Here is a 55835-nt window from a genome sequence, read left to right as displayed (position 1 = left end):
AACTCGCCGCGGGTGAGGCCGGTGGTGTTCCGGCCGTCGACGGTGACGGTGCCGGTGTCGGGAGTGATCAGGGTGGCGGCGACCGCGAGGAGGCTGGACTTGCCGGAGCCGGAAGGGCCCACCACGGCGGTCAGGCTGCCCTGGGGAACCTCCAGGCTGACCTGGTCGAGAGCGGTCAGGCGGGCCTCACCGTCGGGGTAGGTGAGGGTGATGTCGGTCAGGTTCAGGCTCATCGGGCGCTCCCCAGGGCGGTCAGCGGGTCCACGGAGGTGATACGGCGGATGGACAGGGCGGCGCCGAGCGCGCCGAGGAGGATGATCACGGCGGCCGGGATCAGGATGGTGGCGGGGGTGAGGAGGAACGGCACAGCGGAGCCGGACACGAGGGCGCCGAGTGCGACGGCGATGCCGGTGCCGAGCAGGGTGCCTCCGGTGAGCAGGACGACGGCCTGGCCGAGAGCGTCCTTGAGCAGGTTGGCGGTGGAGGCGCCCAGTGCCTTGAGGACGGCGACGTCGCCGCTGCGCTGGATGGTCCACACGGTGAAGAAAGCGCCGATGACGAGGGCGGAGATGACGAACAGGAAGCCGCGCATCAGCTGCAGGGAGCCGTTCTCCGAGGTGTAGGAACCGATCGCGGACAGGGAGTCCTGGATGGAGACCGTCCGGGTACCGATCCGCTGGTCGGTGGTCGCCGTGTCGGCTTCGGAGGCGGTGGTCAGGACGATGACGGTGGCGGTCGGGTCCTGCCCGCCACCGGTGGGTGGCGCGGTCTTGCGCCAGACATCCAGGCTGGTCCAGACGACCGGGGTGTGACTGAAGGAGGCATCGCCCTCGACGGCGGCCACTGTCAGCCGCTGACCTGCCAGGGTGAGGGAGCCGCCGGTCTGCACACCGAGGTCGTCGGCGGCTGCGGCGGACAGCACCACCGCACTGTCGCTGATCTTGTCGCCGACCGGGGCGAGGCGGGAACCGGGCTTGACGCCGAAGGCGGAGACGGCGGTGCTCTTGTCTCCGGAGGCGGCCTTGGTCGTGGTGATCCCCAGCGGTTCGGCGTTTTCGACGCCGGGTGCTGTGGACCACTGCAGCCACTGCTGCTCGGTGACGGTGGAGTTGGAGTACGACAGGTTCTGGCCGCCGCCGGGAGCCTGGAACGCGATCTTGTCTGCGGGCAGTTCCGTGATCGCGGAGATGTTCTGCTGACCCAGACCGGCCGTCAACCCGGACAACAGCCCGACCAGCAGGGTGATCAACACGATGACGGTTCCCATCAGGGCGAAGCGCCCCTTGGCGAACTTCAGGTCTCTCCAGGCGACGAACACGGCCTTGGCCTGTCCTTTCCGGTGGTGGAAGCGGGGTACGCCTCAACCGTCGCCGCCGGCGTCTCACACACGCGTCTGGCGCAGGGGGGAACTTCACGGGCCGAAGGACGGCACGCGGGTTCTAACTTTCGATGGAGGCCCCCACGGGCCTGCCTCCATAGGCTGGAGGACACTGTGAACGCCACCGCCTCCGCCCTGACCCTCACCACCCGGACCCTGGCCTGGTGCCTGCACCTGCTGATCATCGGCCTGCTCGTCCTGACCTCCGGCCGGGCACTGGCCGGCGACCATCCCCATGCCGGATGGATCGCCGCGACGGCGGGGGCGTGCGGCCTGGTGTACGCCGCCGGTGCGCTTGCGCCGCGCGTCCGGCGCACGTGGCGGGGTGCCGCCTGGTGGCTCGCGGTCGTGGGCACCGTATGGCTGGCGCTGCTGGCCTTGTCTCCCGACGCCGTGTGGGTGGCCTTCCCGCTGTACTTCCTCCAGCTTCATCTTCTGCCTCGCCGCGCCGGACCGATCACGGTGGCCGCCACCGCGGTGGCGGCCATCGCCGGATTCTCCGCCCACCAGCACTCCTTCAGCCCTGCCATGGCCATCGGCCCCGCGCTCGGCGCCGCCGTCACCGTCGCGGGAGTACGGGGTTATCAGGCCCTGTACCGGGAGAGCGAGCGCCGCCGCAGGCTGATCGAGGAACTCACCGCCACCCGCGCCGACCTGGCCCGGGTCCAGCACACCGCCGGTGTGCTCGCCGAACGCGAACGTCTGGCCCGCGAGATCCACGACACCCTCGCCCAGGGCCTGTCCAGCATCCAGCTGTTGCTACGGGCCGCCGAGCGCGCACTGCCCCAGGCACCGCAGAACGCGGCCCGCCACGTCGGCCAGGCCAGGCAGGCCGCCGTCGACAACCTCGCCGAGGCCCGCCGTTTCGTGGCCGCCCTCACTCCGCCCACGCTGGAGGGCACCACCCTGGCCGGTGCCCTGGAACGCCTGTGCGCCACCGCGTCCGCCCGGCATCGGCTCACCGCGCGGTTCCGCCTCACCGGCGATCCCGCCCCGCTCACCACCGCGCACGAGGTCGCGCTGCTGCGAATCGCCCAGTCCGCCCTGGCCAACGTCGTGCAGCACGCCGAGGCCACCACCGCCGAGGTCACCCTCGGCTATCTGGGTGACCACGTCGCCCTCGACGTCGCCGACGACGGACGCGGCTTCGACCCCGCCCGCCTGCCCGCCCCCGACCCCGAGACCGGCGGCTTCGGACTGGCCGCCATGCGCGCCCGCGCCCAGGCCCTCGGCGGCACTCTCACCGTCGAATCCGCCCCCGGCCACGGCACCGCCCTGGCCGCCCAACTGCCTCTCACCCCACCAGCCGACACCGAGCCCGAGGCCCGCCCGTGACCGACGACACTCCCATCCGCCTGCTCGTGGCCGACGACCACCCTGTTGTACGGGCCGGGCTGCGCGCCGTGCTGGAAACCGAGCCCGGCCTCGTCATCGTCGCCGAAGCCGCCACCGCCGAGGACGCCGTCACCCGCGCCGCCGAAGGCGACATCGACGTCGTCCTGATGGACCTGCAGTTCGGCAAGGGCATGGGCGGCGCCGAAGCCACCGCCCGGATCACCGCCCGCCCGGGAGCCCCCCGCGTGCTGATCGTCACCACCTACGACTCCGACGCCGACACCCTGCCCGCCATCGAAGCCGGCGCCACTGGCTACCTCCTCAAAGACGCCCCGCCCGAAGATCTGGCCGCCGCCGTGCACACCGCAGCCGCCGGACGCACCACACTCGCGCCCACCGTCGCCGACCGGTTGATGAACCGCCTGCGTGCCCCCGGCACCACCCTGACCCGGCGCGAAACCGAAGTCCTCGCCCTGGTCGCCGACGGCCTGTCCAACCAGGCCGTTGGCACACGCCTCCATCTGACCGAGGGCACCGTCAAATCCCACCTGGCCCGTATCTACGCCAAACTCGGCGTCGACTCCCGTACCGCCGCTGTCGCCATGGCCACCGACCTCGGCCTCATCCGCCGTTGACCCGAACACGCGCGGTTCTCGTACGGCTACGGCGGGTGGCGTGTGGCGCCGTCTGCCCAGGCCCGTACGCTGCGGCCGATCAGGCTCTGCGCGAGATGACCATGATGTACTCGCAGGGAGCGTTCGTTCGGTTGGCGAAGCCGTGGTCCGCGTCGGCCTGGAGGAACAGGGAGTCGCCGGTGTTCAGGGTCTCGCTGATCCCGCCGATCGCGACGGTGAGGGTGCCCTTGAGCACCACGAGTTGTTTCTCCGTACCCGGCGGATACGCGGGCAGCAGCCCGGTGGAGACCTGCGCGGGGAGATAGTGGACGACCATCTCGGCTCCTCCCGCACCCGGGGCCGCTGACACCATGTGCCGCTCGAAGCCGGTCTCCGGGTCACGGAAGACGGGACGATCGTTCTTGCGCATGACAATGGCCACACCGGGCGCGGCGGCGGCCGGCGCGCCGATCAGGTCCGAGAGTGACGCGTCGAGCGCGTGGGCGATCCTGGACGCGACGCCGATCGTCGGGCTCTTCTCGCCGCGTTCGACCTTGGACAGCATCGCCCGGCTGACCGACGACTGCGCGGACAGCTGCTCAAGCGTCAGGCCCGCCTCCTCGCGGCGCCGCCGCACGTTACCGCCGAACGCTCCGGCCAGGTCGTCACCGTTTCCGTCTTGCTCGACCACCGTGCTCCTCGATCGATGGGGGTATCTCGACGCCCACAGTGTATGGTTTCTTCTAAAGGAGATATTCTCTTCTATTGAAGATGCGCGATGCGCGCTCAGCACGATGGAGATTCCATGCGTTTGATCTCAAGTGGCCTGCGTTATGCCACGTTTGAATTCGGCGACCTGCAGGTGACCTCGTTGCGAGACGGGTACATCGACATGCCGCCGACACGGCTCCGCGACGAGGACGGGTGCGCTCTCGACGAGCTGCCTGCCGCCGTCCCGCTGATCGACGACAACCTGCGGCTGTCGGTCAACGCCTTCTTCGTCACCGACGGCACGCGGTCGGTTCTCGTCGACACCGGTGCGTCCAACGTTTGGCACGTCCCGGGCATGGGGTTTATCCACGACGCGCTCGACGAGGCGGGAATCGACCGCGCGCACGTCACCGACGTGGCCATCACCCACAATCACGAGGACCACGTGAGCGGCCTGATCGCGCCGGACGGTTCGGAGGCGTTCGCCAAACTTGAGCGGGTGTGGATCGGCGCGGGCGACACCTCGGTGTTCACCGGGCGGCTTGAGCCGATCCGCGACCGGGTCGTACCCGTGTCGGAGAAGGTCGCGATCAACGGCTGGGTCACCGCGATCCCGACGCCGGGCCACACGCCCGGTCACACCGTCTACGACGTCAGGAGCGGCACCGGCCACCTTCTCGTCTGGGGCGACACCGTTCACGTTCCCACGCTCCAGTTCGAGCAGCCGAACGTGACCTGGGAGCTCGACGGTGACCAGTCCCAGGCCCGCTCCGCGCGAGCGGCCCTTCTCGAACGGCTGACCCAGCCGGACCACTTCGTGGCCGGCGCCCATCTCGACTCTCCCGGCATCGCCCGCGTGACCGCCTCCGGAGACGGTTACGCGCTGGAGTACCTCGCGCCGCCGATCGGCTGATCGAGCACGTCGGCTCCGGGCCGCGTTCACGACGGTCCCCAGCCCACCCCGGTCGAGGCACACCGCGACCTCCGCAGCGGTCGTGGCGAGCCGGACGCCTCATCGGGCGTGGGCGGTGTTCTCCCCTGCCGCGCGGGCGGGGAGGACCAGGGCGATCAGGGCGCCGGTGAGGATGGGGGCACCGTGCTCGTCTCCGATGAGGGCGAGCACGACCGCGCCGGCCAGAAGCGCGGCGGCGGCGATCCTGGGCCTACGGGGCAGTCCGGAGTGGCCGCGCACCACCCAGACGGCCAGTCCGCCGAGCAGGCCGGCGATGGCGACGGACGAGCCGGCGCTGTAGTCGCCGACGGCGTAGCTGTAGACCTCCCCGGCCAGGGCGCCTCCCAGGTAGAGCAGCAACCAGCGGGCCCGGCCGTACGCCCGCTCGGCGTATGTGCCGAGGAGGAGCAGCGCGGCCCCGTTGAAAAGGATCTGGTACCAGCCTTCCGGGTTGACCAGGATGGGGCTGAGCAGCCGCCACCACTGACCGTCCAGCAGGCTGGGGCTCCTGGCCAGCAGCGCGGACAGGCCGGGAAGGAGCAGGCCCGCGGTGGTGGTCACGGCGGTCACGGCGAAGGTCGTCCAGGTCAGCCAGGGCTTGCTCATGCGTCCACCTGTTCAGCGGGGAGGGAGGGGGCGGCGGGTTCGCGCAGCCATGCGGCGAAGGGGGGCGCCATGATGGCCGCGGCGATCACGAACACGGCGTTGATCGGGGAAACGAACGAGATCACCACGCCGTTCCCGACCGTGGCCACCGGTGCCGCGACGCCGGCCAGACCACGTGACCCATGCCGCCGGTCGGGCCGAACTCCTGGACGAACGGGCCGAGGAGCCTCCCGTACTTCCCCACCAAGGAGGCCCTGGTCCTGGCGCCGCTGGAAGAACATGTCGACGAGCCCGCCCGTGTCGTCCGTGGCCGTGCGGCCGGAGAGCCGGCGGTTCGGGCCCTGCGACGCCATTTCCTGGCGGCCCTGGCCGCTCGCGACGCGGCCACCGGTCTGAGCGACGACCCCCAGGTGCTCGCCGTGCAGAGGCTCACCCATTCCACGCCCGCCCTCCTGCAGTACCTGCACCACTTCCTGGCGCGTGGTCAGGAGCTGCTGGCCGAGGAACTCGCCACCCAGGATGGGCGGGCGGACCCGATCGCCCGCGTCGCCGCCGCACAGATGCTCGGCACCCGCAACGCCCTGATGTCGGAGAACATCCGGCGGCTGCTGGAGGGCGAGACGGCCGACGCCGTCTACCCCGACGCGGTCGTCAACGCCGAACAGGCCTTCCACCTGCTCGAACACGGCCTGGGCGACTACCGCACGCGGTAGGCCCCGCCCGGTGGGAGGCACACGAGCCCACCGGGTCCGGTCTCACCAGCCGTTGAGCACCTCGCGACCCTGCAGGATCGCGAGGTCGAGCAGGCCGGGGAAACGGGCGTCCAGGTCGTCACGGCGCAGCCGGTTCAGCCGCCGTGTCCCCTCGTCCCTCTGCCGGATCACACCCGCCTCCCGCAGGACCTTGAAGTGACCGCTCCGGGTGGACCTGCTGACCGGTACCGCGAGCGTCGTGCACATCAGCTCGCCGTCGGGCTCGACGTCGGCGAGCTGGGCGACGATGGCCAGGCGCAGAGGGTCGCTCAGGGCCGCCAGCACCGCGGTGAACCGGAGCTGGTCGGAGTCGGGGTGGACGAGTTCGGTCGCGGTACGGCTTGCCATGCCTCCAGGATAGCGACATGTTCGGCATTCTCGAACATGTGTTATGTTCGGCAAGTCCGAACATGATGGTGTGGAGGAACGGATGTCTCTTGATCAACTCACCGCCGCGAGCCATGACCGTCCGCCGCGTCGTGACCCCCGCCGGGAAAGGCGCTCCCCGCAGGACGCGGGCCCCGCAGGACGATGGAGATTCTGGGGTACGGCGTACACGTTGCTCATCCTGCTGACCGGAACGAACCTGCCGACCCCCCTGTATCGGGGCTACCAGGCGGGCTTCGGCTTCTCCCCGTTGATCGTCACATTGATCTTCGCCACGTACGTGGCCGTGTTGATTCCCTCCCTGCTGCTGGCCGGTCCGCTGTCCGACCTGCTCGGCCGCCGCACCGTGCTGCTGTCGGCGGTGGCGCTCGCCGCGCTGGGAGCGTTGCTCTTCGCCCTGGCCACGAGCACCGGATGGCTGTTCGCCGCCCGTGCCCTGCAGGGCGTGGCGCTCGGCGTGGCCTCGGGCCCGCTGACCGCGACGCTGACGGAACTCGAACCGAACGGCGACCGCCGCAGGGCCGCGCTGGTGTCCACCGTGGCCACCGTCGGAGGGCTCGGCCTCGGCCCCGTGCTGGCCGGGCTGCTCGCCCAGTACGCCCCCGCGCCGCACGTCCTGCCGTTCGCGGTGGAGATCGCGCTGCTGGTTCCCGCGGCGGTGACGATGGCCGCGCTGCCGGTCATGGCCTCGGGCATCCGGCGCGGGCCCCACCTCCCCGAGATCCCCGCCGCGGTGCGCTCCATCTTCGTGACCAGCGGTACGGCGAGCTTCCTCGCGTTCAGTGTGATGGGGCTCTCCCTCGCCCTCGTCCCCACCTATGTCGCGATCCTCTCCGGCAGCGGGAACCTGTTCCTGGCCGGTGCGGCGGTGGCGCTGATGCTGCTGTGCTCCGCGCTCGCCCAGCTTCTCGGGTACGGCAGGCAGGCCCGCGACCTGGAGCTGGCCGGCCTGCCCCTCCTGGCCACCGGACTGGTACTGCTCGCCCTCGCCGGTGGCCTGTCCTCGCTGCCGCTGTTGCTCCTGGCGGCGGCGACCGGCGGCACCGGCCAGGGGCTCACGTTCCTCGGCGGCATCACCGCGGTCAACCAGGCGGCTCCCGCCGAACACCGCGCCGACGTGCTGTCCACCTTCTACGTGATCATCTACCTCGGCGTCGGGGTGCCGGTCATCGGGGTCGGCTTCCTCGCCACGGTCTCCGGGCTTCTCTTCGCCGTGCAGTGCTTCGCCGCCGCGGTCGCCGTGGCCTGCGTGGTGATGCTGATCGTCCTGGCCCTACGACGTCACCGCTCCCCCACCGCCGGCTGACGCGGGCCTACGGTCACCCCAGGACGAACGGGAGCCGCGCCGCCAGTTCCCCCAGATCATCCTTCTCCCCGTCGGTCGGGGCACGCCGCCCGGTGCCGACCAGCAGCGCGTCCTCGTCGGAGAACGAGGCGGGGAACGCGGCTCCGGCGATCTCCTCCAGCATCTCGCGGGTCCGGGCGAGCCCCTCGGCGGGAGGTCCCGCCACGTGCGGCAGGTGCGCCACCAGGTCGAGGTGGTGCAGCGTCCACTCCAGCACGTACGCGGAGAGGTAGTCGCCCGCGGTGAGGACCTGGCCCTGGGTACCGACCCGCCGGTCCGGGTCGGCGAGCCCGGCGGCGCGACCGGCGGCTGAGCCGACGTCGTCGAGATGGAATTTGAGCAGCTCGGGCTCCTGGTAGGCGGCGGCCAGCCGCACGATCAGCGCGTCGAGCGGGTCGTCACCGGTCGGGGGTTCCGCGGCGACGTTCCAGTAGGTCACCGCGTCGCGGGTCGGCTCCGAGTCCACGGGGGTCACGAGGGTGATCAGGACGTCCTGGGCGTCGATGACCAGGTGGCACACCAGGTCCCGTACGAGCCAGCCCGCACAACCGGACGGCCGCGCGAAGTCCTCGTCGGGGAGGTCGGCGACCGCCGTACGTAACGCGCTCCAGGTATGAGAGAAGAGATCCACTTCGGCACGGTAAGACGACGCGGCGACGTGAGGCAACCACATATCGGACCGTCACGCGAACGCGGCGACGCCGTCACCGGTGGGTGGCGAAGAACGCGCGGATGTCGTCGGCGAGCACCTGCGGTTCCTCCTGCGCGGCGTGGTGGCCGCCCTTGGCGTACTCGTTCCAGCGCACGACGGCGCCGTGGTCGCGTTCGGCGAGCGGGCGGATCGAGGGGAAGAAGTCGTCGGCGAAGCAGGCAACGCCCAGCGGGAAGGACGACCGCTCGGCGGGCGGTCTGCGCCCGTGATAGCCGACCAGGGCCGAACTGCCCGCGCTGTCGGTCAGCCAGTGGATCGTGGCGTTGGTGAGGATGTAGTCGTCGCCCACCCCTTCGCCGAAGAGCTGCAGGTTCCAGGCCAGCTGCCCGGCCGGAGAGTCGGCGAGCGCGTGCGCGAGGGTCTGCGGCCGGGTGGCCTGAAGGGTCAGATAGGCGCTTCCCCCGGCCATGAAGCGCTCCAGAGCGGCGAGTCTCCCCTGGTCGTCCGGCCCCAGCGCGGCCCGCTCGGCCGGATCGCCGGAGGGCAGCGAGAAGACCTGGGTGACGTGCACTCCGGCGACGCGGGGCTGGTCCAGGCGTCCCAGCTCGATGGAGACCAGGGAGCCGACGTCGTTGCCGTGCGCGCCGTAGCGCTCGTATCCGAGCCTCCGCATCAGTTCCGCCCACGCCGCGGCGACCCGGCGGCGGTCCCAGCCGGGCTCCCCCGGCGCGCCGGAGAACCCGAAGCCGGGCACCGAGGGAACGACCAGGTGGAAGGCGTCGCTCAGCCGTTCGATCAGCGGCAGATACTCCACGACCGACATGGGCCAGCCGTGGGTGAGGATGAGCGGAAGGGCGTCCGGCCGGGACGAGCGGATGTGCAGGAAGTGCACGTCGAGACCGTCGATCTCGGTCGTGAACTGCGGATGGGCGTTGATCCGCCGCTCCCAGAGGCGCCAGTCGTAGCCGTCACGCCAGTACTCGACCAGCCGTCGCACACGTTCGACGGGCACGCCGAGCCCGGCACCGGGCAGGGAACGGGTGAAACGTGTCCTGACCAGGCGGTCGGTCAGCTCGTCCAGGCTCGCCTGGGGAATCTCCACACGGAAGGGGCGTGTCATGACCGGGCCGTCTCGTCCAGCACCCGGGCCAGCTCGACCGGCCTGGTGATCATCGGCCAGTGCCCGGAGTCCAGGACGACCATGTCGTGGTCCGGAAGGTCCGGCGGGTCGCCCGGGTCACCCGCGCAGACGATGTAGGTACGCGGCAGTTTCCGCACCGCGCCGAGGTCGTCCGGCGCCGGGTCCTGGAGGGTGCCGACCGGCTGGCCGACACCGCGGGCACGCAGCCACGCGAAGTCCTCGGCGGTGAGTCCGTGGTCGCCGAAGTTGGCGTCGATGATCTCGTCGCTCATCACGGCGACCCGCCCGTCCTGGACGGTCTCCATGATGGCCTCGACGGTGGAGGCGGGGATGATGTCGAACAGGCTTCTGCCCGGCTCGGGCAGGGAGGCGGCGAGGTAGACCACCCGGGCGATCCGGTCGGGGATCGCGTTGGCGGCGATCGTGGCCGGGGCTCCGCTGTAGGAATGCGCCACGAGCACCACCTCCCTCAGGTCGGCGTACTCGATCGCGGCCGTGATGTCACGGGCGTGGGTGGTGAGCGTCGTGGCAGGCGAGCCCAGGTGGGCGCGGTCGCCGAAGCCGGTGAGCGTCAGCGGGTGCACCTGGTGGCCGTGTGCGGTCAGCAGCGGCGTGACCCGCTCCCAGGCCCACGCGCCGAGGAACGAACCGCCGACAAGAACGATGGTCGACACCTGGTCGACTCCTTTCGATCGATCTCCTGTGGCGCAACGCTAGGGCGGATTGTGGACGATTTCTGCCCTCATTAGGATCGGGTTCATGTCCCGTCCGGCAACCCGTGTCCTGGCGCTGTTGGAGATCCTCCAGGACCGCGGCCTGGTGCCCGCCGACGAACTGGCCCGGCGCCTGGCCGTCGACGCACGTGCCGTCCGCCGGTACGTCACGGCCCTGCGCGACATGGACATCCCCGTCGAGTCGGTCCGCGGCCGTTACGGCGGCTACCGGCTCGCGCACGGCGTTCGCCTGCCGCCCCTGATGCTCTCCGACGACGAGGCGGTGGCCGTCGCCGCCGCGCTGGTCACCGGCAGGCACGAACCGGTGGGCGAGCCGGGCCCGGCCGACCGGGTGCTGGTCAAGCTCAACCGCGTCCTGCCCGCCGCGTTACGCCGGCGTGTCACCGCGCTGGTCTCCTCGACCTCCGCGACGACGGGCCCGCTGACCCCGGACCCGCACCTGGTCCTGACGCTGGCCGCGGCCGTCCACGCGCGTCACACCGTACGGATCGAGCACACCCGCGGCGCGCGTGAGGTGGACCCCTACGGGCTCGTCGTGCACGGGCGCCGCTGGTACCTGGTCGGGCACGACCACCTGCGCGACGCCGTCCGCATGTACCGCCTGGACAGGATCGGCGCCGCCGCGGAACTGCCCGCCCGGTTCACCCCTCCCGAGGAGTTCGACCCCACCGACCACGTCATGCGGACGATGACGCTCGGGGCCTGGACCCACCGCACCGAGGTGTGGATGGACACCGACCTTGAAACCGCACGTGACCGGCTGCCCGCCCCCTTCGGCGACCTGTACCCCTGCCCGGAAGGCGGGGTTCTCCTGGTCAGCGGGGCCGAGGACCTGAAGGCCATGGCGCGCGTCCTGACCGGTCTGCCCTGGTCCTTCACCGTCAGGAACCCGCCCGCCCTGGTCACGGCGCTCACCGAGCACGTCGCCTCCCTCGCCCAGGCCGTGGCCCGCTCCCAGCCGTAGAAGGTCACAGCCCCCTACGGCACGCGCCGGTTGTCCGGCGGACGAGAGCGGCGTCGGCGAACCGCTCAGGCCGGAGTGTCAGCGGCTCTCGACGGCCATCCGCAGGCCCAGGGCGATGAGGACCGTGCCGCTGACCGCTTCCAGCCTGCGCCGGATCGCCGGGCGGCGAAACCACGCCCCGGCCCGTCCGACCACGGCCGCCAGTGCCAGGTACAGGACGATCTCGATGGCCACCTGGACCGCGGCGAGCAGCGAGGTCGTGGCGAACAGCGGCCGGTCGGCGGGTACGAACTGGGGATAGAAAGCGATCATGAAGGCGGCGATCTTCGGGTTGGCCAGCATCACGACCGCCCCCTCACCGAACGCCTTCCACCAGGACGGCGACGATCCGGGCCCAGGCTCCTCCGCCACCGTCTCCCCGGCCCGCGCACCGCGCCACGCCGTACGCCAGGCCCTGAAGCCGAGGTACAGCAGGAAGCCGCCGCCCACCACGCGCAGGATCAGGTAGGCCACCTCGGAGGCGGCGACGAGGGCGGTGAGCCCGGTGGCGGCGAGCAACGCCCACGCGTACAGGCCCGCCTCCAGGCCCAGCACCGTGGGCACCGCGCCGGAGAAGCCGTGCAGGGCCGCGCGCCGCAGGATCAGCGCCATCGCGGGCCCCGGTGAGGAGGAGATCAGCATGACGGCGAGGACGAAGGCGGGCAGCGAGGAGAGGAGGTCCATGGAGGGCATCATGATCGTCCATATATCGCCCGTTCAACGGATTTAGTGCCATATACAGGTTTCTGCCAGGGCCTCGCCGACGGCCGGGAAGGCGACGGCGGGAACACTCTTTACCCCCTGGAGTGGGCGTCCTCCCCTGCGGGGGAATCGTTTCCTGGCGGGTTCTTTCGGGACCCGACCTGCGCCGATCAGCACCACCGCTGAGAAGGCAGAGTGCGAACGGGGGTAGGGATCATGACCGTTTCCAGCGCTCCGATGAACCTCACCCGAGCCGCCCACGTTGGGATCTCGGTCTCGGACCTGGACGCGTCGATCGCGTTCTACAGGGCCCTCACCGGACGGGAGCCCGTCGTCGCGGACGAGACCATGCACAGTGTGCCCTTCGGTGAGGCACAGGGGCTGCCCGTCGCGAAGCTGCGGTACGCCACGTTCAATCTCGACAACGTCGGCATCGACCTCATCCAGTTCCAGGACCCGGTCGGGGAGCGGACGAACGGGGCGGCGAACCGTCCGGGCTCGATGCATCTGTGCTTCAAGGTCGACGACTTCGACGCGGTGTACGGGCGTATGAAAGAGGCCGGGTACGACTTCCTCGGCGAGGACTACACGTTCATCGCGGGCGAGGTCACTCCTGACGCGGCACTCGGCACCCAGGTCGCCTACTTCAACGATCCTGACGGCACCAATCTGGAGATCATCCGGCCTGAGGGAGGTTTCTCCAACTGAGACCGCCGATCCGGCCAGGCCGGTCCGGCCGGATCCGGGAGCGGCCGTGGATCAGCTCCTCGTCCGGGACGGGGCCAGGCGAAGGAAGGCGGCGTAGGCCAGCAGCACCAGCACGACCGCGTCGATCGTCAACGTCACCAGCGACCGCACCACCAGCCCGGCGCCCACCGTCACGATCAGCCCGGCCGCCAGCACTCCCATCGCCGCCGGCAGCGCCAGCCGTACTCCCAGGCCCGGCTGGGACACCGGTTCGCTCAACGGCCTGCGCCACAGCCACCAGCAGGCCGAGCCCAGCGCCGTCAGGGTGATCAGTGAACCGACCAGGTGCACCCCCTCGGACTCCATCAGCACCACGTCCCCGGCGGCGAGCAGCCACTCGTCCACCAGGCGGTCCCACAGCAGGTGGGTGGCGATCCCGACGGCGGCGGCCACCGGCCACCATGCCCAGTGCGCCGCCCGCCCCCGGCCGCGGCGCCCCATCCTGCGGGCCAGCGCCTGGGGCAGCAGGGCGCGGACCGGGGCGGCGCACACCGTGATCACCCCGGCCAGGATCAGCGCCATGACCAGGTCGAAGACCATCGACCCCGTCTCCACCCGGTGGGTCTGCCCGGCGTCCCGCAGCGGGGACCATGGCGCGGAGACCGGAACGAGCACGTCGGTGAGCCCGTAGGGGACGAAGTAGGGAAGGTCGGGGACCATCGCTCCTGCGGCCAGCGCCGCCGGTGGCAGGAACCGGCGCAACGGGATCGCGACAACAGGATGAATAAGGGTAAAAGGCACGAAATGGCACACTATCGGCCATGGCGGGGTGGTGTTGACAATGGTCATGAGCCCCCGGTGGGCGCCGGACCATCGGTCCGCCCGCGGGTTCGCAGGTCCCACAGCCGGACCGTGCCGTCCTCGTCACCGCTGAGCAGTACCTGGTCGCCGTTCACCGTGCCCGCCGCGAGCGCGGTCACCGCCGTCCCGGGTCGAACGGTCATCTCCGCCAGGACCGCACCGTCGGCGGGGTCCCGTAGCTGGATCGGAGCCCCGGCGACCCGGCCCGTGACAAGGACGGGTCGCCGGCCGTCCAGGGCCACGGTGAACGAGGGGAAGGAGAAGAGCCGGGCGTCCTCCTGCCGGTTCTCGACGGACGGGCCGAGCTCCTGCCGCCTTTCGAGATCCCACCGTCTCAGGCCGTAGTCGGAGCCCGTGACGAGGGTGGGCCGCCCGTCGAGGGTGAGCACCTGGAACCGGTCGAAGCTCTCGGCCTCCTGCCTGGCGGGCAGGACAGCACCGGTCCTGTGACGTGTGGTGAGATCCCAGAGCTGCGCGTGGCCGGGGTCGTCCCCGTGGTTGTCGACGGCGACGACGAGGATCGGCCGGGAGCGCACCCGCGCCGACGCCAGTGCCGTGATCGCCGTGCCCGCGCCGGTGTCCAGGCTCCCGGCGGACGTGCCCGAGGTCAGGTCCCAGATCCGGACCCGGCCCCGGCGGTCGCCGGTGAACAGTGCGGGAGCCCCCCGAAGGGCGCCGAAGGCGAACGCGGAGACAGGTGCGGGAACGTGGAGCAGCTCCCTGCGGGTGTCCAGATCCCACAGGCGCCCGCCGTACCCGCCGGCGGTGAAGACCACCGACCGGCCGTCCAGCTCGGCGACGGCGGCGCGGTCGCCGGGCAGCGGCCCCGCGGCGGGTTCCAGGGTGGGCAGCCACCGGACCCTGACCAGCCCGTCGGCCCCGGCGGTGACGGCCACGTCCCTGCCCCGCGACCTGCCGAAGGCCACTGTCCGGACGGCGGATCGGACAGCGGCCCGGTCTCCGGTGCTCGCCCGCGGACCGTCCTCTGGCGCATGTGTCCTGGAGGGCGTCGTGGTCACGGAGGAGCACCCGGCGAGGCCGGCGGAGCAGACCCCGGTGACCACGGCGGCGACGATCGATCGCCGGAGCGGCAGTCTGGGCATGCCCCTTTCTCCCAGACGGAGGTCCCACGGGCAACAGGACCCCGCTGTTCGCACCACCGGTTCCTGTACGGATTTGTACGGATAATTCGGCCGGGCTTTCACCGGTCACGGCGCCTCGTCAGCGTGGTTCCGGCAACGCCCCGTCACGGAGCGCACAACTCCGTACGAGCAGAGAGGAACCCCCGTTGTCCAGAGCCATCAGGACCGTGGTCGCCGCCACGGCGCTGTCCTGCGCCCTCGCGCTGACGGTCACGGCCGCCAACGCCGTGCCCAGCTCCCAGAACGGCACGCAGACCGGCGCGCAGTTCTTCGCCGGGGAGAGCGCTCCCTGGACCGCCCAGACGGTCGGGGCCTGGGGGAACATCCCGACGGCGTCCGTCAACGTCACCGTGCCCGCGGGGACGACCCGGTTCGTCGACGCCCGCTTCACCGCCGAGTCTCTCTGCGTCGGCGACCCCAGCGCGTGGTGCTCCGTGCGCGTCGTCGCGGTCAACTCCGCGGGAACGACCATCGAGCTGCAGCCGGTCACGAGTACGGACTACAGGTTCGACACCCCCGGCGGCGCCGAGGAGGCGCACGCCCTTGAGCGCTTCTCCCCCTCGCTGGGCCCCGGGACCTACACCGTCCGGGTGCAGGCCCTGCGCATCACCGGCATCACCCAGTTCACCCTGGACGACTACGCGTTCGTGGTCGGCCTCGTCGAGCCCTGAGGTGTGAGGGGACGGCACCGACCATCGGTGTCCCCGCGGTCAGGTGTGCGCCGCGAGGACCGCGTGGTGGTCGGTGCCCTCCGGCCCGTCGGGATCGGTGTGCACGGTGGCCGCCCGCAACCGGGGCAGCTCGTGGATGAGGTGGTGTTCGGCCTCGACCGCCACCGCGTGCGCCCGCACCAGCGACAGTTCGTGACCGACCACGATGTCGACCTCCGCGCGCAACGCGTGCCCGATCCAGCGCAGCCGTATCGAGCCGACACGCTTCACACCCGCGACCCGGGCGACGATCTGCTCGGCCTGTTCGACCAGGGAGGGATCGACCGCGTCCATCAGCCGGTGGTAGACCTCCCGGGCCGCGTCCCTCAGCACGAAGCAGATCCCCACCGTGATCAGCAGGCCGACGACCGGGTCGGCGAGCGGCCAGCCGAGCGCGGCGCCGCCCGCGCCGAGGAGGACGGCCAGGGAGGTGAAGCCGTCGGTACGGGCGTGCAGGCCGTCGGCCACCAGGGCGGCCGAGCCGATCTCACGGCCGACCCTGATCCGGTAACGGGCCACCCACTCGTTGCCGAGGAAACCGACCACGCCCGCGACGGCCACCCAGCCGAGCGCCTGGACGTTCTCGGGGACGATCAGGCGCCTGATCGCCTCATAGGCGGCCATGCCCGCCGAGGCGGCGATCAGGATCACGATGACGATCCCGGCCAGGTCCTCCGCCCGGCCGTACCCGTAGGTGAACCGGCGCGTGGCCGCCCGCCGTCCCAGCGAGAAGGCGATCGCCAGCGGGACGGCGGTCAGCGCGTCGGCGACGTTGTGCAGGGTGTCGCCCAGCAGCGCCACCGACCCCGAGGCCGCCACGATCACCGCCTGGACCAGCGCGGTCACCATGAGCACGGCGAAGGAGATCGCCAGCACACGCATGCCACGGGTGCTGGACTCCAGCGCCACGTCGGTTTTGTCGGCGCTGTCGTGACTGTGTGGGACGAAGGCGTGCCTGGCGCGGGCCAGCAGTCCACGACTCCCGCCATGCCCATGCCCATGCCCGTGGCCGTGGCCGTGGGGATGGTGGTGCGGCTCGTGGGGGGTGGTGTGATCGCTCACGACAGCTCCAGTCTGTGCGAATCGGGGTGAGCCGGTTGGACGGCGGACCGCCCATCCCTCATTATGTGCAGATGAGCGCACGCATGCACCTATCAGGTGCGCATGACTCGCAAGAGCGTGACCAGGGCGAACGCCTGGCCGTCGCCGCCGACATCCTGTCCCTGCTGGCCGACCGCACCCGCCTGGCCCTGCTGCGGCGGCTGTCAGAAGGCGAGGCGGACGTGACGACGCTCACCGCCGCCTGCGACCTCGCCCGCCCGGCGGTCAGCCAGCACCTGGCCCGCCTTCGCCTGGCCGAGCTGGTCACCACCCGAAAGGAGGGCCGCCGCGTGATCTACGCTCTGCGTCACGGACACCTGCGGCGTCTGGTGGACGAGGCGCTCAACGCCGCCGACCACCAGCTCGGGCACCTTCCCCCGCACGACTGAACGCACCCCCGAACCACCTCGCCGCCCGGGAACCACGCCGGGCGTGAAATAGTTCAGGGCGTGGCGGATATTCGAATCGAGTGGCCGGACCCGGAGGGCCAGGAGATCGTGGAGCGTCTGTTCGCCGTGGCGGCGGCCCTGCGCGTGAACTTCGAGGAGACCGCCGCCCATGTCGGGCTCACCGTTCCGCAGGCCCAAGCACTGATCCACCTCCAGGAGCCCCAGCGCATGGGAGGGGTGGCCGCACATCTGCGCTGCGAGCCGTCCCACGTGACCGCGATCGCCGACTCCCTCGAACGGAGCGGCTTCCTACGCCGGGAACCGGACCCCGAGGACCGCAGGGCCAAGCGGCTTCTCCTCACAAGCCGTGGACACCAGCTCAGGGACCGCCTCCTGGCCCGCCTGTTCGAAAACGCGCCGATCATCTCGGTGCTCGACGCCGGCCAGCGGACCGAGTTGCTCTCGCTGCTGCGCACGGCCCAGTCGGCGACCGGACCCGGCACCCGGAACTGAGCCCCGGAGGGGCCCGCCTCCACGGTTGGCCCGGCACCGTCGGGCGGTGTCATCGCTGCCTGGAAGCCGTTCGTCCTTGACGTGGCGAGGCCCTTTGGCCCTGGTGGGCCCCCCGCCGCCATGCGAGAAACAACTTCTGATAGAAAACAGTTCAATCATTGAAGTAATTTCCGTGAGGAGATCGCGGCCATGTTCATCGCCACCGCCGTCCTGTCCGTCCTGCTGGCCCTCGCCTTCGCCGGAGCAGGCTTCCCGAAGGCCTCCGGCAAGGAGGAGATGGCCGCCCAGCTCGGCAGACTCGGCGTGTCCGCCGGGTTCATGCGCGTCATCGGCGCACTGGAGATCATCGGAGCCGTCGGCCTGATCGCCGGGCTGTGGGTCGGAGCCCTCGGCGTGGCGGCGGCGATCGGCCTGGCGCTCCTCATGGCCGGCGCCGTCGCCACCCACGTCAAGGCCCGCGACGCCGCCAAGGGCAGCCTGCCCTCCCTGGTCCTGCTGGTGCTCAGCGCGGTCACGGCCGCCCTTGGCCTGGCCGCCCTCTGAGTCCTCCTCCGCGCGGAGCGCCCACCCGGTCCTCGTTCTCCTCGGAAGCGCCCTCGGCGGTTCGGGGCGCGGGCCGGAGAACACCGCGGTGGCCGTCGGAACGGACGGCCAAGACCGCCTCCCGGAGGGTCTGGGGACGTCGAAATGTAAAGCACACCTTCCATGAAGTCATGGACACTTTACTTCATGGAAGGTGTGCTTTACATTCGTTCCATGGCAAACCAGATACAGCAGGACCAGCTGACACGCGCGGCCCGGCGCGCCGTGCTCATCGACGGCATACCCGTGTCCACTTTGGGGGTGATCGCCCTGGCCCTCGGCAGCAACCCCGACCAGAGCACCGCCCAGAAGGCCTGGTGGATCGCGACCACCATCGTGTTCACCCTCGCGATCGCCTGGGTGCTGCTGCGTGCGTTCCGGCGCGCGGACGAATACCTGCGCAGGATCCAGCTGGAGAGCATGGCCGTCGCGTTCGCCGCGGTCCTCGTGGCACTGCAGGTGGCCACCCTGCTCGACGCCGCGGGTGTCGTACGGCTCCAGCAGCTCGCGCAGGTGATCCTTCTCGGCGGTGTGGCGACATGGCTGCTGATCGCGGACCTGCGCACCCGCCTGAACCGGTGACGGCCCACCATGAAGAACCGACTGCGCGAGCTGCGTGCGGCCCGCCGATGGAGCCAGGCCGACCTGGCCGACCGGTGCGAGGTCTCCCGGCAGGCCATCAACGCCATCGAGACCGAGCGGTACGACCCCAGCCTGCCCCTGGCCTTCACCATCGCCGACGTCTTCGGCCTGACCATCGAGGAGATCTTCCAGCCCGACCGACCGGAAGCGACGGACAACCCGCTCTGACGCCGAATCCTTTCAAAAGGTCAGGTGGCGCGGGTTCCGCGGCTCCTCGGCGGTTTCGAGGTCGCCGGGACATCGACGCCGGGTTGGCCTCCCCACGGCTTGAGCATGTCGCATGACGACCGGGAGGGCGTTTCCGGTGCCTGTTGTCCGATGAGGTGGATGCGGTGACGGTAATCGATCGGAGAGATCTCGTAGGCGGCGCGAAAAAGACGACTGAAGTGCGCGTTGTTGGCGAATCCCCAGCGAGCGGCGATGGCGTGGACGGGCCGGAGCCGCAGAGCGGGGTCGGCCAGGTCATGGCGGCAGCGTTCCAGGCGGCATGAGCGGATCCAGGCGGCCACACTCAGCCCCTGGTCCTGAAAAAGCCGGTGCAGGTAACGAACGGAGATCTGGTGTGCCGCGGCGATGCCCGCGGGGCACAACTCCGGGTCGCTCAGATACCGCTGGATGAACGCGTGGATGCGTGCCCGCAACATCTGACGGGGCGACTCGGTCTGCGGGAAGGAGCCTGCTTCGAGGATGTGAGCGCAGGTCGCGGCGACCAGGTCCAGGGTGATCATGGACAGCCGGGTGGCGTCGGCCGCGCTGCAACTGGAGGTGTGCCGGGCCAGCCCAAGGATGTGCCGGCGCAGCAGGGCGCCGACCCCGGCCGAGCAGGGCAGGCTTCGACCGGCGAGCCGTACCAGAGAGTCGGCGGGCAAGGGCATCAGCACCTTGGGGATGTACAGGATCACGATCTCGGCACCACCGGTCGCGTCGGCCAGCAGGTGGATGTGGAAGGGCTGGGTGGTGTCGTGGAACAGCAGGTCCCCCGGGCCCGCGATCACCTGCCGACTCCCCAGATCCAGCTGCTCGGCGCCGCGCAGGGGCAGCGAGAGGCAGTACGTCCCGGGGGCCGAGCGGCGGATCAGCGTGTCGGCACGCCAGACCTGCGACGGCGGGAACGAAAGCCATGACAGGTGCAACGCCCCGAGACCGATCCGGCGCACGACGGCGTGGGACGCCTCTTCGTGGTCGCCGAGGACGACCGCGGGAGGCCGTCCGCCGACCGTTTCCCGGTGCCGGACGAAACGGCCGGCGGATGGTTCGTGGTCACGGAAAACGGGCTCGGTATTCACCGTGGAATTCGTTGGCTGCCCGCCGCGCTCGTCGAGGCGCAAGAAAGCCTCCAGCTCGTTCTTTGGAAGACGTGTCTTTTCCTTTCTCGACCATAGGTAGCCGCCGGAGAGGTTGTTGCGCAGGTCAGGCCCCGGTGCGCAACAAAAAGAATCCGATCGGCGCAGGCCGCAATTCTCTGACGGGCGCACCCGAAACCACGCAGCCGATCCGGTGAAGGAACGCCACGGTTGCCGCTGTTTCTCGGCCTGAGTTAATTTGACGGCTCGGTCGACCTCTCGGCGCCGAGGCGGAGGGAGCACTGGATGGGCCGGAGTGAGACTCCCCTGGATCCCACCGCGGGGGTGGTCCAACGTTTCGCCTACGAGCTCCGTAAACTGCGGCAGGAGGCGGGTGGTCCCACCTACCGGGAAATGGCCGACCAGGCGGGATATTCGGTCAGCGTGCTGTCGCGGGCGGCGGCCGGGCAGCGGCTGGCGTCCTGGCCTGTGGTGGAGGCCTACGTACGCGCCTGTGGCGGGGACGTGGCCGACTGGCGGACGCGCTGGCGGCAGGCGGCCGAAGAACACGCCTCCCCCGCCGCCGGTGAGGAGGAGCGGGCCGCGCCGTACCAGGGGCTGACGCACTACGACGTCGGCGACCGTGACCGCTTCTTCGGCAGGCAACGGTTGCTGGACCAGGTGACAGGAATGCTGGAGCGGCGGCGCCTGGCCGCGGTGTTCGGCCCGTCGGGCAGCGGCAAGTCCTCACTGCTACGCGCCGGCCTGATCCCCGCCGCCCGGTACGGTGCCCTGGGCGAACCTGTGCCGGTCGTCGTGACGCTCACTCCCGGTGCCCACCCGATGCGTGAGCACGCCGGCACCTTCACCGCCTTCACCGGGGGTGAGCTGGTGGTGGTCGACCAGTTCGAGGAACTGTTCACCCTGTGTTCGGACGTGGCCGAGCGGGCCGCGTTCATCGACCTGCTGCTGGCGACGGCCGGACCGGGCGGTGGGCGGGTGGTCCTCGCGGTGCGGGCCGACTTCTTCGGCCGTTGCGCCGAGCATTCCACTCTCGCCGAGGCCCTGCAGGGCTCGACGGTGCTGGTCGGGCCGATGAACCGGCAGGAGTTGCGGGAGGCGATCGTCAAACCGGCCGCCGCCGCCGGGCTGATCGTGGAACGCGCCCTGACCGACCGGATCATCGAGGACGTGGCGGGAGAGGCCGGTGGGCTGCCGCTGATGTCACACGCGCTGCTGGAGACCTGGCGACGCCGCCGTGGCACTCTGCTGACCCTGGAAGGCTACGAACGGGCCGGCGGAGTGCACGGGGCGATCGCCGCCACCGCCGAGCAGGTTTACACGCACCTGTCTCCCGAGCAGGCCGACCAGGCCAAGCGGGTGCTGCTGCGGCTGGTCAGCCCGGGTGAGCAGGCGGCCGACACCCGCTGCCCGGTCTCCTATGAGGACTTCGACCATGTCGCACACCCCGAAGGGGTGCTGGAACGGCTCGCCCGGGTCCGGCTGGTGACGCTGCACGACGACCACGTCGAACTGACCCACGAGGCGCTGATCACCTCCTGGCCGCGGCTGCGCGCCTGGATCGATCAGGAGCGTGAGCTGCTGCGCCTGCGGCGGCGCCTGGGTGAGGCCGCCGCCCTCTGGAACGAGCACGGCCGGGACGCCGGTGTCCTGTACCGGGGAACGCGCCTGACCGCCGCCAAGCCGTTGCTGAGCCACCCCGACGACCTCACCGTCGCCGAGCAGGCCTTCCTGCGGGCCTCCGTGCGGGCGGCGGAGTCGGCCGACCGCGCCACCGCCCGGCGCAGGCGGCTGGCGCGGCTGGCGGTGGCCGCGCTGGCCGTCCTGGCCATCGTGGCCTCGGGCGCCGCCGTGTCCGCGGTCGCCGCGGCCCGCCAGGTCGACGCCCGTGGCCGCGAGATCCTGGCCCAGCTCGTCGCCAAAAGAAGTGACGAACTGGCCGCGACGGACCCGGCCCTGTCCGGGCTGCTGGCCGCCGCCTCCTGGCGTTTCGCCTCCACCGCCGAGGCCCGCTACGACATGCTGACCATGCTGACCGGTTCCCTGGACGGAGTTCTGAAAAACCCCACCGGCGCCGTCACCACCGTGGTCTTCAGTCCCGACGGCCGCCTGCTGGCCACCGCCGGCGCCGACGGGAGCGTTCAGCTGTGGCAGTTCGCCTCCCATCAGCTCGTCTCCACCTTGTTCGTCGGCCCCGCCCGCTACGGCGCTGTCCTCACGATGGCCTTCAGCCCGGACGGCCGCCTGCTGGCCACCGCCGGCGTCGGTGAGGACGTGCGGCTGTGGGAGGTCGCCACCCGTCGCCTGGTCGGGGCCCTGCCCACCAGTCACACCACCGCCGTCACCACCATGCAGTTCAGCCGGGACGGTGTCCGGCTGAACACCGCCGACGACGAGGGAGGCGTCCAGGTGTGGGACGTCGTCGCTCGCCGTCCGGTCGCCACCTTGCCCATCGCCTCTGCTCGCGGCGCCGTCATGGTGGCCTTCAGCCCCGACGGCACCACCGTTTCCGCCAGTTACCTTGATGGGGCACGCGTACAGCGCTGGGATCTGGCCACTCGCCGCATGAAGGGCCCGATGTTCGACGGCGACGTCGGAATGTCCCCTCGGGTGAGGTTCAGCGCCGACGGCGCCGTCGCCGCCACCTTCGGGATGGCGAGTCCGAGTGTGCGGTTATGGGACGCCGCCACCGGCAGCCCGGTCGGCCGTCCCCTGCCGACGGGCTACACCGGCGACCTGGCACTCAGCTCGGACGGCGCCATGCTGGCCGTCGTCGACGAAGGCGGCAGACGCATCCGGCTGTGGGACGCCCGTACCCAGAGGCCCGTCGGCGTTCCGTTGAGCGGACACACCGGCCCGATCACGAACATCGCGTTCAGTCCGAGCGGCGGCATCCTGGCCAGCGTCAGTGATGACGGCACCATCCGGTTGTGGAACACCGCGACATTCCACGAGATCAGCGGCCTTCCATCCGGTCACACCCTCGATGTCACCGCCGTGGCCTTCAGCCCGGACAGCCGTCTGCTGGTCAGCGGTGGAACCGACAAAACCTTCCGCCTGTGGGACGTCACGACGCGCCGCCCGAGCGGCTCCCCCGTGACCGGCTCCGCCAGCGGTATCGCCACACTGGCGTTCAGCCCTGACGGCCGTCTGCTGGCGACCTCCGGCAGCGACGCGAACGTTCACCTCTGGGACGCCGTCACCCGCCAACCGGTCGGTGCTCTCGCCCTTGGCAACTCCGAAAGTGTGGTGAACTCGGTCGCCTTCAGCCCCGACGGCCGTCTGCTGGCGGCGGGGAACTGGCGCGGCGTCATCCGGCTGTGGGACGTGGCCTCTCATCTCCCGGTGGGCGCTCCCCTCGTGAGGGGAAGCAGGCCGGTGAACTCGGTCGCCTTCAGCCCTGACGGCCGTCTGCTGGCGGCGGGGAACTGGCGCGGCGTCATCCAGTTGTGGGACGTGGCCTCCCATCTCCCGGTCGGTGCTCCTCTGGAGGGGCACAACGGTCCGGTGAACTCGGTCGCCTTCAGCCCCGACGGCCGTCTACTGGCCACGGGTGGGCAGGACAGGACCATCCGGCTGTGGGACATGGCCACCCGCCTCCCGGTCGGTGCTCCTCTGGAGGGGCACAACGGTCCGGTGAACTCGGTCGCCTTCAGCCCCGACGGCCGTCTACTGGCCACCGGTGGGGAGGACAGGACCATCCGGCTGTGGGACATGGCCACCCGCAGGCCGATCGGCACTCCCCTGTCCGGTCACAGCCGTGCCGTCCGCACGGTCGCCTTCAGCCCCGACGGTCGCCTGCTGGCCACCGGTGGGGAGGACAGGACCATCCGGCTGTGGAAGACGGAGCTGCCCCCGGATCCGCCCGCGGCGGTCTGCGCCGCCGTGGGGCGCTCCCTCACCCGGCAGGAATGGCAGCAGTATGTTCCCGGGGAGTCGTATCAGCAGATCTGCCCTTGACGATCCGCGGACCAAGCTCTCAGCGCGGGGCGAGGACGCAGAACTCGTTGCCCTCCGGGTCGGCGAGAACCGTCCAGGGAACGTCGCCCTGGCCCACGTCGGCGGACGTCGCGCCAAGGGCCCGAAGGCGCGCGACCAGGTCCGCCTGGTGGGCGGCGGAGGTGGTCGCGAGATCGACGTGCAGGCGGTTCTTCACCGTCTTGGGTTCCGGTACGGCGACCACGTCGATGTACAACGCGGCGGGGTCGGGATAGGCGAAGCCCACGGGTTCGACGTTGGTCACGCCGGGTCCCTCGCTGGAGACGCCCCAGCCGAGGGCCTCCGCCCAGAAGCCGCCGACCACGGAGTCATCCCGGGCGTCCATCGCAATCTGTACAAGCCTCGTCGCCATGCCGCCGATCCTACGAGGGAGAACCGGCTCAGCCGGAGTGCAGGACCCGGAGGCGACCGGGTTCCGCCGGGTCCCGGTCGACGATCTGGACCGGTGCCCAGACCCACTGCCGGACGCTGATGCCCGGAGTGCGGGAGAACCGGATCCACCCACGGGTGCCCTCGACCGCGACGTGCGGCCATGCTTCGGCGACACGTGCCCGGTCCGTGCCGTGGGACCGCAGCGCGTCGGCGAGGACGGCGATCGTGTCGTAGCCCTCGAAGGCCACGAAGGAGGGTGCTTCGGCCAGCCGTTCGCGAAGGGCCGTCTCGACGCGTGCGCCGAGCGGGCTGAGGACTTCGGGCAGGTAGCGCAGGAAGGGGATCGCGACGCCGTCGTCGCCCAGCAGCGTCGCCCACTCGGCGGACTCCGGTTGCCCGGCCGGAGCGCCGATCATGATCTCGCCGAGGCGCGGGTCACGGCGGACGGACGTGACGATCGACGCCGCCGGCTCCGGGTGACCGACCAGAAGGAGAAGGGCTGTCGCGCGGTCACGGACGAGTGCGTCGCACACGGCCGCGGGGGTGAGTGCGAGCATGTCGAGTTCGGTGACGGTGCCGCCACGGGGGGCGAGGTGGTCCCGCAGGACGCGGGTCCCGGACGCCCAGTAGACACTCGGCTGGACCGCCACGGCGATCCGGCTGTGGCCCGCGCGGAGAAGGAAGTCCGCGTAGATCCGCCAGCCGTGGGACTGCGCGGGGGCCAGGCGCGCGACCCACTCCGTCGGCCGCTCGGTGAGCTCGTCGAGGACCGCCGACGAGCAGAGGAACGGCAGGCCGAGGGCGTCGGCCCTGGCTGCGGCGGCTCGGGCGACGACGCTGTGATACTCCCCCACGAGGGCGGTCACCCCCAGACCGGCCAGTTCGTCCACGGCCGCCGCGGCCTTCTGCGGATCGGCCGCGGTGTCCCTGACCACCAGTTCGAGCGGCCTTCCGGCGATGCCCCCGGCGTCGTTGACCTCGTGAACGGCCAGCTCAAGTCCGGCGATCAGGTGCCGGCCCGCCTCGACCCAGCCAGGCCGGGTCAGCGGGGCAAGAGCGCCGATCCGGATGGATGACTCGGCGGCCCGTTCCGCTCCAGATGACGACGATGACGTGTTCATGTGCTGGCGTCTCCTGTGCGGTGAGTCATTGAGCGGTTTGCCTGGATCACGGAGTGGCAAGGCCTGATCGTACGCGGCGGGGCGCGCCCGGGTGATGAGGCCACCGCCGTCAGGGCCGGAACGCGTCGGCGTCACGTGCACCAGTGTGCGAACGTCCGTGGTCCGCGTCCGAGCGGTCGTTCCACGGCGTCGGTGAGGAAAGGTCACGGTGGACCTCACCGGTAGCGGTACAACTGACCCTGGTCGGGGTGCTAGGCTGCCGTTCGTTCGGTATTGGATCGGTGTGGGAGGGAGGTGAGGTTTGATGACCGCGGTGAAGACCGCTGCCATGGGCAGCGCCCGGACCAACCTCACGTCCCGGGCCCCGGTCTGACCCACTTCTTCCCCCAGCCTTGAGCCATCGGGTTCGCCAGGCGGGGTGACGTCCGCGTCTCGTCGGGGCCCCTTCTCCGCAAGGGTCTCTCACGTTGCCATACACGTACACCGATCCATCCGGCCTGTTCAGGTACGGGTGGACCGGCGCACTCGACCGAACCTTCACCGAGCACTACGAAGCGGGCCTCGTGCCGGCGCGGATCTCCCGGGTCGATCGCGGCCTGTGCACGGCGATCACCACGTCGGGCCCGCTGCGGGCCTCGTTCGCCGCGCCGTACCCGCCCGACCCGCTCCTGACGCCCTGCACCGGCGACTGGGCCGCGCTGCGCCCGGGCGCCGAACCGCACCTGGCGGCGCTGCTGCCGCGGCACAGCGCGATCGTGCGCTCGTCGGCGTCCAGGTCCTCCCACGGACAGGTGCTCGCCGCCAACGTCGACACGGTCGTCATCGCCCTGTCCCTGGCCACGCCCCTGGACGCGGCCAAACTGGAGCGGCTGCTCGCCCTGGCCTGGGAGAGCGGGGCGCAGCCGGTGATCGTCTTGACCAAGGCGGACCTGGCCGACGATCCCGAGGCCGTCCACGCCGAGGCCGAAGCGCTGGCACCCGGCGTGGACGTCCTGGTCACCAGCGTCGCCACCGGTCACAACATCGACGTGCTGGCCGCGCTGGTGCGCGGTACCACCGTGCTGCTCGGCCCCTCGGGCGCGGGCAAGTCCAGCCTCGGCAACACGCTGCTCGGCGAGGAGCGGCTGGCCACCGGCACGGTACGCGAGCAGGACGGCAAGGGCCGCCACACCACGGTCCGCCGCGAACTGGTTCCCCTGCCCGGCGGCGGGGTCCTCATCGACACGCCCGGCCTGCGCGGGATCAGCCTGCATGACGCCGCCGACGGCCTGGAGCAGGTCTTCGCCGAGATCGAACGCCTCGCCCGGGACTGCCGCTTCGGCGACTGCGCCCACGACACCGAACCGGGTTGCGCGGTTCAGGCCGCCATCGACGCGGGCGAGCTGACCGGACGCCGTCTGGACAGCTACCGCAAGCTGCAACGGGAGAACGCCTGGGCGGCCGCACGTACCGATGCCCGGTTGCGCGACGAGCGCGTCAACCGGCAGAAGGCCATCACCAGTCACCTGCGCGCCACCTACAGGTTCCGGGACCAGCAGCCATGACCGGCCGCGTCCCACCGACCTCCTCGACCGTTCATCGGCCACCCGGAGGCCGCACCACCATGCCCGGAAGACCGTACGACCCGGTCGGCGACCCCACAGTGGCGGCGTTCTTCGCCCTGCACGACAACCTGGCACGTCAAGGCCCCGGCTCCGACGCGACCGCCCGCCACCTGCTGTCCCTGGCCGGGCCGCCGACGCCGCGCCCGCGCGTGCTGGACATCGGCTGCGGGCCGGGCCGCTCCTCGCTGGTGCCGACCCAGGCCGGAGCCGAGGTCACCGCGGTCGACCTGCGTCAGCCGTACCTCGACTGGTTCGAGGAGTACCGCACGCCGCTGTCACAGCGCGCCCACGCGGCCGACCTGGCCGTACCCGGGATGCGCGAGGCGGTCGCGGCCACCCTGCAAGAGATCACCATGCGCCGCGAGCACGGCGCTGACTACCGGTACACCGGCTATGTCCTGCATCCGCAGAAGGACAAGGAGACGAACCCGACCATGACCTCTTCCTGGACCACCCGTCCCGAGAACGCCGGCGACGTCGCCGCCATCCGCGACATCAACCTCGCCGCCTTCCCCAGCCCGCACGAGGCCGACCTTGTCGAGGCTCTGCGAGCCGACCCGCAGGCGTGGCTGCCCGGCCTGTCCTGGCTGGCCGAGACCCCCGACGGCGATCTCGCTGGATACGCGTTGCTCACCCGCTGCCATGTCGGCGACTCACCCGCCCTCACCTTGGGCCCGTGCGCCGTCAAGCCCGACCATCAGCGGCAGGGCTCCGGGTCCGCCGCCATCCGCGCCGCTCTGCGAGCCGCCCGTGAGCAGGGCGAGAACCTGGTGCTCGTGCTCGGCCACGCCGAGTACTACCCCCGCTTCGGCTTCACCCCGGCCTCCGGGTACGGAATCCGCCCGCCCTTCGACGTCGAGGACAAGTACATGATGGCGCTCGCCTTCAACCCTGAACAGCCGGTCCCGAGCGGCGTCATCCGCTACCCGGCGGCGTTCGGCGTCTGACCTCACGCTCCTCGAACGCAGCGAACGGCCCCCAGCACCGCTGGGGGCCGTTCGCCCGTCGCGAAGGTCGGCGGAGCGGCTTCGCGGCCGAGCATCCGTGGTGCGAGATGGGGCAGGTTCACGAGATCGCCAAGCATCATCCCAGGTCAAAGGGGGTAAGCCAATCGCAGCTTGGGGGTCCGGGCCGTACGCCGCTCCAACGAAACCGCGGCCATCGCCTACCGGGAGGGCGACCATGGGTGAGGCGTTCGCCGACATGCTGCCCTACACGCTGGGCCTGATCGTCTCACCGTTCCCGGTCGTGGCCGTCATCGCGTTGCTGATCAGCGCCAACGGGCGGGCCAAGGCCCTGCTGTTCGAGATCACCTGGCTGATCATGAGCTGGGTCGTGCTGCTGGCCCTCATCGCGCTGCTGGGCGCCACCGGTGCCACCGGCCACGAGTCGCCCGCCTGGGCCGGTTGGATCAGCCTGGTCATCGGCGTCCTCCTGCTCCTGACGGCCTTCTTCGGTGTTCGCAGGGCCGTACGCCGCAAGGAGGGCAGGGACCCGAAGGTGCCCGGCTGGATCGCCGCGATGGACACGATGACCAAACCCAGGATCGCCGGAGTGGCGGCCGTGCTCATCGTGGCCAACCCGGTCAACCTCGCCTCCCTGGCCGGCGGTGCCGTCGCCGCGGGCCGGGTGCCACTGCCCGCGGGGCGGCAGGTGATCCTCGCGGCCGCGTTCGTCGTCATCGGCAGCCTCGGCGTGCTCGCCCCCTACGCCACCGCGCTCAGCAAGGACGGCCCGCAGCGACTGCGGCGGATGCGCGGCTGGCTGATCCGGCACAACGGCGCCCTGTCCCTGCTGCTGATCCTGGTGTTCGGCATGCTGTTCCTCGCCAGGGGCCTGCGCGGCCTGCTGGCCTGAGGCGTACCCGCGAGTCAGTGAGTCCGTGGAGTCCGTGGAGTCCGTGGGGTCGCGGTGAACCAGGTGCGGTCGTCGGTGAGCCACCGGCCCAGGGTCAGGTCCGCCTCGGCCAGGTCGCCGGCGAGTTCGGCTCCGTCGACGGGGTGGCGGCTGAAGGCGTGGGTCCAGGTTCGTTCGCCGACGTGGTAGTCGATGACGACGTCGACGCACGGCCCGTCCCGGTGGACCTCTCTGACCACGCGCCGGATGCCGTCGTGTTCGTGCGCGGTCGGCTGGGCCGTGTCGAACCAGTCCGGGGCGGTCCGCTGGAAGACGGCCGTGCCGTTGGGGGCGAGGTGTTCACGGCAGGTCCGCAGGAAGGCGCGGCGTTGCGCCGGGTCCGTGTTGATCATGGTGCTGGCGAGCAGGACGGCGTCGAAGACGCGCCCCAGACGCACCGTCTCGATCCGGTCCCGTACGGCGGGCAGCTCTCCCAGGCGTTCCAGCATCGCCGGGGACTCGTCGACCCCCATGACCGGGTGGCCGAGATCGGCCAGGGGCCGCAGGATCCGGCCGGTCCCGCAGCCGAGCTCCAGGATCGACGCCCCGGCGAGCAGAGCCGCGTGCACGATCTCGGCCTCCCCCATCGGCGGCAGGAGGTCGTAGAACTCAACGGCACAGCCGTCCGGGGTGATCTCCCCGGGACCGGACCCGTGGTAGGGGCTCAAGATCGTTCCCTTCTCGTCACTCGGAGCGGGCGGCCTGCGGTGAGGCGGTCGAATCATCGTCGGAGAGTTCCTGGACGGAGCGCATGTGACGCACCGGTGAGAACCACAGGATCACGGTGGGCACGAACAGTCCGACACCGGCGACGAGCACCGTCTCCCTGAGACCGATCCGGCCGCCCAGCGCCCCGCCCGCCAGCGAGCCGAGCGCCAGCGCGCCCCAGGAGATCATGCGCACGGTCGCGACGACCCGTCCGAGCAGGTGGTCGGGGGTGACGGCCTGCCGCAGGCTGATGATCGTGACGTTGTAGATCGGGACCGCGAACAGTACGACGAAGTTCGCCGCCGCCGCGGTGACCAGCCCGATGCCGCCCCCGTGAACGGTCGCGAGGCCGAGCACCCCCACCCCGGGCAGCGCGGTGGACACCAGCAACGACCGCCCCGTGCCGAGGAAGCGTGTGACGGGTCCCAGGCAGAACGCGCCGCACAGCGCCCCCACGCTCCCCACCGAGATGATCAGGCTGACCCCACCGGCGCCGGTGCCGACGTCACGGATGAGGAACAGGAAGAACACGGCCGTCAGGGCGTCGAAGAAGAAGTTCCCCACGGCGCCGGCGATCATCGCCCAGCGCAGTACCGGATGGCGTAGCACCATGTCCAGGCCCTCGCGCAGCGAGGCCCGTATCGAGAGCGCCGTTCCGGACGGGGGCGGCGCCGGGCGTTCGTCCCTCTTGACGCCCAGCAGCGAAAGCGCGGACACGAGATAGCTGATCGCGTCGATGGCGACGACGACCGGCGGCCTCAGCACGCCGATCAGCAGGCCCGCGAGCCCGGGGCCCGCCACCTGGGCCAGCGATTCGGAGATCTGCAGCCTGCCGTTCGCCTCGACGAGGTGCCCACGCCCCACGAGGCCGGGCAGGAAGGCCTGGTAGGACACGTCGAAGACGACCGTCATCATGCCGATGACGAACGCCACCACGAACAGTTGCCCGATCGACAGGAAGCCGAGGCCGTACGAGACGGGGATCGAGCCCAGCAGCAGGGCCCTGACCGCGTCGGAGCCTATCAACAGCGGCCTGCGTCTGCCCCGGTCGACGAGCACGCCGATGAGCGGCGCGAACAGCAGGTACGGCAGGCGTTCGAGGAAGCCGAGGACACCGGCCTGCATCGGGGTCGCGTTCAGGACGACGACCGCGGTCAGCGGCAGCGCGACGAGGGTGATCTGCGTGCCGACCAGTGACAGTGACTGGCTCGACCACAGCAGCGCGAACGACCGGTTACGGACCACCGAGTCCGGTTTGAGACCGAGTTTCATCGTGCCGCTCCCCCATCCACTCGCTGCCCGCCTTCTCGCACGTCCCGGCACCGGATCACGGGCCGAGTTCCTCCAGCGCCTCGTCGAGCGCCGTCACGATCTGGGTCACGTCGTCCGCTGAGATCACCAGCGGGGGAATGATCATGATAGCCGGGCTTATCGCGAGTGCGGAGACGAGAACCCCCCGATCCTCCATCGCCAGCCGCAGATGGCTTGAGGCCGCCTCGTGAGCGGGCTCACCGTCCGGCCCGCGCATCTCGACGGCGTACATCAGGCCGGTACCCCGGACCGCGTTCACATGCGGATGCCTTTCGGCCACCGCGGTGAGACCGGCGTACAGCTCCGCGCCCCGGTGCTTCACGTTCTCCAGTACGCCGTCGCCGGTCAGCGTGTCCACCACGGCGATGGAGGCGGCCAGCCCGAGGGGGTGACCGTCGTTCGTCGAGCCGATGAGGAACTTCTGGTCGTAGTCGAGACCCAGAATCCGTTCGTAGACCGCGTCCGACAGGACCACGGCCGACAGGGGCGCGTATCCGGCGCTCAGGCCCTTGCCGAGGGTGAGCATGTCCGGCTGGACACCGACCTGTCCGGTGCGGGTGAACTCGCCCGTGCGGCCCATCCCGGTCGTCACCTCGTCGACGATCAGATAGATCCCGTGGTCCCGGCAGAAGGCCGCGAGCGTGTGCAGGTACTCGTCGGTGAGCACGTGGCCGCCCTCACCCACCACCGGTTCGACGACGACCGCCGCCACGCGTTCCGGACCGTAGGAGGTGATGAGCCGTTCGAGGTCTCCGGCCTCGCCGGGCCGCCCCGCGGTGAACGGGCCGGGAGCGTGTTCGACGTCGGGCAGCAGGGGGCCGGACTGTTCGTGCACGTACGGCATGCCGGTGAGCGCGCCTCCGGCGGCCCCGAGGCCGTGGTAGCCGCTCCACAGGCCGAACACCGCCCTGCGGGCGGGCGCACCGTCGGCGCGGTGCAGGAAACGGGCCAGCAGCACCGCCGTCTCGACCGCCTGCGCGCCGTTGCTGCAGTATCGGATCTTGTTCATCGTGGGGGGAAGGTGCGGCACGAGGGCGTTGGCCGCCTCGACGGAGATCGCGCTGGGCCGTCCGTAGCCGATCAGGTTGGCGTAGGCAAGGGTGTCGATCTGCTTCTTGACGGCCTCGCCGACGGCCTGGTGGCCGTATCCCAGCGTGACGTTCCACAGCCCGGAGCGGGCGTCGAGGAACCAGCGTCCGCCCCGGTCGCGTACCCGCACCCCCCGTCCCTCGACCAGCATGCTCTCCGGCCTGAGCGTCCGAAGGTAGGCGCCCATCGTGGGGCTGTTCCACAGCGGGTAGTCGGCAGGATCGATCAAGGCTTCACCTCTCCGATGTCCGATTCGGCCGGGGCCGTACCTCTGACGGCCTCGATCACGCTCATTCCCGGCGGACCGGTGACGACCTTCTCGAACCGCCATCCGCCGTGTTCCAGCAGCCGCCGATACTCCGTCAGCGTGCGTTCCCTGGCCCCCTCGTACAGGACCATCATGGCGACGTCGCTCCAGCTCTGCTGGGAGGCGGGGACGCCGTGTTCGGGAAGCAGGTCCTCGAACAGCAGGAGGCGGGCCTGCCTCGGCGCCCCGCTCGCGACGGCGCGGAGGATCCGGACCGCCGCGGCGTCGTCCCAGTCGTGCAACACCCGGGCGAGCAGATACAGATCGCCCGGCGGCGGCGGGACGAACAGATCGCCGGGATGGAGCGCGTATCGGCCGGACACCCCCTGACTCTCCAGGTACGGCCCGGCCAGAGCCAGGACCTGTGGCTGGTCGACGAGGACCGCCGTCGCCCCGGGCGCCTCCTGGAGCGCCCCGGCGGTCAGGACGCCGACGCCGCCCGCGACGTCGACGATCATCCCGCTCTCCGGCCAGTCGAGCAGCGGCAGGCACGGCAGCGACAGCAACCGCGCCTGCTCCACCATCGCCCTGCCGAAGGTCGTCTGCTCCTGCGGCCGCGGGGCGAGATACTCCCAGAAGCCCGTGCCGAGGACCCCGGGCGCCGCCGCGTGGCCCGTGGTGAGGGTCTCGGTCAGCGCGTGCGCGACGTCGGAGATCCCCAGCGTCGCGAACGTCGCCTGCAACGACATCGGGTGCGAGGCGCACAGCAGCCGTCCGCGTCCGGTGAGCGACACCTCATCCGGCACCGGGTCGAACGTGACGATCCCGTGGCCGGACAGCAGGCGCAGCACACGGCGCAGCGCGTCCTCGTCGGCACCGGCCTCGGCCGCCAGCCACGCGACCGGGCGGGCGCCGCCGGCGAGCAGATCGGGGACGCGGAGCCTGCTGATCGCGCACACGCAGTGCCACGCGACGCCGCTCTGGTAGATGTCGAAGAGCGCGCGGATGTCGGCGATCGGCTCGGTCGCCGTCTCCGCCGAAGGGGCGCCGTTCATCTGTCGCACGCTAGATCTCCTCGCCGTGCAGCTCCGGGACCATGGTGACCTCAAGCCGTTCCAGGCCGTTGAGGAAGTTCGACCGCTGACGCACGGCCTCTCCCGCGGGCTCGACGGCGGCGACGCGCCGCAGCAGGACGCGCAGAAGACAGCGCAGTTCGATCCGCGCCAGCGCGGCGCCGACACAGTAGTGCGGCCCGCCGCCGAAGCTCATGTGCGGGTTGGGCCTGCGGTCGATCAGGAACCGCCCGGCCTCGGGGAACACCTCCTCGTCACGGTTGCACGAGGGGAACCAGACCACGACGCGGTCGCCCTCGCGGATACGGGCGGCTCCCAGTGTCGAGTCGGTCATCGCGGTGCGCATCGCGTGCATGGCCGGGGAGGTCCACCGGAGGATCTCCTCGACCGCGCTGTCGATCAGGCCGGGATCCTCCTTCAGCCGCCGCCACGCGCCGGGATGCTCGATGAACGCCAGGAGCGCGCCCGACATCGCGTGCGGGGTCGTTTCGAGGCCGCCGTTCATCAGGCCGTCGCAGTTGAGGATGACCTCCTCGTCGGACAGGGGGCGTCCGTTCACGGCCGCCTGGGCCAGCGAGGTCACCATGTCGTCGCCCGGGGCGTTCCTGCCCTCTTCGAGCCGATCGGCGAAGTAGGCGAAGACGCCGGCGTGCGCCGCCGTCCGCGCCGAGGCCGCGGCGGGTCCGGGGTCGGTGTCGTCGAAGGCGACGGCGATGAAACGGGCGAGTTCGTCACGGTCGTCCGGCGGGACGCCCATCATCTCGAACAGGAGCCATGTCGGGATCGCGACGGCGAGGTCGCGGACGGCGTCGAACGCCTCGCCGCGTTCGAGGAGCGTCCGCACGAGATCGTCGATCATCCGTTCGAGCCCCGGCTGCAGTGCCGCGACCGCCCGGCCGTTGAACCATGTGGAGTGGGCGGCGCGGAGCGCCCGGTGCTCCGTGCCGTCGGACACCACGAGCATCCGGCCGGAGGCGGCCTTCACCGCAGCCTCGTTCCCGCCGAGCCGCATGCCGAGCGCGGAGCCGAACCTGCCCGGGTGTTTGACCACCTGGCCGCCGAGCCGGTGCGTGGTGACCGACCAGAAGCCCCCCGCGCGTTCGGACTCGCACCAGGCGATCGGATGGGTGCGGCGAGCCTCCCGCCACACGTCGAGGTGCCGGTCGCCGACGTAGAGGAGCGGGTCCGCGATGTCGAGCCCCGCTCCTCCCGCCGTCCATGTGGGGCTGCGTCGGCTCATTGCCCGCGCTCTCCCCGTCCGGGCTTCGCCCGGTGCCCATCGATCGGTCCGCCGGTCAGGCCAACGCCCACAAAACACGAGAATAAGCCCATAATCTACCCCGAATTCCTCTTTGGCCGCCATTCTTGTGACGTTGAAAACGCCGGAACCCGAAACGCTGGACGGCCCTGCCGAATGTCCGATGTCGCGCCGCTTCCGGCACGGAAAGACGATCCGTCGAAAGCCGGGATCCGGACTCCGTTTTTCCTTTCAGGACATGTCATTGGGCCTGCTCCGCGGAGGAAGGACGCGCAGAAGATTGCGGTTGAGGATGAGCGCGTGCTCCCTGCGGGGCAGCCCGGCGAGGACCCGGGGCCCTCGGACGACCTCCTCGACCAGGCGTCCGAGCCCGCCGGAGATGCGGTTGAGCGGCCAGTCGGTACCAAAGATGATCTTGTGGTTGAGGCCGAGGCGGAACAGGTGACGCAGATGGGCGGGCCAGCCGCCGGGCGTCGCCGCGCCCGCGAAACCCCCGATGTCCAGATAGACGTTCCTCCGGAAGGCCGCGAGATACGCCGCGACGTCCACATGCGTGACGCCACCGTGCCCGAGGACGAAGTTCACCCGGGGGAAGTCCCGCACCGCCTGGTCCACCCGCAGCGGATGCGCCGGCGCGAAGTCGAGACTCCCCGCGGTCGGGCCCGTGTGCACGAAGACCGGAAGCGACCGCGCCGCGCACACCTCGTAGTAGGGGTACAGCCCCGGGTCCGAGGGCGAGTAGCCGCACGGCGGATAGAGCTTGAGCCCGTCGAACCCGTAGGTGTCGACCAGCCTCTCGAAGAGCTCCACCCCCTCGGGGCCCCGGCGCGGGTCCGCCCCGATGTACACCCAGAAACGGTCCGGGTGGCGGAGACGGATCTCGTGGTGACGCCGTGCCATCTCCTCGATCGTGAGTGGCGAGGCCATCCTGAGGGTGAAGTCCGGCACGAGGAGTACGGCGCGGTCCACCCCGGAGTCGTCCATCTCCCGCACCAGCTGGTCCGCGTGATGGTCCTGGTGCTGGGCGACGTAGGCGTCAACGAGCCGGCCACGCCGTGGGGCGGCGCCCTCGGCCTCCAGGCGGCGGTGCACGTTCGCCACGACGTCCTCGATGAACCTCATCGGGATGAAGTCGGTCGACGCCACGTGACAGTGACCGTCGTAGACCGGCACGGGCGGCGCTCCGCCCGCCCCGGCGTTCACGCGGACCTCTCCGCGGCGGCCACCGCACCGTCGTCGCCCGCCAGCCGCCGGATGGTGCCGGCCATGATGAGCCTGCGATGCGACCGCCTGACTCCGGCGAAGACGGTCGTCCCCTCCCTGAACTCCCTGGTCAGCGAGTCGAGGGACACGCTCATCCGGAAGGAGGGCCAGCACGTCCCGAACAGGATCTTGTGGTTGACGCCCAGGTGGAAGAGCCGGTTGAGGTGCGCCTGCCAGCCGTCGGAGCTGAGGACGCCGGGGAACTGGCTGATGTCCAGGAAGACGTTCGGCCGGTGCAGGCACAGGTACGTCGACTCCTCGACGTGCGTGACGCCGCCGTGCCCGAGGATGAAGTTCACCCCGGGAAAGTCTCGCGCCGCCTCGTCGATCATCAGCGGCTGGCCGTGGGTGAAGTCCAGCGGGCCCCAGCCGGGACCCGTGTGGCTGAGCACGGGGACGCCCCGATGCGCGCACACCTCGTAGTACGGGTACAGGCGGCGGTCGCTCGGGGAGTAACCGGCGGGGGGATAGAGCTTGAGCCCGGCGAAACCGTACTCGTCGAGGCACCGTTCGAAGAGCGCGATCCCGTCGGGGCCCGACCGCGGATCGACCCCCCAGAACACCCTGAACCGGCCTGGATGGCGCTGCGACACCTTGTGGTGCAGTTCGGCGAGCTCCGGAGGCGACAGGATCCCGTCCGCGACGTGGGAGAAGTCGGGGGCGACGAGGAACGCCTGGTCGACGCCCGCGGCGTCCATCTCCGCGACGAGCCGATCCCCGTCGTGATCCTGGTACAGGGCGAGCAACCGGTCGGTGACGCGTCCCAGCTTGACCGGCTGCCCGTGGGAGACCAGCCGGTGATGGACGTTGGCCGCCTGTTCTTCGAGGAACCGGCGCGGAACCGCCAGGTCCGTGGCGAGGTTGACGTGCGCGTCGACGACGGGCTCGTCCGTAGGCTGCCCCGTCATGTGGTCTGCGCCCCAGCCGGGCGGTCCGTCGGTTCCTCGAACCTCATACTCGTCTCCTCCGGCGTTCCCGCAAAGAGTCGGTGACGCCATGAGCCGGGATGGCGGGTTTCGGGACTTGTGCGAACCGTATTCCGTTTCACGCGGAGAGTGAGGTGAATGCCGCACCACCGCATCCGGACAATTCCATATCAATGAAATTGATAGTTCGCGCCCGCAATATTTGCGATTAATCCGCATTTGACATTACAAGGTGGTCAGACTCAAAGTCAACGTTGTTATCACTGCTGTTTTCGCGTATCCGGCTGAACAGGTGATACGGCGGTGAACCGCGCCGGAGGGGGGCGCGGCGACCGGCCCGTCACGAAGCCGCCAGGCCGGCGTCACGGATCCTGGCCCCCAGGATCGGCCCCGTGACACGCGTCGCGTCGGCCTTCAGCACGTCCATGTGCCCGGCCTCGATCCGGTGTGTCTCGACCGGCCCCTTGAGCGTCTCCCGCCACGCCTCGGAGGCCAGGCCGTCGTGTCCCGGCTCCGGTGAGGCGTCGAAGAACAGGACGGGGCCGTGGAAGCTCCGCGACCGGTGTTCGGCCATGGCCCGGACGTTCTCCTCGGTGATCGAGACAAGGTCCTCGATCACCTTCTCCTCCAGCGTCCCCAGGGAGCTCCCCGACTCCCGCAGCACCGTGGCGAGCTCTGCCGCCGGTGGACGGTACGGCCCGTTCCAGCCCGGTGCGGTGATCCCGCCGAAGGCGAGGTGCAGCACGTCCGCCACGCCGTCCCGCACGACGCCGTCTCCCGCGCCGCCGGGGAAGGAGTCGAAGAGCACGAGCAGGGCCACCTCCTCGCCCCGGCCTTCGAGCTCCACGGCGATCTGCTGCCCGACCACGCCGCCGAACGACCAGCCGACGATGACGCAGGGCCCGGCAGGGTGGATCTCCCGCATCTGCCGCAGCAACGCCTCCGCCAGGTCCGTGACGGACAGCGCCGAACGCCCGCCGAGAAGGCGGGGGTCCTGCAGGGCGTAGACCGGGTGGTCCGGCGGCAGATGGCTGATCAGTGCCGAGTAACACCAGCCCAGGCCGTTGATCGCGGGAACCAGGAAGATCGGCACGCGCTCTCCCCGGGGACGGTAGGCCAGCACGGCGCCGAGGTCGTCGGGTGGGCCACCCCGGGTGAGGTGCCGTTCCAGGAGCGCGACGGTCGGATGGTCGAAGATCGCACGCACCCCGAGCTCGACCCCCAGCACCTCCGCGATCCGGCTCACCAGGCGGACGGCCAGCATGGAGTGGCCTCCCAGTTCGAAGAACCCGTCGTCCGCCCCGACCGCGGGCAGCCCCAGGACCTCCGCGAAGATCCCGCTCAGGACCTCCTCCCGGGCGGTGTGCGGGCGGGACGGGACGAGGTCGCCGGCGGGACCGGGCGCGGGCAGCGCCGTACGGTCGATCTTGCCGTTCGTGGTCAGCGGCAGGGCGTCGAGCACCACCAGGGCCGACGGCACCATGTACTCCGGCACCCGTCCGGCCAGCCGGGCCCGCACCTCGGCGAGGTCCAGGCCGTTCCCGCCCACGGGGACGACGTAACCGACCAGCCTCCGCTCGTCCTCCGCCCGCTCCCCCGCGCGGGCCAGCACGACGGCCTGGTCGATCCGGGGGTCGTCCGTCAGCGCGGCCTCGATCTCCCCCGGTTCGATACGGAAGCCACGGATCTTCACCTGGTGATCGGTCCGCCCGAGGAACTCCAGCTGCCCGTCGGACGCCCATCGCGCCAGGTCTCCCGTGCGGTACATCCGGGTGCCCGCCGGTCCGAAGGGGTCGGCGACGAACCGCTCGGCCGTCAGGCCGGGACGGTTCAGATAGCCCCGGGCGACTCCGGCCCCGGCGATGTACAGCTCGCCGGGGGTTCCGGCGGGGACGGGCCGCAGGCGCGCGTCCAGCACGTAGATCTGGGTGTTGGCCATCGGCCGCCCGATCGGCGGGTCCCCGGGACGCCCGTCCGGGCCCGTGTCGACCGGCGCGAAGGCCGAATAGACGGTCGTCTCCGTGGGGCCGTAGGCGTTGACGACACGTGCCCCGCACGCGGCCAGCTTCCGCGGCAACCGGTCTCCGCCGATCACGATGAGCAGGTCCCGGAGCGCTTCGGGGTCCGCCGTACGCACCATCTCCCACAGTCCGGGCGTGCCCGACGCGAGGCTGATCGAGTGACGGCGGATCAGCGCGCCCACCTGGTGAGGATCGCGTACGGCCTCCGCCGGGGCGACCACCACCGTCGCCCCGCTGAGCAACGGAAGGTACAGCTCCTGCCCGGCGACGTCGAAGGCGAGGTTGGTGGTCGCGAGCACCGTGTCCCCGGCCCCGAGGGGAAACCTCTCCCGCAGGTCGGAGAGGTAGTTCAGCAGTCCTCCCCTGGTGGCCGCGACGCCCTTGGGCCGCCCCGTGGAGCCGGAGGTGTAGACGAGGTAGGCGACGGTGTCGGAGGTCACCGGTGCCGGCAGGTCGGAACGGGTGAGGTTCTCCGCCGAGTGCCCGGCCATGCCGGCCACGGTGGCGTGGTCGTCGAGGACGACGCGCCGGACGGCTCCGGTCCCCTCCTGCGCGGTGTGGGTGTCGGTGAGGAGGATGAGCGGCCGGGTCTCATCCAGCATGAAGGCCACCCGGTCCGCCGGGGTGCCGGGGGCGATCGGCAGATAGGCGGCGCCGGTCTTGAGCACCGCGAGGAGGACCACCGGCGTCCACTCGGAACGGGCCAGCGCCAGCGCCACGTAGCGCTCGGGGCCCGCGCCCCGCTCCAGCAGGTACCGGGCCAGCCTGTTCGCCCGTTCGTTGAGCTCGGCGTAGCTCGTCGCGGCTCCTTCGCAGATGACCGCGGTGCGGCCGGGCGAGCGTTCCACCTGCCGTTCGATCAGCTCGACGACGTCGGCGCGCGGCAGCGCTCTGGCCGTGTCGTTCCACTGCCTGAGCAACCTGTGCCGCTCCGGCGGAGTGAGCAGCTCGATCTGGTCGATCGGCTGCCCGGGATCCGCCGCGACCGACTCCAGCAGGCAGGACAGCCGCGCCGACAGGGCGAGCGCGGTCGCCCTGTCGAACAGGTCGGCGCTGTACTCCAGCGTCCCGGTGAGTCCCAGCGGGGAGCCGTCCGCGCTGTGCCGTTCGCCCAGATAGAGGGTCAGGTCGAACTTCGCCGTGCCGCTCTCGGTCGGATGGGGAACGCTCTGGAGCCCCTCCAGGTGGAGGTTCGGCGCCTCACCCACGGCGGGCGAGAGGAACACCTGGAACAGCGGGTGCCGGGACAGCGACCGGGCAGGCTGCAGATGCTCGACCAGTTGCTCGAAGGGAAGGTCCCGGTGCTCGTACGCCGCCAGATCGGCGTCGCGCACCCGCCGCAGGAGCTCGTCGAAGGTCGGCCGCCCCGAGGTGTCGGTGCGCAGCACGAGGGTGTTCACGAAGAATCCGACCAGGTCCTCCAGGGCCTCCGCGTCGCGGCCCGCCGTCGCCACGCCGATGGGGATGTCCGTTCCACCGCCCGAACGGGTCAGCAGCACGGCCAGCGCCGCCTGTAGCACCATGAACACGGTCGCCCGATGGCGGTGCGCCAGCTCCAGCAGGTCCATGTGCGTCCAGGCGTCCGTCCGGAACGGGACCTCGCCGCCCCGGTAGGTCGCCTTGGCCGGTCGGGGGCGGTCGGCCGGGAGCGACAGCTCCTCCGGCAGCCCCGCCAGCGCGTCACGCCAGAAGGCCAGCCGGACGGAGATCCGGCTCTCCGGATCCCGCGGGTCCCCCAGCCTTTCCCGCTGCCACAGCGCGTAGTCGGCGTACTGGACCGGCAGCGGTTCCCACCCTGGTTCCCGCCCCGAGCGCCGGGCGGCGTAGGCCAGCGACAGGTCCGCGCTGAGCGGTGCCAGCGACCAGCCGTCACCCGCGATGTGGTGGACCACCATCACCAGGATCTGTTCCGCGGGGCCGGTGCGAATCACCTTCGATCGCACGGGGAGTTCGGCCGAGATGTCGAAGCGGTGGCCGAGGACTTCGGCGACCGCGGCGTCGATCTCGTCCGCCCCGCACTCGGTGAACTCCACCCTCACCCGTGCCTGATCCGCCGGGACGATCCGCTGGACGGGTTCGCCGTCCTGCTCGGCGAAGTGGGTGCGCAGGGATTCGTGCCGGGCCACCAGGTCGCGTACCGCCGCGAGGAACGCCTCGCGGTCCAGTTCGCCTCGTAGCCGCACGACCAGAGGCAGGTTGTAGGTGGCGCTCGGCCCGTCCATCCGGTGCAGGAACCACAGGCGGCGCTGGGAGTAGGAGAGAGGCAGGGCCGCCGGACGAGGGTGAACGGCCGCGGGTTCCTCCGCTCCGGGCCTCCCCGGCCTGGTTTCCGTCATGTCCGCCCCCTGTCAGTCGGTCGAATCGCGAAAGTCCGGCGAATTGCCGTTCCGGCCTCGAATGCGCGGCGCCGGAGACGCCGATGTCCGGGCCGATGCCGTCCCGGTAATTCTCAATGAAATGGCGTGCGGGCCCGGTGATTCTGTCGGCGATATTCCGGGTTCCGGTCCTGATTCGCTTGTACGGGCCGCGACGGAGCGAAGGCAGGTCATTGCCGAACGACATGGACTCACGGGTGAACGGCGAAGTATTCGCAGGTGAAGGCGGCATTCGCCCAATGGCCGCCGGTGGGGGAACCCCGTCGTTCTCTCTTCACGATCCACATTTCCACCCAGAAGAAAGGCAATGATTCATTCCGCGTCCGGGTGTGCGTTCCCGGGTGCGGGGGTCGCGATTTTTCTGCGAACCGGTCTTCCATTTCGGGATCGAGTTGTTATTATTTCTGCATATGCTCACCGGAAATCGCGATAATTCCACGAGAGTGACCCGAACGCCGTAGCGGAAATTCGAGCACCGACGAGAGGAACCTCCGATGTCCAAGGAAGCGACCCTCTACTCCCCCGTCATCAAGGATGAGCGGGGAATTGTCTCCGTAGTGTTCGCCAAGGACCACCCTGGATATGACGACCCGGAGTACCAGAGGCACCGGGCGGGGATCGCCGAGGCCGCCCTGCGGTACGTTCCCGGGCAGCCCGTGCCGGACGTCGTCTACACCGAGGAGGAGCACGCGACCTGGCGCCTGGTGAACGCCGAACTCGCCGAGAAACACCGGCGGCACGCCTGCCGGGAGTTCCTCGCGGGCAAGGAACGCCTGGCGCTCCCGGACGACCGGTTGCCGCAGCTCGGCGAGGCCTCCGCCGCGATCAACGAGGCGACCGGATTCCGCTTCAGCCCGGCCGCCGGCCTGGTGGAGGTCCGTGACTTCTACGGTTCGCTGGCCGACCGCCGCTTCCAGGCGACCCAGTACATCCGGCACTTCTCCATGCCGCGTTTCTCCCCGGAACCCGACATGATCCACGAGGTGGTCGGTCACGGCAGTCATCTGTCGGCCCAACGGCTGGCCGACCTCTATGAGCTGTTCGGGAAGGCGGTTCGCCGGCTGCGCTCCAAGGAGGCCGTCGGCATGGTCTCCAGCGTCTTCTGGTTCGCCATGGAGTACGGCCTGGTCAGGGAGGACGGGGAGATCAAGGCGTGCGGAGCCAGTCTGCTCTCCTCCTGCGCCGAGCTGGAGCGCTTCCAGGAGGCCGACATCAGGCCGCTGGACGTGGCGTCCATGGCCGGTCAGGGCTATCTGGTCGAGCAGTACCAGCCCGTGCTCTTCTGCGCCGACTCCTTCGCGCACATGGAGGAGTTCCTGTCGACGTTCCTGATCACCGTGAGTGACGCGGACCCGCTCGCCACCACCTGAGAACGTCCCCGTCCCGCTCCCCGAGGATCCGGACGGTCGCGCCGTACGCGGGTGGGCACCGTCATCCCGTGCGCGCCCCGCTCCGCACCGGTGTGGAGCGGGGTGGTGGGGCACGGGATGACGGCGAGCGTCGTGGACCGTCATCCGACGCAGTGCTTGATGAGGTCGCGGATGGTGACACCTCCGCTGGAGTTGAACGATCCGAAGTCGAAGGAGGTGTCGGTCTGGTCCTCCAGGTAGGCCACGAGCGCGACCAGGGCCATGGAGTCGAGCAGCCCGGCCCCCTGAAGGTTGGTGTCCGCCTCGACGACGAGGTCCGTCTCCTCGTTCCACCTGGCCACCCAGCCGACGAGGTCGTTCTCCAGGGCGGTCATGTCAAAGCCCATGCGCGGTTCCCTTCCTCTGTTCCTTCGTGCAGGACTGTTTCCCGTGCGGAACCGTCACCGGCCGTGTTCCGCGGCCCGCTCCTGCCGCCTGGCCTGCGCGGCTTCGGCGAAGTACGCCGCCGCGAGCGGCCGGCTCAGCTTCAGGTTGGCGGTCATGTAGCGGGGGTCGTTCCGCAGGGGCCGGTCGGAGAAGACCAGCGACGTGATCCGTTGATGGGACTCAAGCGACTGGTTGGTCTTGTCGATCCGCTCACGGATCGACAAGACCAACGCGTCGTCCTTCGGGTCCGCCGGGGTGACGATCGCCCCGAGCCTGCCGGTTCTCGGAGTCGGGACCACGAGCAGTTCGACGACCCCCTCGACGCCGGCGAACAGGGACTCGATCTCGGCCGGGTGCACCTTGCGGCCGCTGTCGAGGACGATCACGTCCTTCTTGCGGCCCAGCAGGGTGAGGAAGCCGTCGTCGTCCAGCGTCCCGTAGTCGCCCGTCACGATCGTCCCGTCGGGACGGTAGGTCTCGTCGGCCGCGCCTGCCGTGTCGAAGTAGCCGGTGCTGAGCGGGGCGGGGCGATGGACCAGCAACTCGCCGTCGGGCAGGAAGGTCACGGCCTCCGGGTCGATCAGCTTGCCCACGCTGCCCAGCCGGTGCTCCTCCTGCGTGTTCCAGGCGATCATTCCGGACTCGGTCATGCCGTAGGCCTCCAGCAGCCGCACTCCCTGAGCCCAGTAGGCCTCCAGGGTCTCCCGCCGGATGGGCGCCATTCCAGTGATCATGAAGCGGATTCCGCCGCCCAGGAAGTCACCGAGTGAGCCCCCGCCGGTCTTGTGGAAGAGCTGGAGCGCGGTGTCGTAGAAGACGGGCGGGGCGATCAGGAAGGTCGGCCGTTCGTCCCTGACCACACCGAATATCCGCTGGTAGGGCGCCAGAACCACGTCGGCCCCGATCCACAGGCAGCAGTAGACCGACAACCGCTGCTGGTAGTTGGACAGCGGCAGGAAGATCACATGCCGGTCATCCGCGCCGACGCCGAAACACTCGATGAAACGGCTGATGACGTACTCGGTGCCCTTCCGGCTGACGTTGAGCCCCTTGAGCAGTCCCGAGGTGCCCGAGGAGAAGACGAGGCTGTGCAGGTCGCCCGGCTCGCCCCGGGGGGCGTCGGCCGGCACGACGTCCACCCCGGGCACGCCGTCCGGCCTCACCAGGGCGGGGTGGCCGGACGGCACCTCGGCGTCCGTGACGAGCAGCGCCAGTCCGTGACGGGTGACGAACTCGCCGGGGTCGCCGATCACGGTCTCGTCCGCGAACGCCTTGAGCACGGCGCCGGTCATCATGGCGGCGAGGTCCCAGAGCACCCAGTCGATGCCGTTGCCCGCGCGGATGCCCACCACGTGGCCCGGCCGTACCCCGGCGGCGGTCAGCCGATCGGCGTACAGCACCGCCAGGTCGTGGAGCCGCCGGTGTGTCACCTCACGCCGGCGGCCCGTGGAGTCGATCTCCACGACGACCGCCGAGGCGTTGTCACGGTAGCGGTCGGCGAGTTCGTGAAGCCTCATTCCTGCCCTCCTTCTCCAACGTCCGTTCCAGGCTCGCGACGAGGTCGGTGAGCCGCCGGGTGACGAAGAAACCGATCCGTCCGCCGATCATGGATTCGTAGCCGCCGCTGCCGGTGTCCCACTCGATCCGGATCTCCAGCTCGCATCCGTCGTCCTCGACCGGCTGCCGGACCCGCACCGACCGTTCGAGCGAGGCCCACAGCCAGCAGGGGTCGGCCCGCAGCGCGACACCGTCCTCCAGCCGCCGCGCGCGGTCGGCCCACACGACGTGGTCGTCACCCAGGGTCCCCCGGAACTCCACCTCCGCCGACGCCGCCGTCGCGTCCGCCTCCGGGTCCGCCGCGAACGGATCGAGCAGGTACGGCCTGCCGTGGAGCAGGTCCAGAACCTGCCGGGCAGGGTGGGAGCTTCGGACCCGCAGGGTCAGCGGCGACGTCACCGCCTGGGGCCGGTCCCGCCGTCCCCGGTGGGCCGCGGCCTCGGTCAGGACGGCCTCCAGCGTCTCCAGGCCGCGTTCGAGGTCGGCCTCCGAGATCACCATCGGTGGCTGGATCCGCAGCACCCTGGTGTTGTACAGCGAGTAGGTGGAGGTCACGCCCGCCGCCAGCAGCCCGCCGAGCACCAGCCCCGCGATCGAGTCGTCGTGGAACTCAAGACCGTGCATCATGCCCAGGCCACGATGGGCCGCGACCAGTTCGGGAAAGCGTTCCACGATCCGTGCGAGCCGGTCCCCGATCACCCGGGCCTTCTCCCCGACACCGGTGAGGAACTCCTCCTCCGTCGCGATGGCGATCGACTCCAGGCCGATCCGGCAGGACAACGGGTTGCCGCCCAGGCTGGAGCCGAAGGTCGAGGGAAGTGCCCGAAGCGTCTCCCACACCGCCTCGGTCCCCAGCACGGCGGAGATCGGGAGCATGCCCCCGCCGAACGCCTTGCCGATGCAGACGATGTCCGGGACCACGCCGAACCGCTGATGGGCGAAGAAGGCACCGCATCTGCCGAAGGCGGTCTGCATCTCGTCGAGGATCAACAGGGCGCCGTTCTCGTCGCACAGGCGGCGCGCCTCCCGCAGGTAGCCGGGAGGCGGCACGATCACCCCGGCCTCCGCCTGGACCGGTTCCAGCAGGACGGCGGCGGTTTCGCCGTCGACGGCCGCCGCCAGTTGCCCGACGTCGCCGAAGTCGACCAGTTCGAACCGCTCAAGGAACGGCCCGAACAGGACCTCGTGCTCGGGTCGCGCCGAGGCGCTCAGGGTGGCGAAGGTCTTGCCGTGGAAGCAGCCGCGGGCGCTGACGAACTTGGGACGCCCGGTCGTGGCACGGGCGAGCTTGAGGGCGTTGTCGATCGTCTCGCCGCCGCCGTTGGCCAGGTAGGCGAACGGCAGCCGGCCGCCGGTGAGTTCGGAGAGGCGTTCGGTCAGGCGGATCTGCACCTCCTCGAACATGATCTTGGTGCTGTTCAGGACGCCCAGGTCGAGCTGGTCCCGCAGCGCCGCGATGAGCCGCTCGTTGGAGTAGCCGAACGACTGGTTGCCGTACTGGTCGAACAGCGCGAGAAAGGAGCGCCCGTTCTCGTCCAGCACGCTGCTGCCGGAGCCCCGCCCCTGGACTCCGCAGCCCATCACGAACGCCATCTTCGAGTAGGTGGGATGGTTGTGCGCCGCCTTGGACTCAGCGAGCACCTGACGGTGTGTCCGCAACACGGCTCCCCTCGGCGTAGTCGTCGTAGTCGTGGAAGAAGTACTGCAGGAGCCTGTTGCCGCGCCCCGCCTCGGTCCTGGCCCGCGCGGCGGCGCCCGCCAGGTCGAGTACGGCGACAAGGCTGAGCGGGGCCTCCCTGAACCTGACGTCCCGGTACGGCTCGTGCAGCGCGACGAAGCCGATCTCGGTGTAGAAACTTCGCAACCCGCCTCCGGCCTCGGCGAAGAAGTCGCCGAGGACGTGGGTCGCGCCGTGTTTCGTGACGCTGTGCACCAGCCCCCGGCGCATCAGCGACATCCCGATCTCGCGATGGCGGACCTGGGGCAGGGTCATCAGGTGGCCGAACTCGACCAACCGGCCTGCGGCTCGCAGGCCCGTGACGTCCACGACGTCCTCACACGGCAGACCGGCCACCGAATCCGGCACGATCTTGACCGTCCCGACCGCCTCCGCCCCCTGGTAGGCGACGATGTAGTCCGCGTGGGCGTCGAACCGGTCGAAGGTGTCGGCGGTGTCGGCGGTGTCGGAGAGGCGTCCCTGGTCCTGGACGTACACGGCGTCACGCAGCCGGAGCACGGCGTCCCGGTCGGCCTGTGACTGTGCCACACGGAAGGTGACAGAGCTCATTTCTGCTCCATTCAACCGGTTCGTCCGGTCAGCGAGACTGTCCGATGATCAACTTCTTGAAGTAGTCGAAATAGCCCGTGTGGAAGTGGTGGAGCCGGTCACGGATCTCGACGTGCAGGTTCGGCAGCCGCGAGATCGGCAGGTTCGGCATCACGTGATGCTCGACGTGGAAGTTGTTGCCGTTGGTGAACCACGTCATCAGCCGGTTGGACCTGACACTCCGCGTGTTGGCGAACACGTCCACGTTGAGCGTCTCGCAGCCGTGGTGCTCGGGCAGCTCGATCAGGGCGTGCACCGGAGCAGCGACGGTCAGCAGCGGCACCAGCCAGGCCCAGAGCATGAACGGCGAGCCGGTCACCACCGAGACGACGGTCAGCGTGACGAGCACGGCCAGGATCAGGAGGTGGTCGTAGCGGATACGCCGTGAGACGGTGCGGGTCTCACCGTCGAAGTCCCTGCCGAGCAGGGAACGCCCCAGGTTCACCAGGAACAACCGGTAGTGGTGGAACATGGTGAACCGCGCCGTCCAGTCCATCGCGCGCCGGAACCCGGACCCGCCCTCCGCGTCGCCGTACTGGTCTCCGTAGTCGAAGAACTCACGGTTCATCGCGGTGCCCAGATACCGATGGTGCCGCAGGTGGGCGACCCGGTAGGCGGTGAACGAGATGAGCATCGGCAGGCCGAGCAGGGTTCCCGCGATCGTGTTGGCCCGCTTGTTGCGGAAGGCCAGGTTGTGCAGGGTCTCGTGCTGAAGTTCGGCGGCGTGCGCGAACATGCAGCCGATCAGGACGACACCCGCGAGCCTGGCCCACGGCGTGGGCTGCAGGGCGAGCACCAGACCGGCGGTGGTGAGGGCGCCGCACAGCAGGAGCTTGAGCGTGAAGATCGCCCCCCGGGTCTCGGTTCGCAGGTGCTTCAGCGAGGCCCGGAGTTCCGCGGCGCTTTCCGGTGCAACCGTCTCATCCGCCTGGGATTCCATCTCTCCCCCATCTCCCTCGGCCGTCAGGAGGTTTCGGTCTGTTTCCGCAACGCGTCGTCGACGAGTCCTGCCAGGCCGGCGGGCGTGGGCGCGTCGAAGAGCTCCCGCACGGTCAGCTCCACGCCGACCGTCTTGCGGATTCGGGCGAGCAGGCGGACGGCGGACAGGGAGTGCCCGCCGAGGTCGAAGAAACTGTCGTCGATCCCGGGCGGTTCTGCTCCGAGGATCGCGGCGAACAGCTCGACCATGAGCCTCTCGTGCGCGGAGACCGGAGGACGGCTCGCGACCGCCGTCACCTGCTGCGGGGGTGGCAGCGCCCTCCGGTCGAGTTTCCCGCTGGCCGTACGGGGCAGGCCGGCGATCCGCGTGATCACACTCGGGACCAGGTGGGCGGGCAGCCCGGCGGCCAGCCTGGCGCGCAGACGTTCGGGGTCCGGCTCCGCGCCGGGATCCGCCACGACGTATGCCACCAGCCTGCGGTCTCCCGGCTGGTCTCCCCACACCGTGGCGGCCGCGCCGGCGACCCCCGGGGAACGGGCCAGGGCCGCCTCGATCTCGCCGAGCTCGATCCGGAAACCCCGCACCTTGACCTGGTCGTCGTTGCGGCCGACGAACGTCAGCTCGCCGTCCGCCGTCCAGCGCACGAGGTCACCGGTGCGGTACAGCCGGGCGCCGGGACCGGCGAACGGGTCGTCTCCGAAGCGTTCGGCGGTCAGGACGTCCCGGCCGAGATAGCCGAGGGTCACCCCGGCGCCACCGACGTACAGTTCTCCGACCGCGCCCGCCGGGACGAGTTCCATGCGGTCGTCGAGCACGTAGACCCGCACGTTGCGCAACGGCCTGCCGATCGGCGGGGCGTCCGCCTGCGACGGCGACAGCCGGGTGCTCATCGCCGTCGACACCGTCGCCTCGGTCGGCCCGTATCCGTTGATCAGCGTGCAGACCGGGCTCCACCGTTCGATCACGGTCGGCGACCCGGCCTCGCCCACGATCGAAACCGTCGTGCCGCCCGGCCATTCCTGCGGCGACATGACCTCCAGGGCCGACGGCGGCAGCACCAGGTCGTTGATCCGCTTCTCGGTGACCAGCCGGGTGAGGTCCGGGCCCGGCGTCAGGCGCTCCGCGGCGGCCGAGACCAGGGTCCCGCCGTTCAGCAGGGACTGGGTCATCTCGCCGACGAAGGCGTCGAAGCTGGACGACGCGAACTGCAGGGTACGGGTCCCCGGTCCCGAACCCAGGCGGTCCACCATGGCCGCCACCAGGTTGACCACTCCCGAGTGCCTGACCACCACGCCCTTCGGCACACCCGTGGAACCGGAGGTGTAGATGACGTAGGCGGGCTGGTCCGGGGAGAAGACGGCACCGCGCTCCTCGTCGGTGAGGTTCCGTCCGGGCAGAGTCCGTACGGCTTCGGCGACCTCGGCGTGGTCCAGGAGCAGGCACCGTGCGTCCAGTTCCGCGGCGAGCCCCGCGGTGACGGAGTTCAGCACCACCAGCGCCGGTTTCGCGTCGCCCACCATGAAGGAGAGCCGGGCGGCGGGGTAGGCCGGGTCCAGCGGCAGGAAGGCGGCGCCGGTCTTCAGCACGCTCAGGGCGGTGATGTGGAGATCGGCCGAGCGCGGCAGCGCGAAGGCCACGATCTGGCCGGGCCCCGCCCCCAGGCTCAGCAGATGCCGTGCCAGCCGGTTGGCCCGCTCGTTCACCTCGGCGAAGCTCAGCACGGTGTCCTCGAACTCGATCGCCGGGGCCCGCGCGGTCCGCGCCGCCCATGCCTCGACCAGCTCGTGCACCGCGGTGGGCGGGATCTCGTGGACCGGCCCGGTCCCCCACTCGCGCAGCCGCGCCCGCTCCGCGGGGTCGACCAGCGGAACCTCGTGAACGGGCGTGCCCGGCTCCTCCAGAACCAGAGAGTCGAGGAAGAAGAGGAAACGCCGCAGGTGGGCCTCTGTCTCCTCCACGCTGTGGATCTCGGGGTGCGCGTCGACGATGAGCTCGAACGTGTCGTCCGCCGACGTCCGGTAGAAGGTCACCGACAGGTCGTCCGCGGCGGAGAGCGAGATGGTGCGCACGGTCGCGGTGGCGCCCGCGAAGTCGAGCGCGTAGTCGAAGTCCATGACGTTGACGACCTGTCCCCACAGCCTTCGTCCCGTTCCCAGCAGCCCCGTCTCCCTGGCGAGCTCCGCCGAGGGGTAACGGGAGTGCTTCAGCGTCTGCCGCAGTTCGAGCGACACCTGCCGGGCGAAGTCGGCCACGCTCGTCCCGGGGACCATCGGCACGCGCACCGGCAGGCCGTTGGTCGTCATGCCGGGTACCCGCCGCACCTGCGGGGTCATCCGCGCCATCGCCGGTATGCCGAGGACGACCTCGTCCGCGTTCGTCATCCTGCCCACGTAGGCGGCTGTGATCCCGGTGGCCAGGTCCGACCAGCTCACCCCGAAGCGGTCGGCCGCCGCCCGCAGGCCTGCGATCCTGGCCGGGCCGAGGTCGGCCCGGCGCCGGTGGGCGATCCGTACGGCGGAGGAGGACCGGCCTGCCAGCCGTACCGGATCGGGGCGGTCGGCGAACCTGGCGAGCCAGTAGGCGTGGTCTGTCTCGAAGCGCCTGGACTCCTCGTACTGCTTCTCGCTGCTGAGAAGTTCCTGGAAGGCGGGGAAGGCTCCGTCCTCGCTCGCGCGTCCCTCGGCCAGGGCGGTGTAGACCGCGGCGAGGCGGTTGTGGACGAGCGCGAGGCTCCAGCCGTCCACTACGGCGTGGTGGACCCGGCGGTAGAGGACGAAACGGTCCGCAGCGGTCCTCAGCAGGGCCGCGCCGCAGAGTCTGAGTGGGTCGATCGGCCGCCTCATGTCGGCCTGCATCCAGGCGTCCGCCTCCGCGACGGGGTCGGCCTCAGCGCTGAGGTCGAGGTAGACGAGTGGCGCGTTACCCGCGGGATCGACGTACTGCCGGTATCCGTCCTCGGTGCTCACCAGGCGCAGGCGAAGCGCCTCGGCCTCGTGCTCGACCCGCTCGTTCGCCGCCCGCATGACGGCCGGGTCCACCGGCCCGTGGATTTCCAGGCAGTCGGTGATGCAGTTGGTCGGGTCCGTCAGGTCGGACGACTGAGCCATCCATGTACGCAGCTGCGCGGAGAGCAGCGGCCATTCTTCCACCCCGTGATCGAGCAAAATTCATCCTTCCGACACAGGCCATAGACATCGAAAATGCATTAGCTGTGCGTGCGGATCCCGCGCGGGCCGACTCGGCAGACCCAGCGAACTAAATGCCGGACAACGAGATCCGGCACCTTGACGAACTGATTAACTGTATGAATTCAGATCAGTCATACATCGACATACTTCCTTCGCGTAGCAGATCGTGTCAAGGGTGCCATACGGCCCGTATGTCGCTGGTGACGATATGCTCCCCGGCTGACCAGCACGTCTTGTGCCTTCTCTTTCTCCTCATTACAGACGGTTCACAAAAATGAACCAGATGTAGCCGGACATCAGGGCGGGACGGCCACGGAGAGCAACAAATAGAAGGCAGGCCATTAAAGGATGCGGATCTTCGTTTTTCGCCTCCCGAATCCGGTGGGCGGCACGCGCATTCACACCTGTATCCGCGGCGAAGAATCCCGGGTGGCGCGACGGGCACCGTCTGCCATATTCGCCGGACATGGGAGGCGCGCCGACGCCGTTCGCGCTTTCCGCGGCCCGCCGGACGGGCCGGTGGCCGGGGTGGACGGCGGGCCGTGCCGGACCGCCGGGCACCGGTCCGGCACGGCGGCGGTCCTCGCCCCGAGCGGGCCTGTCCGATAATGCCCAAAACTGCACAAACAGCATCACCCTTGGCCGGGTCAGTACGGCAAATATCAAAGCAACCAAAACGGCGAAACCTCGCCCCATTGGGTCGTCTTGCCTGCGATAGGTTGCCAAGCATGATCACCAAGATCGATGAGTGCGAACTCACCGGGCCCTGGGAGGGGTTCCTCGCCGAAGCCGCATCGTCGGCGGACAGCAGTGGTGCGGGTGTCCTCGTGCTGTCCGGGTCGAGCGGCCGTGTCGAGCGCGAGCGGTGCAGGCTCTTCGCCCGTGCCGGTGTGACGGCGATGTCGATCCGGTGGTTCGGCGGACCGGGGCAGCCTCCCGGCATCTGTGAGCTTCCGCTGGAGACTTTTGTCGCCGCGGCCGAACTGCTGCGCGAACGCGGTGCCGGACGCGTCAGCGTCCTCGGGCTCTCCAAGGGCGCCGAGGCGGCGCTGCTCGTGTCCGCCCTCTCGGACTGCGCCGACGCCGTGATCGCGCTTGCTCCGTCGTCCGCCATCTGGGCCAACGTCGGCCCGGGGACCGACGGCAGGAACCGTCCGTTCCGCTCAAGCTGGACCTGGCGGGGACGACCGCTGCCCTTCGTCCCCTATGACGACTCCTGGACACCGGCGGAACCCGAAGGCACACCGGTCGCCCTGCTCGGCTCGTACGAACGCAGCCTCGCCACCCATGCGGACCTGGTGCCCGCCGCGGCCATCCCGGTGGAGAGGATCAGTGCGGACCTGGTGCTGATCGCCGGTGGCGCCGACCGGATGTGGCCGTCCCTGCGTTTCGCGCGTGAACTGGAGGCCCGGCGCTTGGCGGCCGGGCGCGATGTGGTGCTCGTCACGCGTGACGACGCCGGCCACCGGGTCGTCTTTCCCGGTGAGGTGGCACCGCCCCCGTCCATCCACTTCGACCACGGCGGCACGTCCGAGGCCGACGCGGCGCTGGGGGCCGCCGCCTGGCCGTACGTGCTCGCGGCCGTTCGCTGAGGCCGACGGCGGAGGCGGGGCGCCCAACCGGTTCCGGGGCGTACGGTATGCGATCGGCCAAGGGGCGTGTTGCCGTCCGGAAGCGCCGGGGATGATCACATAACGTCACGGCATGCCGGTGAGAAACCCCGCGTCGTCGTCCGTCGGATTCCGCACTCTCACGTCCTGCGCGGCGGCGGTGATAGTGCTGTGGGGAGTCAGACAGCTCAGCTCGGTGATCGCCCCGGCGTTCCTGGCGCTCACCCTGACGATCGCCGTGAGCCCGCTGCGTGACAGGCTGAAGGGATGGGCGGCGGCCTTCGTCCCCCTCACGGTCATCCTGCTCGTGCTGTGCGCCCTCGGCGGAGCCGTGGTGGTCGCCGCGGCCAGGTTCGCCGGCCTCGTCCCGCAGTACGCCGACCAGTACCGGCGTCTGCTGTCGTCCGCGGGCAGGGTCCTGCACGACATCGGCGTCGACCGGTCCCAGATCAGGAAGGCGCTGAGCGGCGTCGACCCCGACCGCCTCGTCCAGGCGGCGCAGAGCCTGCTGTCCGGTCTCACCGGGACGGTCTCGGCGGTGCTGATCACCGTCCTGGTCCTGTACGGCATGAGCCTGGACGCGGCCGTCCTGCAGCGGGCGACGGGTGCTCTCACGACCGAACGCCCCGGCCTGGTGACCGCGTTGCGGGGATTCGCCCGTGACACCTGTGCCTACCTGATGGTCTGCACGGTCTTCGGACTGATCGTGGCGCTGCTCGACACGGCGGTCCTGGCACTGCTCGGTGTGCCGTTGCCGCTGCTGTGGGGCCTTCTGTCGTTCATCACGAACTACATCCCCAACGTCGGTTTCATCATCGGGCTGGCTCCCCCGGCCGTGCTGGCGTTGCTGGACTCCGGGGTGGCCACGATGCTGTGGGTGATCGCGGCCTACTGCGTGCTGAACTTCCTGATCCAGTCGGTCGTCCAACCGAAGTACGCGGGGCGGTCGGCCCGCCTGTCCACCACCGTGACCATGCTCTCCCTCCTGGTGTGGACCTGGGCTCTGGGAGCCCTCGGGGCGGTTCTGGCGGTGCCGCTCAGTTCCTTCGCCCGTGCCGTACTGCTGGACGCCGACCCCACGACCGCCTGGGCCTCCCCCTTCGTCACGGGGCACGACGAGCGTTCGGGCGAGAAGCCCCGCTGACGGAGCTCTCGGCGGGGCCGGCGTCAGCCGTCCTGACGGAAGACGATCGCGACACCCAGCGCGGCGTCGGCGGGCACGAACATCTCCTCAGGGCCGGTCCGGACGACCGGGATGTCGTTGTCGCACAGGAGCTCTTCGGTGACGGAGAGGTCGCGTACGGCCACCGCGTAGGCGACGAACGCGGGCAGGGCCGCCGGTCGCTCACCGGGCAGCAGGTCGGCGAGCGCCGATGCGGGCACGACGGTGACGTTCGCCCGGTCGAAACGCGTTACCCGACCGTGTCGCGCCCGGCCGAAGTAGCCTTCGTAGCGGCGCTCCACCTCGGGCAGCGCCGTTTCGGCCACACACAGCACGCACTCGACCAGCCCGGTCGCGCCGTTGGGGTGGTCGATGTGCCACTGGTCCTGGGGAGTCTCGGCCGACACGTTCTGGGCGAACCCGAGCCTGCCTTCCTGCACGCGTCCCGGTGACAGCCGGAGGTCGGAGACCTCCAGGTAGCGGGCGGGTTCCATGCTGGTCCCCGTGGGGGTCTCGACGGGCCGCTGGATGTCGTGGACGCCACCGTGACTGACGCCGTCGGCCGCCAGTCGCGCGGCCACGTGGTCGATGTCGGGTGTGTCGGCGATCATGATGTGCACGCCCTGGAAGCGCTGCAACAAGGACGCGATGCCGTCGGCGGTGGCCCGGATGGCGGCCCTCAGCCCCGCCACCCTGTCCTCGGGCACCCGCAAGGGAATGGGGCGCGCGTCGCCGGGCATGCGGCCGGTGCCGTCGATGACGGCCACCAGTTCGACGAAACCACGCGGGAAGTACACGTGGGTGTTGGCCACCCCGAACGGCTCCGCGGGGCCTCCCGGCGTGGCCGGCATGACCGGGTAGGCGGGGGCGGCCACGGCGAAGCCGAGCCGCCGGTAGCGCTCCATCGCCTGGTCCAGGTCGTGCACGATGTGGCCGACGTGGTGCAGGCCGTTGATGTCATGGCCCATGGCGGGCGCCTCCGGGTCTTCTGGTCCGATCATTTTGATAGTCAACTCTTTTTTGAGAGTACACCATCATTTGTGAGCGCGATAGAATCTTCTACGTGGCTGAGATCGGACTGCGCGAACGTAAGAAGGCCAGAACCAGGGAGACGATCCTGCGTGAGGCGTTCAGGCTCTTCCGAGAGCGTGGCTACACCGTCACCACCGTCGAGCAGATAGCCGAAGCGGCCGAGATCTCCCCGGCCACCTTCTTCCGCTACTTCCCGACGAAGGAGGACCTGGTCACGCTCGACCGCTTCCCCCCTCTCGTCGAGGCGCTGGCCTCCCAACCGCCAGGCGCTCCGGTCACCGTGCTACGCGGCGCGTTTCGTACGGCGTTCGCCGCCCTGTCCGCCGAGGAGATCGCCGCGGGGCACGCGAGGGAGGTGTTCGCGGCCACCGTGCCCGAACTGCTGGTGGCCAACCTGCGGAGAAGTCCTCACCTGATCGGCGAAGTCTGCTCCATCGTGGCGGAGAAGGCCGGATGCGCCGGGGACGATCCGCGGATCCGGAACGCGGTCGGCGCCGCCTTCGGCGTGGTGGCGATGGTCTGGGTGCAGTGGGCGCGGAATTCCGGCCTTGACGGCCCGGCCGAGATCGACACGGCGCTGGCACATCTGGAGTCGGGCCTGACCCTGTGAACCGGATGCCCTAAGAACTGCTAACGCAATGAGCTGAGGCGGCGCCAGCAGATCAGGGCGCAGCCGAGGCTGAGGAAGGCTTCGTGGATGTCGTCACGGACCTCCCAG

51 protein-coding genes and 1 pseudogene (1 of these 52 running past the window's edge) are annotated in these 55835 nt (G+C 70.3%); 21 read left to right on the top strand and 31 right to left on the bottom strand.

Going from position 1 to position 55835, the window contains the following annotated elements; genetic code table 11:
• Positions 1-233 carry the 5' portion of an ABC transporter ATP-binding protein gene (locus tag ABZ463_RS38085; RefSeq protein ID WP_352012264.1) on the bottom strand. 487 nt of this gene lie to the left of the window's left edge, so 233 of the gene's 720 nt are visible here — the first part of the coding sequence; its start codon is at positions 231-233; its stop codon lies beyond the left edge, outside the window.
• The gene (locus tag ABZ463_RS38080) at positions 230-1318 is read right to left on the bottom strand and encodes an ABC transporter permease (protein WP_362784326.1); all 1089 of its coding nucleotides are present in this window, start codon (positions 1316-1318) and stop codon (positions 230-232) included. The genes ABZ463_RS38085 and ABZ463_RS38080 overlap by 4 nt, the downstream gene beginning before the upstream one ends.
• A 174-nt stretch (positions 1319-1492) precedes the next feature.
• Here ABZ463_RS38080 and ABZ463_RS38075 point away from each other — a divergent pair, with 174 nt between their 5' ends.
• The gene (locus ABZ463_RS38075; RefSeq protein ID WP_362784323.1) at positions 1493-2713 is read left to right on the top strand and encodes a sensor histidine kinase; all 1221 of its coding nucleotides are present in this window, start codon (positions 1493-1495) and stop codon (positions 2711-2713) included.
• A complete protein-coding gene (locus tag ABZ463_RS38070) occupies positions 2710-3348 on the top strand; it encodes a response regulator transcription factor (RefSeq protein WP_362784320.1) in 639 nt (212 codons plus the stop codon). Before ABZ463_RS38075 ends, ABZ463_RS38070 begins: the two co-directional genes overlap by 4 nt.
• Before the next feature lie 79 nt (positions 3349-3427).
• On the opposite strand, the gene ABZ463_RS38065 is transcribed toward ABZ463_RS38070, so the two are convergent.
• Positions 3428-4018: an XRE family transcriptional regulator gene (locus ABZ463_RS38065; RefSeq protein ID WP_352012260.1), complete on the bottom strand. Its 591-nt coding sequence runs from the start codon at positions 4016-4018 to the stop codon at positions 3428-3430.
• Between the two features lie 114 nt (positions 4019-4132).
• Here ABZ463_RS38065 and ABZ463_RS38060 point away from each other — a divergent pair, with 114 nt between their 5' ends.
• Positions 4133-4951, top strand: a complete 819-nt coding sequence (locus tag ABZ463_RS38060) for an MBL fold metallo-hydrolase (protein ID WP_362784317.1) — start codon at positions 4133-4135, stop codon at positions 4949-4951.
• 99 nt (positions 4952-5050) lie between these two features.
• On the opposite strand, the gene ABZ463_RS38055 is transcribed toward ABZ463_RS38060, so the two are convergent.
• Both ABZ463_RS38055 and ABZ463_RS38050 read right to left on the bottom strand, forming a co-directional pair.
• Positions 5051-5596 (bottom strand): rhomboid family intramembrane serine protease, encoded by a 546-nt coding sequence (locus ABZ463_RS38055; RefSeq protein WP_362784314.1) that lies wholly within the window; start codon positions 5594-5596, stop codon positions 5051-5053.
• Positions 5593-5721: a hypothetical protein gene (locus ABZ463_RS38050; protein ID WP_362784311.1), complete on the bottom strand. Its 129-nt coding sequence runs from the start codon at positions 5719-5721 to the stop codon at positions 5593-5595. Before ABZ463_RS38050 ends, ABZ463_RS38055 begins: the two co-directional genes overlap by 4 nt.
• 57 nt (positions 5722-5778) lie before the next feature.
• On the opposite strand from ABZ463_RS38050, the gene ABZ463_RS38045 reads away from it, so the two are divergent.
• Positions 5779-6309, top strand: a complete 531-nt coding sequence (locus ABZ463_RS38045; RefSeq protein ID WP_362784308.1) for a TetR family transcriptional regulator — start codon at positions 5779-5781, stop codon at positions 6307-6309.
• A gap of 42 nt (positions 6310-6351) precedes the next feature.
• On the opposite strand, the gene ABZ463_RS38040 is transcribed toward ABZ463_RS38045, so the two are convergent.
• Entirely contained in the window at positions 6352-6696 is a 345-nt protein-coding gene (locus ABZ463_RS38040) for a helix-turn-helix domain-containing protein (RefSeq protein ID WP_352012256.1), read from the bottom strand.
• 82 nt (positions 6697-6778) lie between these two features.
• Between ABZ463_RS38040 and ABZ463_RS38035 the strand changes: the two genes are divergently transcribed.
• Complete coding sequence (locus ABZ463_RS38035) at positions 6779-8041, top strand: MFS transporter (RefSeq protein ID WP_362784305.1); 1263 nt, start codon at positions 6779-6781, stop codon at positions 8039-8041.
• 13 nt (positions 8042-8054) lie between these two features.
• Here the strand turns inward: ABZ463_RS38035 and ABZ463_RS38030 are convergent, their stop codons facing one another.
• From ABZ463_RS38030 to ABZ463_RS38020, 3 genes are all read right to left on the bottom strand, one after another.
• Positions 8055-8711 (bottom strand): maleylpyruvate isomerase N-terminal domain-containing protein, encoded by a 657-nt coding sequence (locus ABZ463_RS38030; protein WP_362784302.1) that lies wholly within the window; start codon positions 8709-8711, stop codon positions 8055-8057.
• Positions 8712-8784: 73 nt separating this feature from the next.
• Positions 8785-9852, bottom strand: coding sequence for an epoxide hydrolase family protein (locus ABZ463_RS38025; RefSeq protein ID WP_352012253.1), 1068 nt, complete (start codon positions 9850-9852; stop codon positions 8785-8787).
• Entirely contained in the window at positions 9849-10547 is a 699-nt protein-coding gene (locus ABZ463_RS38020) for an alpha/beta fold hydrolase (protein ID WP_362784297.1), read from the bottom strand. The genes ABZ463_RS38025 and ABZ463_RS38020 overlap by 4 nt, the downstream gene beginning before the upstream one ends.
• Positions 10548-10632: 85 nt before the next feature.
• Here ABZ463_RS38020 and ABZ463_RS38015 point away from each other — a divergent pair, with 85 nt between their 5' ends.
• Positions 10633-11571 (top strand): YafY family protein, encoded by a 939-nt coding sequence (locus ABZ463_RS38015; protein WP_362784294.1) that lies wholly within the window; start codon positions 10633-10635, stop codon positions 11569-11571.
• A gap of 78 nt (positions 11572-11649) precedes the next feature.
• Here the strand turns inward: ABZ463_RS38015 and ABZ463_RS38010 are convergent, their stop codons facing one another.
• A complete protein-coding gene (locus ABZ463_RS38010) occupies positions 11650-12294 on the bottom strand; it encodes a LysE family translocator (protein ID WP_362784291.1) in 645 nt (214 codons plus the stop codon).
• 234 nt (positions 12295-12528) lie between these two features.
• Here ABZ463_RS38010 and ABZ463_RS38005 point away from each other — a divergent pair, with 234 nt between their 5' ends.
• Entirely contained in the window at positions 12529-13020 is a 492-nt protein-coding gene (locus ABZ463_RS38005) for a VOC family protein (RefSeq protein WP_362784288.1), read from the top strand.
• 51 nt (positions 13021-13071) lie between these two features.
• Here the strand turns inward: ABZ463_RS38005 and ABZ463_RS38000 are convergent, their stop codons facing one another.
• Together ABZ463_RS38000 and ABZ463_RS37995 are read right to left on the bottom strand one after the other, a co-directional pair.
• Positions 13072-13800, bottom strand: a complete 729-nt coding sequence (locus ABZ463_RS38000) for a DUF4184 family protein (RefSeq protein ID WP_362784286.1) — start codon at positions 13798-13800, stop codon at positions 13072-13074.
• A gap of 44 nt (positions 13801-13844) precedes the next feature.
• Complete coding sequence (locus ABZ463_RS37995; RefSeq protein WP_362784283.1) at positions 13845-14963, bottom strand: WD40 repeat domain-containing protein; 1119 nt, start codon at positions 14961-14963, stop codon at positions 13845-13847.
• 185 nt (positions 14964-15148) lie between these two features.
• Here ABZ463_RS37995 and ABZ463_RS37990 point away from each other — a divergent pair, with 185 nt between their 5' ends.
• A complete protein-coding gene (locus ABZ463_RS37990; RefSeq protein WP_352012246.1) occupies positions 15149-15673 on the top strand; it encodes a hypothetical protein in 525 nt (174 codons plus the stop codon).
• A 39-nt stretch (positions 15674-15712) separates the two neighbouring features.
• On the opposite strand, the gene ABZ463_RS37985 is transcribed toward ABZ463_RS37990, so the two are convergent.
• Positions 15713-16774, bottom strand: coding sequence for a cation diffusion facilitator family transporter (locus ABZ463_RS37985; protein ID WP_362784280.1), 1062 nt, complete (start codon positions 16772-16774; stop codon positions 15713-15715).
• Between the two features lie 71 nt (positions 16775-16845).
• Here ABZ463_RS37985 and ABZ463_RS37980 point away from each other — a divergent pair, with 71 nt between their 5' ends.
• From ABZ463_RS37980 to ABZ463_RS37960, 5 genes are all read left to right on the top strand, one after another.
• A complete protein-coding gene (locus ABZ463_RS37980) occupies positions 16846-17202 on the top strand; it encodes a metalloregulator ArsR/SmtB family transcription factor (protein ID WP_352012244.1) in 357 nt (118 codons plus the stop codon).
• A 60-nt stretch (positions 17203-17262) separates the two neighbouring features.
• On the top strand, positions 17263-17715 hold the full coding sequence (locus ABZ463_RS37975; protein WP_362784277.1) for a MarR family transcriptional regulator: 453 nt from the start codon (positions 17263-17265) through the stop codon (positions 17713-17715).
• Positions 17716-17904: 189 nt separating this feature from the next.
• A complete protein-coding gene (locus ABZ463_RS37970; RefSeq protein WP_352012242.1) occupies positions 17905-18258 on the top strand; it encodes a DoxX family protein in 354 nt (117 codons plus the stop codon).
• A 213-nt stretch (positions 18259-18471) separates the two neighbouring features.
• Positions 18472-18879 carry a hypothetical protein gene (locus tag ABZ463_RS37965; RefSeq protein ID WP_352012241.1) on the top strand — a complete coding sequence of 136 codons (408 nt, stop codon included), beginning with the start codon at positions 18472-18474 and terminating at the stop codon, positions 18877-18879.
• A 9-nt stretch (positions 18880-18888) separates the two neighbouring features.
• Complete coding sequence (locus ABZ463_RS37960) at positions 18889-19107, top strand: helix-turn-helix transcriptional regulator (protein WP_352012240.1); 219 nt, start codon at positions 18889-18891, stop codon at positions 19105-19107.
• A gap of 20 nt (positions 19108-19127) precedes the next feature.
• Here the strand turns inward: ABZ463_RS37960 and ABZ463_RS37955 are convergent, their stop codons facing one another.
• Positions 19128-20225: a helix-turn-helix domain-containing protein gene (locus ABZ463_RS37955; RefSeq protein WP_362784272.1), complete on the bottom strand. Its 1098-nt coding sequence runs from the start codon at positions 20223-20225 to the stop codon at positions 19128-19130.
• A gap of 303 nt (positions 20226-20528) precedes the next feature.
• Between ABZ463_RS37955 and ABZ463_RS37950 the strand changes: the two genes are divergently transcribed.
• A complete protein-coding gene (locus tag ABZ463_RS37950; RefSeq protein WP_362784269.1) occupies positions 20529-24203 on the top strand; it encodes a hypothetical protein in 3675 nt (1224 codons plus the stop codon).
• A gap of 22 nt (positions 24204-24225) precedes the next feature.
• Here the strand turns inward: ABZ463_RS37950 and ABZ463_RS37945 are convergent.
• Both ABZ463_RS37945 and ABZ463_RS37940 read right to left on the bottom strand, forming a co-directional pair.
• Positions 24226-24567, bottom strand: a pseudogene (locus ABZ463_RS37945) (VOC family protein); the annotation flags it as partial.
• Positions 24568-24622: 55 nt separating this feature from the next.
• On the bottom strand, positions 24623-25735 hold the full coding sequence (locus ABZ463_RS37940; RefSeq protein WP_362784267.1) for an ABC transporter substrate-binding protein: 1113 nt from the start codon (positions 25733-25735) through the stop codon (positions 24623-24625).
• A 467-nt stretch (positions 25736-26202) separates the two neighbouring features.
• On the opposite strand from ABZ463_RS37940, the gene rsgA reads away from it, so the two are divergent.
• The 3 genes from rsgA to ABZ463_RS37925 all read left to right on the top strand — a co-directional run bounded on the left by rsgA (position 26203) and on the right by ABZ463_RS37925 (position 29196).
• Entirely contained in the window at positions 26203-27279 is a 1077-nt protein-coding gene (gene rsgA, locus ABZ463_RS37935) for a ribosome small subunit-dependent GTPase A (protein WP_362784264.1), read from the top strand.
• Positions 27280-27338: 59 nt separating this feature from the next.
• Positions 27339-28286, top strand: coding sequence for a GNAT family N-acetyltransferase (locus ABZ463_RS37930; protein ID WP_362784262.1), 948 nt, complete (start codon positions 27339-27341; stop codon positions 28284-28286).
• 235 nt (positions 28287-28521) lie between these two features.
• Positions 28522-29196 (top strand): GAP family protein, encoded by a 675-nt coding sequence (locus ABZ463_RS37925; RefSeq protein ID WP_362784259.1) that lies wholly within the window; start codon positions 28522-28524, stop codon positions 29194-29196.
• 14 nt (positions 29197-29210) lie between these two features.
• Here ABZ463_RS37925 and ABZ463_RS37920 read toward each other — a convergent pair whose 3' ends face one another.
• From ABZ463_RS37920 to ABZ463_RS37885, 8 genes are all read right to left on the bottom strand, one after another.
• Positions 29211-29903: a methyltransferase domain-containing protein gene (locus tag ABZ463_RS37920; protein WP_362784257.1), complete on the bottom strand. Its 693-nt coding sequence runs from the start codon at positions 29901-29903 to the stop codon at positions 29211-29213.
• A gap of 16 nt (positions 29904-29919) precedes the next feature.
• Entirely contained in the window at positions 29920-31215 is a 1296-nt protein-coding gene (locus tag ABZ463_RS37915; RefSeq protein WP_362784254.1) for an MFS transporter, read from the bottom strand.
• A gap of 55 nt (positions 31216-31270) precedes the next feature.
• Positions 31271-32572 carry an aminotransferase class III-fold pyridoxal phosphate-dependent enzyme gene (locus tag ABZ463_RS37910; RefSeq protein WP_362784251.1) on the bottom strand — a complete coding sequence of 434 codons (1302 nt, stop codon included), beginning with the start codon at positions 32570-32572 and terminating at the stop codon, positions 31271-31273.
• Positions 32569-33645, bottom strand: a complete 1077-nt coding sequence (locus tag ABZ463_RS37905) for a methyltransferase (protein WP_352012424.1) — start codon at positions 33643-33645, stop codon at positions 32569-32571. Before ABZ463_RS37905 ends, ABZ463_RS37910 begins: the two co-directional genes overlap by 4 nt.
• A gap of 10 nt (positions 33646-33655) precedes the next feature.
• Positions 33656-34903 (bottom strand): cytochrome P450, encoded by a 1248-nt coding sequence (locus ABZ463_RS37900; protein ID WP_362784248.1) that lies wholly within the window; start codon positions 34901-34903, stop codon positions 33656-33658.
• Positions 34904-35152: 249 nt separating this feature from the next.
• Complete coding sequence (locus ABZ463_RS37895; protein WP_362784245.1) at positions 35153-36124, bottom strand: amidohydrolase family protein; 972 nt, start codon at positions 36122-36124, stop codon at positions 35153-35155.
• Positions 36121-37092 carry an amidohydrolase family protein gene (locus ABZ463_RS37890; RefSeq protein ID WP_362784243.1) on the bottom strand — a complete coding sequence of 324 codons (972 nt, stop codon included), beginning with the start codon at positions 37090-37092 and terminating at the stop codon, positions 36121-36123. The genes ABZ463_RS37895 and ABZ463_RS37890 overlap by 4 nt, the downstream gene beginning before the upstream one ends.
• Positions 37093-37450: 358 nt before the next feature.
• Complete coding sequence (locus tag ABZ463_RS37885; protein WP_362784240.1) at positions 37451-41467, bottom strand: amino acid adenylation domain-containing protein; 4017 nt, start codon at positions 41465-41467, stop codon at positions 37451-37453.
• 533 nt (positions 41468-42000) lie between these two features.
• Between ABZ463_RS37885 and ABZ463_RS37880 the strand changes: the two genes are divergently transcribed.
• Positions 42001-42876, top strand: coding sequence for a phenylalanine 4-monooxygenase (locus ABZ463_RS37880; protein WP_352012225.1), 876 nt, complete (start codon positions 42001-42003; stop codon positions 42874-42876).
• A gap of 140 nt (positions 42877-43016) precedes the next feature.
• Here the strand turns inward: ABZ463_RS37880 and ABZ463_RS37875 are convergent, their stop codons facing one another.
• The 6 genes from ABZ463_RS37875 to ABZ463_RS37850 are packed head-to-tail and all read right to left on the bottom strand — an operon-like array spanning position 43017 to position 51274.
• A complete protein-coding gene (locus ABZ463_RS37875; RefSeq protein WP_352012224.1) occupies positions 43017-43262 on the bottom strand; it encodes an acyl carrier protein in 246 nt (81 codons plus the stop codon).
• Between the two features lie 54 nt (positions 43263-43316).
• Positions 43317-44819, bottom strand: coding sequence for an AMP-binding protein (locus ABZ463_RS37870; RefSeq protein WP_362784236.1), 1503 nt, complete (start codon positions 44817-44819; stop codon positions 43317-43319).
• Positions 44785-46518: an aminotransferase class III-fold pyridoxal phosphate-dependent enzyme gene (locus ABZ463_RS37865; RefSeq protein WP_362784233.1), complete on the bottom strand. Its 1734-nt coding sequence runs from the start codon at positions 46516-46518 to the stop codon at positions 44785-44787. The genes ABZ463_RS37870 and ABZ463_RS37865 overlap by 35 nt, the downstream gene beginning before the upstream one ends.
• Positions 46490-47146, bottom strand: a complete 657-nt coding sequence (locus ABZ463_RS37860; RefSeq protein ID WP_362784230.1) for a GNAT family N-acyltransferase — start codon at positions 47144-47146, stop codon at positions 46490-46492. Before ABZ463_RS37860 ends, ABZ463_RS37865 begins: the two co-directional genes overlap by 29 nt.
• A 28-nt stretch (positions 47147-47174) precedes the next feature.
• Positions 47175-48125 carry a fatty acid desaturase gene (locus ABZ463_RS37855; protein ID WP_362784228.1) on the bottom strand — a complete coding sequence of 317 codons (951 nt, stop codon included), beginning with the start codon at positions 48123-48125 and terminating at the stop codon, positions 47175-47177.
• Between the two features lie 23 nt (positions 48126-48148).
• A complete protein-coding gene (locus ABZ463_RS37850) occupies positions 48149-51274 on the bottom strand; it encodes an amino acid adenylation domain-containing protein (RefSeq protein ID WP_362784226.1) in 3126 nt (1041 codons plus the stop codon).
• A 767-nt stretch (positions 51275-52041) separates the two neighbouring features.
• On the opposite strand from ABZ463_RS37850, the gene ABZ463_RS37845 reads away from it, so the two are divergent.
• Positions 52042-52905, top strand: a complete 864-nt coding sequence (locus ABZ463_RS37845; protein WP_362784224.1) for an acyl-CoA thioester hydrolase/BAAT C-terminal domain-containing protein — start codon at positions 52042-52044, stop codon at positions 52903-52905.
• 112 nt (positions 52906-53017) lie between these two features.
• Positions 53018-54067: an AI-2E family transporter gene (locus ABZ463_RS37840; protein ID WP_362784222.1), complete on the top strand. Its 1050-nt coding sequence runs from the start codon at positions 53018-53020 to the stop codon at positions 54065-54067.
• A 23-nt stretch (positions 54068-54090) separates the two neighbouring features.
• On the opposite strand, the gene ABZ463_RS37835 is transcribed toward ABZ463_RS37840, so the two are convergent.
• Positions 54091-55086 carry a VOC family protein gene (locus ABZ463_RS37835; RefSeq protein ID WP_362784220.1) on the bottom strand — a complete coding sequence of 332 codons (996 nt, stop codon included), beginning with the start codon at positions 55084-55086 and terminating at the stop codon, positions 54091-54093.
• A 62-nt stretch (positions 55087-55148) separates the two neighbouring features.
• Between ABZ463_RS37835 and ABZ463_RS37830 the strand changes: the two genes are divergently transcribed.
• The gene (locus ABZ463_RS37830) at positions 55149-55727 is read left to right on the top strand and encodes a TetR family transcriptional regulator (protein WP_352012215.1); all 579 of its coding nucleotides are present in this window, start codon (positions 55149-55151) and stop codon (positions 55725-55727) included.
• Positions 55728-55835: the final 108 nt, after the last annotated feature.

The organism is Streptosporangium sp. NPDC020145, from assembly GCF_040631275.1.
Classification (GTDB): domain Bacteria; phylum Actinomycetota; class Actinomycetes; order Streptosporangiales; family Streptosporangiaceae; genus Streptosporangium.
The sequence above is the reverse complement of the archived record's forward strand: the minus strand, read 5'-3'. Positions and strand labels throughout refer to the sequence as shown.

Excerpts from the sequence above, each read along its gene's own strand:
- ABZ463_RS38060 (WP_362784317.1), top strand. The coding sequence starts at position 4,133 with ATGCGTTTGATCTCAAGTGGCCTGCGTTATGCCACGTTTGAATTCGGC.
- ABZ463_RS38055 (WP_362784314.1), bottom strand. The coding sequence starts at position 5,596 with ATGAGCAAGCCCTGGCTGACCTGGACGACCTTCGCCGTGACCGCCGTG.
- ABZ463_RS38045 (WP_362784308.1), top strand. The coding sequence starts at position 5,779 with ATGCCGCCGGTCGGGCCGAACTCCTGGACGAACGGGCCGAGGAGCCTC.
- ABZ463_RS38040 (WP_352012256.1), bottom strand. The coding sequence starts at position 6,696 with ATGGCAAGCCGTACCGCGACCGAACTCGTCCACCCCGACTCCGACCAG.
- ABZ463_RS38035 (WP_362784305.1), top strand. The coding sequence starts at position 6,779 with ATGTCTCTTGATCAACTCACCGCCGCGAGCCATGACCGTCCGCCGCGT.
- ABZ463_RS38025 (WP_352012253.1), bottom strand. The coding sequence starts at position 9,852 with ATGACACGCCCCTTCCGTGTGGAGATTCCCCAGGCGAGCCTGGACGAG.
- ABZ463_RS38015 (WP_362784294.1), top strand. The coding sequence starts at position 10,633 with ATGTCCCGTCCGGCAACCCGTGTCCTGGCGCTGTTGGAGATCCTCCAG.
- ABZ463_RS38010 (WP_362784291.1), bottom strand. The coding sequence starts at position 12,294 with ATGGACCTCCTCTCCTCGCTGCCCGCCTTCGTCCTCGCCGTCATGCTG.
- ABZ463_RS38005 (WP_362784288.1), top strand. The coding sequence starts at position 12,529 with ATGACCGTTTCCAGCGCTCCGATGAACCTCACCCGAGCCGCCCACGTT.
- ABZ463_RS37995 (WP_362784283.1), bottom strand. The coding sequence starts at position 14,963 with ATGCCCAGACTGCCGCTCCGGCGATCGATCGTCGCCGCCGTGGTCACC.
- ABZ463_RS37980 (WP_352012244.1), top strand. The coding sequence starts at position 16,846 with ATGAGCGCACGCATGCACCTATCAGGTGCGCATGACTCGCAAGAGCGT.
- ABZ463_RS37970 (WP_352012242.1), top strand. The coding sequence starts at position 17,905 with ATGTTCATCGCCACCGCCGTCCTGTCCGTCCTGCTGGCCCTCGCCTTC.
- ABZ463_RS37965 (WP_352012241.1), top strand. The coding sequence starts at position 18,472 with ATGGCAAACCAGATACAGCAGGACCAGCTGACACGCGCGGCCCGGCGC.
- ABZ463_RS37960 (WP_352012240.1), top strand. The coding sequence starts at position 18,889 with ATGAAGAACCGACTGCGCGAGCTGCGTGCGGCCCGCCGATGGAGCCAG.
- ABZ463_RS37950 (WP_362784269.1), top strand. The coding sequence starts at position 20,529 with ATGGGCCGGAGTGAGACTCCCCTGGATCCCACCGCGGGGGTGGTCCAA.
- ABZ463_RS37940 (WP_362784267.1), bottom strand. The coding sequence starts at position 25,735 with ATGAACACGTCATCGTCGTCATCTGGAGCGGAACGGGCCGCCGAGTCA.
- ABZ463_RS37930 (WP_362784262.1), top strand. The coding sequence starts at position 27,339 with ATGCCCGGAAGACCGTACGACCCGGTCGGCGACCCCACAGTGGCGGCG.
- ABZ463_RS37925 (WP_362784259.1), top strand. The coding sequence starts at position 28,522 with ATGGGTGAGGCGTTCGCCGACATGCTGCCCTACACGCTGGGCCTGATC.
- ABZ463_RS37915 (WP_362784254.1), bottom strand. The coding sequence starts at position 31,215 with ATGAAACTCGGTCTCAAACCGGACTCGGTGGTCCGTAACCGGTCGTTC.
- ABZ463_RS37905 (WP_352012424.1), bottom strand. The coding sequence starts at position 33,645 with ATGAACGGCGCCCCTTCGGCGGAGACGGCGACCGAGCCGATCGCCGAC.
- ABZ463_RS37900 (WP_362784248.1), bottom strand. The coding sequence starts at position 34,903 with ATGAGCCGACGCAGCCCCACATGGACGGCGGGAGGAGCGGGGCTCGAC.
- ABZ463_RS37890 (WP_362784243.1), bottom strand. The coding sequence starts at position 37,092 with ATGACGGGGCAGCCTACGGACGAGCCCGTCGTCGACGCGCACGTCAAC.
- ABZ463_RS37885 (WP_362784240.1), bottom strand. The coding sequence starts at position 41,467 with ATGACGGAAACCAGGCCGGGGAGGCCCGGAGCGGAGGAACCCGCGGCC.
- ABZ463_RS37880 (WP_352012225.1), top strand. The coding sequence starts at position 42,001 with ATGTCCAAGGAAGCGACCCTCTACTCCCCCGTCATCAAGGATGAGCGG.
- ABZ463_RS37875 (WP_352012224.1), bottom strand. The coding sequence starts at position 43,262 with ATGGGCTTTGACATGACCGCCCTGGAGAACGACCTCGTCGGCTGGGTG.
- ABZ463_RS37870 (WP_362784236.1), bottom strand. The coding sequence starts at position 44,819 with ATGAGGCTTCACGAACTCGCCGACCGCTACCGTGACAACGCCTCGGCG.
- ABZ463_RS37860 (WP_362784230.1), bottom strand. The coding sequence starts at position 47,146 with ATGAGCTCTGTCACCTTCCGTGTGGCACAGTCACAGGCCGACCGGGAC.
- ABZ463_RS37855 (WP_362784228.1), bottom strand. The coding sequence starts at position 48,125 with ATGGAATCCCAGGCGGATGAGACGGTTGCACCGGAAAGCGCCGCGGAA.
- ABZ463_RS37845 (WP_362784224.1), top strand. The coding sequence starts at position 52,042 with ATGATCACCAAGATCGATGAGTGCGAACTCACCGGGCCCTGGGAGGGG.
- ABZ463_RS37840 (WP_362784222.1), top strand. The coding sequence starts at position 53,018 with ATGCCGGTGAGAAACCCCGCGTCGTCGTCCGTCGGATTCCGCACTCTC.
- ABZ463_RS37835 (WP_362784220.1), bottom strand. The coding sequence starts at position 55,086 with ATGATCGGACCAGAAGACCCGGAGGCGCCCGCCATGGGCCATGACATC.